We start from the raw sequence: 57,671 nt of genomic DNA, 5'->3' as shown, positions 1-57,671 counted from the left end.
TCCGGCGACCTCGCGCGCCTGGCTTAGCATGTCGCTACCGGCGGCACTGGCCAGCTTGGCCTTGAGCCGCTCGAGCTCCTTCTCCAGGCTGCGGTTGCGCTCCACCAGCGACTCGACGCGCTCCTCGACCTGCTCCGGCTTGGCCTTGAGGCGCTCTCCGATGCGCGCCAGACGTGTCTCCTGCTCGCGGAAGTAGTCCAGCGCGCCCTCGCCGGTGATCGCCTCGATACGGCGCACCCCAGCGGCGACTCCCTGCTCGGCGACGATGTGGAAGCAGCCGATGTCGCCACTGCGCTGCACATGGGTGCCGCCGCACAGTTCGATGGAGAAGTCGTCGGCGCCAATGGTCAGCACGCGCACGCTGTCGGCATACTTGGCCTCGAACAGCGCCGCAGCCCCCTTGGCCTTGGCCTGGTCGAGGGTCATCTGCTCGATGCGGGTCGGGGCGTTGGCCAGGATCTGTTCGTTGACCAGGCGCTCCACCTCGGCGAGCTGCTCGGGCGTCATCGCCTCGAAGTGGCTGAAGTCGAAGCGCAGACGCTCGGCGTTGACCAGTGAGCCTTTCTGCTGCACATGGTCGCCCAACACCAGACGCAGCGCTTCGTGCATCAGATGGGTGGCAGAGTGGTTGCGCACGGTAGCGGCGCGCAGGCCGGCATCGACCTGGGGACGCACTTCGGCACCCACTGACAGAGTGCCCTCCAGCATCATCCCGTGGTGCAGATGATGGCCACCCTGCTTCTGGGTGTCGGTGACCTGGAAGCGACCGCCTTCGACGTGCAGGTAGCCGGTATCGCCCACCTGGCCGCCAGACTCGCCGTAGAAGGGCGTGCGGTCGAGCACCACGATGCCATGCTGCTCGGGTTCGAGCGCGGCCAGGGCGTTGCCCTCGCGATCGACGATGGCGGCCACGGTGGCGCGATCCTCGAGCCGATCGTAGCCGGTGAAAGCGGTCTCACCTTCGAGCTCCAGCGCTGCGCCGTAGTCGGCACCGAACTGGCTGGCGGCACGAGCGCGCTCGCGCTGGGCCTCGAGCTCACGCTCGAAGCCGGCCTCGTCCAGCGTCACGCCGCGTTCGCGGCAGACATCGGCGGTGAGATCGTAGGGGAAGCCGTAGGTGTCGTAGAGCTTGAATACCGTCTCGCCCGGCAGCACCTCGTCGTCGAGAGCGGCCAGCGCCTCCTCGAGCAGGCTCATGCCGTGTTCGAGGGTGCGCGCGAACTGCTCCTCCTCCTTGAGCAGAATGCGCTCGATCTGACTACGCGCCTCGTGCAGCTCGGGGTAGGCCTCGCCCATCTCTGCGTCCAGGGCCGCCACCAGCTTGTGGAAGAACGGTTCGCTGGCGCCCAGCTTGTGGCCGTGGCGAATGGCGCGGCGGATGATCCGGCGCAGCACGTAGCCACGTCCCTCGTTAGAGGGCAGCACTCCGTCGGCGACCAGGAAGGCACAGGAGCGGATATGATCGGCGATCACCCGCAGCGAAGGCGTGGTGTTATCAGCGTGGCCGGTCGCCTCGGCCGCCGCCTTCAGCAAATTCTGGAACAGATCGATCTCGTAGTTGGAATGCACGCCCTGCAGCACCGCCGCCACGCGCTCGAGGCCCATGCCGGTGTCGATAGAGGGCTTGGGTAGCGGGTTCAGGTTACCGGCCGCATCTCGATCGAACTGCATGAACACCAGGTTCCAGATCTCGATGTAGCGGTCGCCATCCTCCTCGGGGCTGCCGGGAGGCCCGCCCCATACCTCGGGGCCATGGTCGAAGAATATCTCGGAACTGGGTCCGCAGGGGCCGGTATCGCCCATCTGCCAGAAGTTGTCCTCGTCGAGCTTGGAGAAGCGCTCGGGGTCGACACCGATTTCCTCCTTCCAGATCTTTTCCGCCTCGTCGTCGCTCACGTGCACCGTGACCCACAGCTTTTCGGGGGGCAGCCCCAGGCGCTGGGTGAGGAACTCCCAGGCAAAGCGAATGGCATCGCGCTTGAAGTAATCGCCGAAGCTGAAGTTGCCCAGCATCTCGAAGAAGGTGTGGTGGCGCGCGGTATAACCGACATTGTCCAGGTCGTTGTGCTTGCCGCCGGCACGCACGCAGCGCTGGGCCGAGGTTGCGCGCACGTAGGGGCGCGGGTCGCGACCGAGGAAGACGTCTTTGAATGGCACCATCCCGGCATTGGTGAACAATAGCGTCGGGTCGTTGCCCGGCACCAGGGAACTCGACGGCACGACGGTATGGTCGTGCTCTTCGAAGTAACTCAGGAAGGCCTGTCTGATGTCTGCGCTTTTCATGGGATATCCGTGGCGATGAGCGTGGTCACCCGACGGGCAGGCGCGTTCGGCGCCGTTTTCTTGGCCGAATTCGCACGCCTCGGCGTGTCAGGAGCGCCACCAGGGGCGTCACAAAGGGGGGCATTATAACGCAGTTGTCAAGCGACTAAAGGGAGCCGTTCGAGCTGACGCTCATTCGGTGGCGCCGAGTCGCTCCAGAGCGTAACGAATCTGCTCGAAGTCGAAGCCACGCGAGGCCAGAAAGCGCTCGCGCCGGGCGCGTTCGCGGGGGGAGTCGCCTGGGCTGGAGAAGCGTCGTTCGAGCACCTCGCGGGCAAGCTCGAACCAGTCGATCTCGCTTTCCTGCTCGACCTCGGCCAGAACGGCCGCGATCAGGGTGCGCTCGACGCCGCGCCGCTCCAACTCAGCGCGGATCTTCAGCTGGCCCTGGCCGCGCGTCACCCGCGAGCGCAGGAAGCTCTCGGCGAAGCGGGCGTCGGACTGCAGACCAGCCTCGGCCAGCGCATCGAGACAGTCATCGATCGCCTCGGGGGAGTGGATCCGGGCCGATAGCCGCTGCGCCAGCTCGGCACGCGAATACTCACGTCGGGCCAGCAAACGGATGGCGTCGTCCCACGGGGACGACGCATGTTCGGCTTCAGAGCGTACCAGCATGGCTTAGAGCAGGCCGTCCTCGCGCCCGGCATCGGCCGCCACGGCTTCCTCGGTCTCCTCCTCCTTGGGCGCTGCCGTGACCAGCAGTTGGCCTCGGATCTGGCTCTCGATCTCTTCCATCACTGCCGGGTTGTCCTCAAGGAACTGAGCGGCGTTGGCCTTGCCCTGGCCGATCTTGTTCCCCTGGTAGCTGTACCAGGCCCCGGCCTTGTCGACCAGGTTGCACTGCACGCCGAGGTCGATCACCTCACCGGCATGGTAAATACCCTTACCGTAGAGAATCTGGAACTCGGCCTGACGGAACGGCGGCGCCACCTTGTTCTTCACCACCTTGACCCGGGTCTCGTTACCGATCACCTCGTCGCTCTGCTTGACCGAGCCGGTGCGGCGGATGTCGAGGCGCACGCTGGCGTAGAACTTGAGTGCATTGCCCCCGGTGGTGGTCTCGGGGCTGCCGAACATCACGCCGATCTTCATGCGGATCTGGTTGATGAACACCACCAGGCAGTTGGCGTTCTTGATGTGGCCGGTGATCTTGCGCAGCGCCTGGGACATCAAACGCGCCTGCAAGCCAACGTGGGAGTCGCCCATCTCGCCCTCGATCTCAGCACGCGGGGTGAGCGCCGCCACCGAGTCGATGATGATCACGTCGACCCCGCCGGAGCGCACCAGCATGTCGCAGATCTCCAGCGCCTGCTCGCCGGTATCGGGCTGCGAGACCAGCAGGTCATCGAGGTTGACGCCGAGCTTTTCGGCATAGCTCGGGTCGAGCGCGTGTTCGGCGTCGATGAAAGCGCAGGTCTTGCCCTGCTTCTGGGCCTCGGCGATCACCGACAGCGTCAGGGTGGTCTTGCCCGAGGATTCCGGGCCGAAGATCTCCACCACGCGACCGTATGGCAGGCCACCGATGCCGAGTGCGATATCGAGGCCCAGCGAGCCGGTGGACACCGACGGCATCGTCACCCGCGGCGCATCGCCCAGACGCATGACGGTGCCCTTGCCGAACTGGCGCTCGATCTGGGAAAGGGCGGCATTCAATGCCTTGGAGCGGTTTTCATCCTGTGCCATGTGGCTCTCCTCGCAGAACTCGCTGACGCTTGCAGATGCAGAATGTAGGGCGGGCTGCCGACGGGGGAGCTCGCCTGACACTGTATGGTTGGACAGTAGTATGACGAAAAAAACGCCGCGCGCCTAGCACTACTAATGCGGCTCGGTCTCGAGGTAGCGAATCAGCCCGACGATGGCCTGGCGTACCGCGCGCTCGCGTACCGCACGGCGATCGCCGGGAAACTGGAAGCGCTCGGCCTGCTGCCGTGCCTCGCTGCCCCAGGCCAGCCACACGGTGCCTACCGGTTTTTCCGGCGTGCCGCCGTCGGGCCCCGCCACACCACTGATCGCTACACCGAGCTTGGCCCCGCTGTCGCGACAGGCACCGGCCACCATGGCCTCCACCACTTCGCGGCTGACCGCCCCGTGCTGGGCAATCGTTGCCTCAGGCACACCGAGTAGACGTGCCTTGGCGGCGTTGGAATAGGTCACGTAGCCGGTCTCGAAGTAATCCGAGCTGCCGGCGACCGAAGTAATGGCGCTGGCCACCCCGCCTCCGGTGCAGGATTCGGCCGCGGTGACGCTGACGCCATGCTCGCGACAACGCCGGCCGAGCCGCTCGGCGAGCGTGGCAAGATCGAGGTTGGCCAGACTGGATGCACTATGGGGCATGGTATCGCTCCTTTTGCGAGAGAGTCGGTGGCACCGACCGCATGTCCTGCGACTGCCTTACCATAGCGCATCCTTACCCTCGGCAGCAGGTATAGGCTTCGACCGTGTCGAGCGCGGGTGGGGCGTGGTAACCTTGCTCTCTCCATGCCCCACACAACCGACAAGCCAGCCGAGAAAGCATGAACGACGCGGTCAAGACGGATGTGCCGAGCCATACCCCAATGATGGCTCAGTACCTGAAGATCAAGCGCGAGCACCCCGACGTGCTGCTCTTCTATCGAATGGGCGACTTCTACGAACTGTTCTTCGACGACGCCAGACGCGCCGCCGCACTACTCGATATCACCCTGACCCAACGCGGCCAGTCCGCGGGCAAGCCGATTCCCATGGCCGGGGTGCCCTACCATAGCGCCGAAGGCTACCTGGCGCGTCTGGTGAAAGCCGGCGAATCGGTGGCGATCTGCGAACAGATCGGCGATCCCGCGACGAGCAAGGGACCGGTGGAGCGCCGCGTGGTGCGCATCGTCACCCCTGGCACGCTCCATGACGAGGCCTTGCTTGATGCCCGGCGCGACAATCTGTTGGTCGCCGTGCATCCCGTCAGCAACTGCTGGGGAATCGCCTGGCTGGAGCTTTCCAGCGGCCGCTTCAGCGTGCTGGAGGTGGAAGGTGAAGGGGATATGCTCGCCGAACTGCAGCGACTCGATCCCGCGGAGCTGCTGGTACCCGAAAGCCTGCCACTGCCGCCTGCCCTGGAGGGAAGGCAGGGCCTGCGCCGCCAGAGCGACTGGCTGTTCGATCTCGAATCCGCCATTCGCCTGCTGTGCGACCAATTCCAGGTACAGGATCTGCGCGGCTTCGGCTGCGCTCATCTCCAAGCGGCGCTCACTGCTGCCGGGGTGCTGGTCGAGTACGCCCGCGACACCCAGCGCTCGCGGCTACCTCACGTTACCGCGCTCGGCGTGGAGAACCGCGACGACGCCGTGGTAATCGATGCCGCCAGCCGTCGCAACCTGGAGATCGACACCAACCTCGGCGGCAGCGGCGACAACACCCTGGCCAGTGTACTCGACACCACCGCCACCGCCATGGGCTCGCGGCTGCTCAAGCGCTGGCTCAACCGCCCGCTGCGCGACCGTGCCCAGGTTCAGGGACGCCAGGCGGCGGTCGCCCTGCTGCTCGAGCAGGAGGGCTTCATGGCCCTGCGCGAGTTGCTCAAGGCGATCGGTGACGTCGAGCGCATCCTCGCGCGTGTCGCACTCTACAGTGCGCGGCCACGAGACCTCGCCCGCCTGCGCGACGCCCTGCTGGCCCTGCCGGAACTCGAGCGCGAACTCGCCGGCTACAGCGACGGCACCGCACTCGACGAGCTGAGTCACCATATCCGCCCCTACCCCGAGCTTGCCGACCTGCTTGCCCGCGGGCTGATCGACAACCCGCCCGTGGTCATCCGAGACGGCGGCGTGATTCGCGAAGGCTTCGACGCCGAACTCGACGACTACCGCGGGCTGGCTGAGCATGCCGGCGACTACCTGGTGCAGCTCGAGACCCGCGAGCGCGAGCGCACCGGCCTCGCCGGCCTCAAGGTGGGCTACAACCGGGTGCACGGTTACTACATCGAGATCCCCCGCGCCCAGGCCCGCGAAGCACCGGTCGATTACATCCGGCGCCAGACCCTGAAGAACGCCGAGCGCTTCATCATCCCCGAACTCAAGGAGTTTGAGGACAAGGCGCTGTCAGCCAAGTCGCGGGCCCTGGCCCGCGAGAAGCTGCTCTACGACGGCCTGCTCGATTCACTCAACGCCGAACTCAATGCGCTTCAGGGCACCGGTCGTGCTCTGGCCGCCCTGGATGTGCTGGCGGCCTTCGCCGAGCGCGCCCAGGCGCTCGGCTTCTCGCGGCCCCGTCTCGCTGAAGCGCCGGGCATCGTGATTCGCGGCGGTCGCCACCCGGTGGTGGAGCACGTCAGCGATACCCCCTTCGTACCTAACGATCTGGTGCTTGACGACCGCCGCCGTATGCTGGTCATCACCGGCCCCAACATGGGCGGCAAGTCGACCTACATGCGCCAGGCCGCGCTGATCGTCCTGCTCGCTCACACCGGCAGCTTCGTCCCCGCAGACGAAGCCTGCATCGGCCCGGTGGACCGCATCTTCACCCGTATCGGCTCGTCGGACGACCTGGCGGGCGGCCGTTCCACTTTCATGGTGGAAATGACAGAGACCGCCAGTATCCTGCACAACGCCACCGACCATAGCCTGGTGCTAATGGACGAGATCGGGCGAGGCACCAGCACCTTCGATGGCCTGTCACTGGCCTGGGCCAGCGCCGAGCACCTGACCCGCACGCACGCCTTCACCCTGTTCGCCACCCATTACTTTGAGATGACCGCGCTGGCCGAACAGGCCGAGGGGGTAGCCAACGTGCACCTCACCGCCGCCGAGCACCGCGACGGCATCGTTTTCATGCATCGGGTGGAAGAGGGCCCTGCCAGTCAGAGCTACGGCTTGCAGGTGGCCCAACTGGCCGGCGTACCTCAATCCGTCATTGCTCGCGCACGCGACAAGTTGGCGCAGCTCGAGCAGCAGGAGGTGGACCAGAGCAGTCGCGGCGAGGCCAGTAGCGCAAGCGCAGTCAAGCCGGTGCAGAGCGACCTGTTTGCCACCGCGCCGCACCCGCTGCTCGATGCACTGGCCGGCCTCGACCCCGACGAATTGACGCCGCGCCGTGCGCTGGAGTTGATCTATGCCTGGCGGGAGCAGCTGTAGGTACCGTGCCGCTTGCTCAGGCAGGGCGGCATGACTAGAATGAAGCGTCCAGCGATTCCAGCCTTATAAAAAGTTTATTTTTTATAACTATCAGACCTAAGACTGATACCGAACATTACCAACCGGGAAGGGCACGACCCGGCTGCGAGGAGGGAGACAGGCATGACCTTTGTCGTCACCGAAAACTGCATCAAGTGCAAGTACACCGACTGCGTCGAGGTCTGCCCGGTGGATTGCTTCTACGAAGGGCCCAACTTCCTGGTAATCCATCCGGACGAGTGCATCGACTGCGCCCTGTGCGAGCCGGAGTGCCCCGCCGAAGCGATCTTCTCGGAAGATGAACTACCGGAGGGCCAGGAAGAGTTCATCGCCCTAAATGCCGAACTCTCCGAAGTGTGGCCCAATATTGCGGAAAAGAAGGATCCTCCGGCCGACGCCGAGGAGTGGGACGGCAAGCCTGGCAAGCTGCAGTATCTGGAGCGCTGAGTCTCGCAGCTTCCTACCGATCGAACTCTCTGTGCCGGGTTGCCTAGCACTCGGCACATTTGACTGACTACGACACGCAAAAAAAGGCGGCCCATAGGCCGCCCGGCTCCCAGCATTTCCTTGGGCGGCTCCCTCCGCCCTCTCTCCTGTAGCATCGTCCCTGCCCGGAGGCGACTTCCTGTCACACCGGGCGTGCTACCCAAATAGCATCCCGTTGCATCCTGCTGGAGAGCCTCCCGCTCTGCCTTGTCCCACATACATTCTGGCAGTTCCGCCAAACGGCGCAAGCACGCCCTAAGTAACCTTATCGCCTGGCTCACGCTGACCACTCCTAAGCAGAAAATCTTTTAAAACAAAGATATAAAAGAAGGCCGACACTTAAAATGTCGACCTTCTGAGGCTTCCATTAGCTTAAATCGTCGCCTCTTTGTAGCAAATATCCTACAAGAATGTCAGCAATGTCGTCGGTTGGATGAATCATTGACCCTTGATTGCGGAGCGGCCGGGGTAACCGACGCGCTCGCCGAGCTGCTGCTCGATCACCAGCAACCGGTTGTACTTGGCGACCCGGTCGGAGCGGCACAGCGAGCCGGTCTTGATCTGCCCGGCCGAGGTGCCCACGGCCAAGTCGGCGATGGTGGTGTCCTCAGTCTCGCCGCTACGGTGGGAGATCACCGCAGTGAAGCCGGCATCCTGGGCCATCTTGATGGCATCAAGGGTTTCGGAGAGCGAGCCGATCTGATTGAACTTGATCAGGATGGAGTTGCCGATCTTCTCATCGATGCCACGCTTGAGAATGCGTGTATTGGTCACGAACAGGTCGTCGCCGACCAGTTGCACCTTGTCACCGAGCTTGTCGGTCAGCGCCTTCCAGCCGTCCCAGTCGGATTCGTCCATGCCGTCTTCGATGGAGACGATGGTGTACTGGTCGCACAGCTCGGCCAGGTAGTCGACGAAGCCGGTGGCATCAAAGGACTTGCCTTCACCCGACAGGCTGTACTGGCCGTCCCGGTAGAACTCGGAGGAGGCGCAGTCAAGCGCCAGGGTCACGTCGCGGCCGAGTTCGTAGCCGGCATCGCTCACGGCCTGCTTGATCACCGCCAGCGCCTCAGCGTTGGACTCCAGGTTCGGCGCGAAGCCGCCCTCGTCGCCTACCGCAGTGGCCAGGCCGCGCGCAGAGAGCACCTTCTTCAGCGCATGGAAGATCTCGGCGCCGACCCGCAGAGCCTCGCGGAAATTGGACGCGCCCACCGGCAGGATCATGAATTCCTGGATGTCGACGTTGTTGTCGGCATGCTCGCCACCGTTGAGGATGTTCATCATCGGCACCGGCATGCTGTACTGACTCGGCTGGCCATAGAGTTCGGCGATATGAGCATACAGCGGCATGCCCTTGGCGTTGGCCGCGGCCTTGGCGGCAGCCAGCGACACGGCGAGAATGGCGTTGGCACCAAGATTGGCCTTGTTGTCGGTACCATCGAGATCGATCATGGCATTGTCGAGACCACGCTGGTCGCGGGCATCCATGCCGACCAGACGCCCACGAATAGCGCCGTTGACCGCCTCGACCGCCTTCAGCACACCCTTGCCCAGGTAGCGCGACTTGTCGCCGTCACGCAGTTCCAAGGCCTCGCGCGAGCCGGTGGAAGCACCGCTGGGAGCGCAGGCCACACCCACGGCACCGCTCTCCAGGCGCACTTCGGCCTGCACGGTGGGGTTGCCACGGGAATCGAGCACCTCGAGGGCGTGGATTTCGACAATCTTGGTCATCTGTGTCGTCCTTTCATTCAGTCAGCGTTGATTGAGTCGATGGGAACTGCTTTCTCTCTCGGCCTATATAGAAGCTGCCTGGGTAGCCGTTATTCGATTCTCAGTGCCGGGAAGCCCTTGACCAGTTCATCGAGCGCCTTGAGCTGCGTCAGGAAGGGCTCGAGCTGGTCCAGCGGCAGCGCGCAGGGGCCGTCGCACAGAGCATTGTCGGGGTCCGGGTGGGCTTCGAGGAAAAGTCCGGCAAGCCCCACGGCGACACCCGCCCGCGCCAGCTCGGCGACCTGCTGGCGACGCCCGCCGGCACTGTCGGCACGCCCGCCCGGGCGCTGCAGGGAGTGGGTGACATCGAAGAAGACGGGGCAACCGGTCTGCTTCATGTCGCCGAAGCCGAGCATGTCGACCACCAGATTATTGTATCCGAAGCTCGAGCCGCGCTCGCACAGCAGCACGCGATCGTTGCCCGCCTCCTCGCACTTGCGGATGATGTGGCGCATCTCGTGGGGGGCCAGGAACTGCGGCTTCTTGATGTTGATCACCGCGCCGGTCCTGGCCATGGCGACTACCAGGTCGGTCTGGCGCGCCAGGAACGCCGGCAGTTGGATGACGTCGGCGACTTCGGCCACAGGCTCGGCCTGCCACGGTTCGTGAACGTCAGTGATCACCGGCACGCCGAAGCGCTGCTTGATCTCGGCCAGTATCTCGAGCCCCTGCTCCAGCCCGGGGCCACGGAACGAATGGATCGAGCTGCGGTTGGCCTTGTCGAAGCTGGCCTTGAAGACGTAGGGCATGCCGAGTCGGCCGGTCACCTCGACATAGGTTTCGGCCACCTCAAGGGCCAGCTCGCGGGACTCCAGTACGTTCATGCCACCGAGCAGCATCAAGGGCAAAGAATTGCCGGCGGTGAGGCCGGCAATGGAAACGTGACGTTCGGGTGCGGACGGGGCCATCTCGGACATGGTCTCACTCCTGATGCGACGACAGCGCCCGGGTGCGCGCCGCCTTGTGCTCCAGCGCCGCATTGACGAATCCGGTGAATAGCGGGTGGCCATCGCGCGGCGTGGAAGTGAATTCGGGATGGAACTGGCAGGCCACGAACCACGGGTGGTCGGGCAGTTCGATCATTTCCACCAGGGAATTGTCGACGCTCTTGCCGGAGATCACCAGGCCGGCCTCCTGCAGCTGCTCGACGAACTGGTTGTTGACCTCGAAACGATGCCGGTGGCGCTCGACGATCTCGTCGCTGCCGTAAGCCTCGCGTGCCTTGGTGCCGGATTCGAGATGACAGACCTGGCCGCCCAGGCGCATGGTGCCGCCCAGGTCGGAAGCCTCGTCGCGCAGCTCAATCTTGCCTTCGGCGTTGATCCATTCGGTGATCAGGCCCACCACCGGGTGCTGGGTGTCATGGGTGAACTCGGTGGAGTTGGCATCCTCCCAACCGGCCACGTGACGGGCGAACTCGATCACCGCGACCTGCATGCCAAGGCAGATGCCGAGGTAGGGAATGCCGTTCTCGCGGGCGTAGCGAGCGGTCTCGATCTTGCCTTCCACACCGCGCTCACCAAAGCCGCCCGGCACCAGGATCGCATCCTTGCCGGCCAGGCGCTCGATGCCGTGGCGCTCGATGTCCTCGGAATCGATGTAGTCGACGTTGACCTTGACCCGGGTCTGGATGCCAGCGTGGATCAGCGCCTCGTTGAGCGACTTGTAGGCGTCGAGCAGCTCCATGTACTTGCCGACCATGGCGATGTTGATCGACTTGAGCGGGTTGAGCTTGGCATCGAGCACGCGAACCCATTCGGCGAGGTCGGCCGGCTCGGCCTCGAGTCGCAGCTTGTCGCAAACGATCTCGTCGAGGCCGTGCTCGTGAAGCATCAGCGGGATGCGATAGATGGTATCGGCATCCTGCAGCGGGATGACCGCGCGCTCCTCGACGTTGGTGAACAGCGCGATCTTGCGCCGCTCGGTCTCCTCGAGCTCGACCTCGCTGCGACAGATCAGGATGTCGGGCTGGATACCGATGGAGCGCAACTCCTTGACGCTGTGCTGGGTCGGCTTGGTCTTGGTCTCGCCGGCGGTCTTGATGTAGGGCACCAGGGTGAGGTGCATGAAGATCGCCCGGCTCGCCCCCAGCTCGCTTCTGATCTGGCGGATCGACTCGAGGAACGGCAGCGACTCGATGTCGCCCACGGTGCCGCCGATTTCCACCAGCGCCACGTCGAAGCCCTCTCCGCCGGCGTAGACGCGACGCTTGATCTCGTCGGTGATGTGCGGGATCACCTGCACGGTGCCGCCCAGGTAGTCACCGCGGCGCTCACGGCGCAGCACGTGTTCGTAGACGCGGCCGGTGGTGAAGTTGTTGCCCTGGGTCATCTTGGTGCGAATGAAGCGCTCGTAGTGACCCAGGTCGAGATCGGTCTCGGCGCCATCTTCGGTGACGAACACCTCGCCATGCTGGAAAGGGCTCATGGTACCCGGATCCACATTGATGTAAGGATCGAGCTTGAGCATGGTGACCTTGAGGCCACGCGCCTCGAGAATCGCCGCCAGCGAGGCCGACGCGATGCCCTTGCCGAGAGAGGACACAACGCCGCCGGTCACGAAGATATATCGTGTCATGGAGAACCTGTCGAAACGTAATCGGTAGGCCCGGCAGAAAGCCGCGCCAGGATGGGACGACAGCGTAGCAGATTACGACCAATGGCTCAATTTCGAGCGCGTTGCGCAGCTGCGGGCTGCGGGCTGCGGGCTGCGGGCTGCGGGCTGCGGGCTGCGGGCTGCGGGCTGCGGGCTGGATGATAATTTCGCCTTGCTCGAGGCTCGCAGCCTACGCGAAGCGTCTTGCTCGAAACCCGAAGCCCGCTGCCCGGAACTTACACCCTCAGATAATCCAGGATGCCCTCGGCGGCCTGGCGCCCCTCGAACACGGCGGTGACCACCAGATCGGAGCCGCGCACCATGTCGCCGCCGGCGAATATCTTCTCGTTGGTGGTTTGGAAGGCGTAGGCCCCCTTCTCCGGCGCCAGCACGCGGCCGCGTTCGTCGAGTTCGATGCCGAACCTATCGAACCAGGGCGCCGGGCTCGGCTGGAAGCCAAAGGCGATGACCACGGCGTCGGCCGGCAGGATCTCCTCGGAACCTGGCACTACCTCGGGGCGACGGCGACCATTCTCGTCGGGCTCGCCCAGGCGCGTGCGCACGACCTTGACTCCCTCGACCTTGTCTTCGCCCACTACCGCCACCGGCTGGCGATTGAACAGGAACTCCACACCCTCCTCGCGGGCGTTGGCCACCTCGCGCTTGGAGCCGGGCATGTTCTCCTCGTCGCGACGATAGGCACAGGTGACCGTGGCCGCCCCTTGACGAATCGCCGTGCGGTTGCAGTCCATGGCGGTGTCCCCGCCACCCAGCACCACCACCTTCTGACCTTCCAGCGAGACGTAGTCGGCAGGATCTGTCTCGAAGCCGAGACAGTGATTGACGTTGGCGATCAGATAGTCGAGCGCCTTGTGCACGCCGGGCAGGTCCTCGCCGGGAAAGTCGCCGGTCATGTACTTGTAGGTGCCCATGCCGAGAAACACCGCATCGTACTCTTCGAGCAGCGACTCGAAGGGGATGTCCTTGCCGATCTCGACGTTGAGGCGGAACTCGATCCCCATCTCCTCGAACACCGCGCGGCGGCGCTCCATCACCGTCTTGTCGAGCTTGAACTCGGGAATACCGAAGGTCAGCAGACCGCCGATCTCGGGGTACTTGTCGAACACTACCGGCTTGACCCCGTTGCGCACCAGGATATCGGCGCAGCCCAGACCCGCCGGGCCGGCGCCGATGATGGCGACCTTCTTGTCGGTCCAGGTGACCTGGGACATGTCGGGACGCCAGCCCATGGCGAAGGCGGTGTCGGTGATGTACTTCTCCACCGAGCCGATGGTCACCGCGCCGAAGCCGTCGTTGAGGGTACAGGCGCCTTCACATAGGCGATCCTGCGGACACACCCGGCCGCATACCTCGGGCAGCGAGTTGGTCTTGTGCGACAGCTCGGCGGCCTCGAGGATGTTGCCCTCGGCAACCAGCTGCAGCCAGTTGGGAATGTAGTTGTGCACCGGGCACTTCCACTCGCAGTACGGGTTGCCGCAGTGCAGGCAGCGGTGCGACTGGCTGGCCGCCTCCTGGGGCTTGAACGGCTCGTAGATCTCGGCGAACTCGCGCGAGCGGGTCCGGGCGTCCTTCTTCTGCGGATCCTGGCGACCCACGTCGATGAACTGGAAGTCGTTTCTGGTCAAACGGTTGGCCATTTGTGTATCTCCTGGAATCCGGCTCACTCGGGACGTCTGCGCGATTCATCGAGCAGGCTGCCCAGGCTCGCCGCCTTGGGCTTGACCAGCCAGAAGTGGCGGACGAAGTCGCTGAAGTCGTCGAGGATCTCGCGCCCACGGGCAGAGCCCGTCTCGGCCACGAATTCCTCGATGGTCTCCCTCAAGTGACGCCGGTAGGCCTCCATGGCCTCGGTATTGACCCGGTGGATCTCCACCAGCTCATGGTTGTAGCGATCGACGAAGGAACGGTCCTCGTCGAGTACGTAGGCGAAGCCGCCGGTCATGCCGGCACCGAAGTTGACGCCGGTCCTGCCGAGCACGCAGACCAGCCCGCCGGTCATGTACTCGCAACAGTGGTCGCCGGAACCTTCGATCACCGCATGGGCGCCGGAATTGCGCACGGCGAAGCGCTCGCCGGCCGTGCCGGCGGCGTACAGCTTGCCGCCGGTGGCGCCGTACAGGCAGGTGTTGCCGATGATGGCCGTCTTGTGGCTCTCGAAGCGGCTGCAGCGCGGCGGTACCAACACCACCTTGCCGCCGTTCATGCCCTTGCCGACGTAGTCGTTGGCATCTCCTTCCAGATAGAGGTTGAGGCCACGCGCGTTCCACACGCCGAAACTCTGCCCGGCCACGCCGGTGAAACGCAACGTGATCGGAGCGTCCTCGAGGCCTGCCTCGCCGTAGTGCTTGGCTACCGCGCCGGAGGAGAGCGCCGGCACCGAGCGGTCGCAGTTGGTGATGGTGAAGGCGAACTCGCCGCCGCTCTTGTCGGCGATGGCCCGCTCGATGGTCGCCAGTACCTCCTGGTTCTTGGCGCCCGGATCGTGCGGCACGTTGCGGCTGACTTGGCAGAACTGCGGCGCGTCGGCCGGCACGAAGTCGTTGGCCAGCAGCGGCGTCAGGTCGAGCTTGCGCTGGGAGGCGGTCTCGCCCTCCAGCACTTCGAGCAGGTCGGTGCGGCCGATCAGGTCGGTCAGCTTGCGCACGCCCATCATGGCCAGCAACTCACGCACCTCTTCGGCGATAAAGCGGAAGTAGTTCTTGACCATGTCCACGGTGCCGCGGAAGTGCTCGTCGCGCAGGTACTGATGCTGGGTGGCAACGCCAGTGGCACAGTTGTTGAGGTGACAGATACGCAGGTACTTGCAGCCCAGCGCCACCATCGGCGCGGTACCGAAGCCGAAGCTTTCGGCGCCGAGGATCGCCGCCTTGACCACGTCGAGGCCGGTCTTCAAGCCGCCGTCGGTCTGCAGGCGGATCTTGTCGCGCAGGCCGTTGATGCGCAGCGCCTGGTGCACCTCGGGCAGGCCTAGTTCCCAAGGGCTGCCGGCGTGCTTGATCGAGGTCAGCGGGCTGGCCGCGGTGCCGCCGTCGTAGCCCGACACGGTGATCAGGTCGGCGTAGGCCTTGGCCACGCCGGTGGCGATGGTGCCGATACCGGGCTCGGAAACCAGCTTCACCGAGACCTGCGCCTCGGGGTTGACCTGCTTGAGATCGAAGATCAGCTGCGCCAGGTCCTCGATGGAATAGATGTCGTGGTGCGGCGGCGGCGAGATCAGCGTCACGCCGGGCACCGAGTAGCGCAACCGCGCGATCAGATCGTTGACCTTGCCGCCGGGCAGCTGGCCGCCCTCGCCAGGCTTGGCACCCTGCGCCACCTTGATCTGCAGCACTTCGGCGTTGACCAGGTAGGCCGGGGTGACCCCGAAGCGGCCCGAGGCGATCTGCTTGATCTTGGAGGAGCGGATGGTGCCGTAGCGCGCCGGATCCTCACCGCCCTCACCGGAATTGGAACGCCCACCGGCCTCGTTCATGGCCTGGGCCAGCGCTTCATGGGCCTCGGGAGAGAGCGCCCCCAGCGACATGCCGGCGCTGTCAAAACGCGGAATCAGCTCGTCGACCGACTCCACCTCCTCGAGCGGCAGCGCCGTTTCGGCGGCCTTGAGCCCCAGCAGATCGCGGATGGTCGCGGCGGGACGCTCGTTGACCAGCTGGGCGAATTTCTTCCACTTGCGGTAGTCGCCCTCCTGCACGGCCTCCTGCAATGCCTTGACCACGTCGGGGTTGTAAGCATGGTACTCGTGATCGTGAACGTACTTGAGCAGGCCACCCTGGGCGATGCCCTTGCGCGGCGTCCAGGCGTCACGCGCCAGCAGCTCCTGCTGCAGCTGCAGTTCGCTGAAGCCGGTCCCCTCGATGCGCGAGGCCATGCCGGTGAAGCACAGCTCGACCACCTCGGAAGAGAGCCCCACCGCCTCGAACAGCTGAGAGCCGCGGTAGGAGGCAAGCGTCGAGATGCCCATCTTGGAGAGAATCTTGTAGAGCCCCTTCTGCATGCCCTTGCGATAGTTCTCGCGGGTATCCGCCGGGTTGCCGGCGAGTTCGCCAGTGCGGTGCATGTCGGCCATGACCTGGTAGGCCAGCCACGGGAACACCGCGGTGGCACCAACGCCGAACAGCACCGCCATCTGGTGCGCATCGCGAGCGTAGCCGGTCTCGACCACCAGGTTGGCACGCGGACGCAGCGCCAGCTTGCCCAGATGGTGATGCACCGCGCCCACGGCCAGCGCTGCGTGGATCGGCAACTGACCCTTTTCGAGATTGGCGTCCGACAGCACCAGGATCACCTTGCCCTCGTGCACCGCCGCTTCGGCCCGGCGGCACAGCTCAAGGATCGCCGCCTTGAGCCCCATCTGCTCGGGGTCGTAGCCCAGGCCAAGGCGCTGGTGGGCGAAGGCCGGATCGTCCTGCTCGAGCAACGCGGTGAACTTGCGCGGCGACAGCACCGGCGTGGTCAGGATAATGCGATGCGCATGCTCCGGCGTGGCCTTGAATACGTTGAGTTCGGCGCCGATGCAGGTCTCCAGCGACATCACGATCGCTTCGCGCAACGGGTCGATGGGCGGATTGGTGACCTGGGCGAATTTCTGGCGGAAATAGTCAGTCAGCAGGCGCTGCTTGCGCGACAGCACCGCCATGGGCGTGTCGTCGCCCATGGAACCCACCGCCTCCTGGCCGCTCTCGGCCAGCGGGCGCAACACCTGGTCGCGCTCCTCGAAGCTGACCTGGAACATCTTCTGCCAAGTCTTGACCTCGTCGGCGTCCATGTTCTGGAAGCTGGCCAGCTCGGTCAGCGCCGACTCCAGATAGTGCGCCTCCTCCTTCAGCCAGCGCTTGTAGGGATAGGCCGACTGCAGGCGCTCGTCGATGTCCTCGGTGTGCAACACCTCACCGGTGTGGGTGTCCACGGCGAGTATCTGGCCCGGCCCGACACGGCCCTTGGCCACCACTTCGTCGGGCTTGTAGTCGTAGGTACCGATCTCCGAGGCCAGGGTGATATAGCCGTTCTTGGTGATCACCCAGCGTGCCGGGCGCAGGCCATTGCGGTCGAGCATGCACACCGCCTGGCGGCCGTCGGTCATGACCAGGCCTGCGGGGCCGTCCCAAGGCTCCATATGCATGGAGTTGTATTCATAGAAGGCACGCAGCTCTGCGCCCATGGTTTCCACGTTCTGCCACGCCGGCGGCACCATCATGCGCACCGCGCGATGCAACTCCATGCCGCCCGTAAGCAGCACTTCCAGCATGTTGTCCATGCTCGAGGAGTCGGAGCCTACGGTGTTGACGATTTCGTCGAGCTCGGCGATGTCGGGCAGGCGCTCGTTGACGAAGTTTTCCTTGCGCGAATTTGCCCAGCTGCGGTTGGCCTCGATGGTGTTGATCTCGCCATTGTGGGCCAGCAGGCGGAACGGCTGGGCCAGCGGCCAGCGCGGCTCGGTATTGGTGGAGAAGCGCTGGTGGAAGACGCAGATGGCGGTCTCCAGGCGTTCGTCGCCGAGGTCCTGATAGAAGGTCGGCAGGTCTACCGGCATCATCAGGCCCTTATAGGAAATCACCCGGGACGACAACGAGCAGACGTAGAAGTCCTCTTCGTCACGCAGCATCTGCTCAGCCCGACGGCGCGCCATGAACAGGTCGACATCGAAGCGTTCGGCATCGCCCAACTTGCCGGGCTCGACGAACAGATGCCGGATCCGCGGCAGGCAGGCACGAGCGATGGGGCCGCAGCAGGAAGGGTCGACCGGAACTTCACGCCAGCCCCGAATCACCAGGCCGCAGGCCCGCAGCTCGCCTTCGAGGATGCCGCGCGCACGTGCCTCCTTGGCATCGTCGTCGGGCAGGAATACCGCCCCGACGGCGAACCGCTCGCCGAGCTCGACGTCGAGTGACTCGGCGGCAACTCCACGCATGAAGGCCTCGGGCATCTTCAGCAGCAGGCCGCAGCCGTCACCGGTCTTACCATCGGCGGCAATACCGCCGCGGTGGGTCATGCAGGTGAGGGATTCAATGGCGGTACGCAACAGGTCGTGGCTGGCCTGCCCTTCCATATGGGCGATCAAGCCGAATCCACAATTGTCGCGGAACTCACCTGGTTGATGAAGGCCTCGGTTCATGGGCGTGCCTCAAAGAATGACTATTGACAAAACTGGAGCAGCTATGTATATTGATTGGTTTTCTTTTTATTCTTGCTGCCAAGAGCAGCCTGCTGCCGTCGCGAGAAAAGGACGCCCAGCATAGACAGCTACTGCCCTACCGCGCAATCTCCCTCCCGCCCCATGCCCCACAAAACTCTCTTCAAATCCGCAACTTGCTGAATGATTCAAAGCGAAAAAAACCGTCAGCTCAAAGACTTGCGAACCACATAAACGAATTTCAAACGATTTCAGCCAGGCACTCGACTTTAGTCGAAAAACGGCCATTTTATCCATACCGATACGGCATGACACATACGGATTTGATGCCTGAGGTGCAACACGGGTTGCTCTGAGCAGTTCAGAACAGCACCTGATCGAGCGACAAGAAGGCCGCACAAATCACTTCGTGCGGCCTTCTTGCGCCTCAAGAGAGGGGAAATCGGCGGGACGTCAGTTCCGGGGGAAGGTGGCCAGCAACTCCTCGAGCAGCTCCCGAGGGGCCTGGTCGTGAATCACCGCCCGGCCCAGCGTTTCGAGCAGGATCAGACGCAGGCGCTCGTCGACGTTTTTCTTATCCAGGCGCATCCGCGCAAGGAAGTCCTCCACGCCCATGTCGGCGGGAGCCGCCAGCGGCAGGCCGGCAGCGGCAATAATCGCGGCAGTGCGCTCGACTTCCGTCCGGGACAGCCAGCCGAGGCGGTGCGAAAGCTCTGCCGCCATCAGCATGCCGACCCCCACCGCCTCGCCGTGCAGCCACCGGCCATAACCCTGGTGCGCCTCGATGGCATGGCCAAAGGTATGGCCGAGATTGAGCAGCGCCCGTACACCCTGCTCGGTTTCGTCCTCGGCCACGACGTCGGCCTTGAGCTGGCAACTGCGCTCTATGGCCCAAGCCAACGCCTCGGGCTGCAAGGCCATCAGCGCTGTCATTTCGTCTTCCAGCCAAGCGAGAAACTCGGCATCGCGAATCAGGCCGTACTTGATCACCTCGGCCAGCCCCGCCGAGAGTTCCTTGGCCGGCAGTGTCTGCAGGGTATCGGTGTCGATCAGCACCGCCCGCGGCTGCCAGAAGGCACCTATCATGTTCTTGCCCAGCGAGTGGTTGACGCCGGTCTTTCCACCCACCGAGGAGTCCACCTGGGAGAGCAGCGTGGTAGGCACCTGGATGAAGGCGACGCCGCGCTGGTAGCAGGCGGCGGCGAAGCCGACCATGTCACCGATCACACCGCCTCCCAGGGCGATCAGGGTACAGCGGCGGTTGAAGCCAGCCTCGAGCAGCGCATCCCAGATGCGGCCGACGCTGGCCAGGGTCTTGGTCGCCTCGCCGTCGGGCAGCACCACCTCGCGCACCTCGGCATCGCCCGGCAACCCTGACTTCAGGCGCGCCAGATAATGCGGGGCAACCGCCTCGTTGGTCACGATCATGACCTGGCGCCCGACCAGATAGGGCGCGAGGCAGGCGGGGTCACCCAGCAGCCCGGAGCCTATGTGAATGGGGTAGCTGCGTTCACCCAACGCTACCTGCAGGCTGCGTCGGGTCGCTTGACGTTCGCTCGTGGACATGGTCAGGCCTTGGCTTGAAAGGGGTCGATGATCCGCTGCACGCGACGCACGATCTCATTGACCACGGCACGCGGGCTGCGCCGGTCGGTGCGCACCACGACATCGGCGGTGGCGCGATAGAGGGGATCGCGCAGATCGAACATCTCGCGCAGCACCAGCTCGCGGTCGGGGCGCTGCAGCAAGGGGCGGTTGCGATCCTTGGCTACGCGCTTGAGCTGCTGCTCGACGGTGGTGAACAGGTAGATCACGGTACCCCGCTCGCGCAGGCGGCGCCGATTGGATTCGCGCAGCACCGCTCCGCCTCCGGTGGCGATGACCACGTCATCGAGCTCCGTCAGCGCGGTGATCATCTGCTCCTCGCGCTGACGGAAACCCGCCTCACCTTCGACGTCGAAGATCCATGGAATGTCGGCGCCGCAGCGCGCCTGGATCTCATGGTCGCTGTCGAGGAACTGACGCGAAAGTTCGGCCGCCAGAAGGCGGCCGATGGTGCTCTTTCCCGCCCCCATGGGGCCGATCAATATCAGATTGGGCAAATCCTGCATCAGCGAATCGCCAGACCGTCCTCGAGAATACGTGGTGTGATGAACACCAGCAGCTCCACTTTCTGATTGCTCGATTCATTGTACCGGAAAAGCCTGCCCAGCACAGGCAGGTCACCAAAGAACGGCGTCTTGACCAAGCGACTGAGCTGCTCGGTGGTAAGAATCCCGCCCAGCACCACCGTTTCCCCATTGTCGACCAATACCTGGGTCTCGATGCGGTTGGTATCGATCGGCGGCGCCTGACCCGTCGGCGCCTCCCTGAAACTGTCGTTCTTGACTACCAGATCCATGATGATTCGGTTGTCGGGGGTAATCTGCGGCGTCACTTCCAGCGACAGCTCGGCTTCCTTGAATTCAGTCTGCGGCACGTTGCCTTCGCCGATGGACTGGAAGGCCCGCTCTTCGCCCTGGATGATGGTCGCCTTGCGCTGGTTGGCGGTAATCACGCGGGGCTGGGAAATCGTCTGGCTCTGGTTCTCGCTCTCCAGCGCCCGCAGTTCCAGGTCGAGCAGAATATCGCCGGAAAGATAGCCGAAGCCGAAACTGGTAATGGGGTTGGCGCTGCCGAGGTCGACAGCAAGCCCACCGCGCCGGAACTGACTGCCTGAGGGCGCGTCGTCGCCACCGATGAACTGGCCACGCGAATCGCGCTGGCCGGAGAAGCCATTGCCGTAGGCGGCGACCATCTCGCCGGAGGAGGCGCCTTCCAGATTGAGGCGACTGCTGCCGCGGGAAGAGAGCCCCCAATTGACGCCGAGCTGCTGGGTCACGCCGTCACGGGCAATGACGATGCGCGCTTCGATCTGGACCTGGCGTACGGCCACGTCAAGCCGGTCCAGGGTGCGCAGGATTTCCTGAACCTGATCGGCGGTATCCTGGAGCAACAGCATGTTGGTGCGCACATCCACCGCCACCCGACCGCGCTCGGTCAACAGGCCAAAGCCGTCTTCACCACGCAGCAGTTGAGCCAGGTCCTCGGCCCGCGCATAGCGCACCTGCACATACTCGGAAACCAGCGGGGCCAGCGCCTCCGCCTGCGCACGCACCTCGATCTGCTGGCGCTCGATGTCGGCCAACTCGCTGACCGGAGCCACGAGGATGACATTGCCCTCCTGCCGGCTGGCCAGACCGTGGCTCTCGAGTATCAGATCGAGCGCCTGGTCCCAGGGCACGTCCCGCAGGTTGAGAGTGACCTGGCCGGTCACGCTGTCGCTGGCCACCAGGTTGAGCCCGGTGAAGTCGGCGATGATCGCCAACACCGAGCGCACCTCGATATCCTGGAAATTGAGCGTGATGCGCTCGCCAGTGTACGTCGATGCTGCGAGAGCAGGCGTTGCCGCCAATGCCAGACAGAGCACCCTCAGTATGCGAATCACATGTCCCATCGTTTTCCCTGACCTTCCCTGTCCAACGTCCAGCCACCAACTGCGCGACTGGTTCTTCAGCGCCTCGCCTCGTCCAGCAACAGGCGCGCGACCCGCTCCGTCCAGCCCCCATCTCCGGCAGGCACCAGCTCGACCAGCCGTACCGTGGTGCCGGTGATGCTGACGATACGTCCGTGATTCCTGCCCAAGCGATGGCCAGCCCGCAGCCGATGCACCTCGCCATCCGGCGTCTTGACCAGAGCATGGGTCTGCCCGCTCATGGTCAGGGTGCCGACGAGCCGCAGCGCCGCCAGGTCGTATGCCTCGAGAGCTTCCAAGACCCGTTCGGCGTCCGGAGCGAGTTCGCCGCTGCCCGCTGACGCTTGCTCCGGCAACTGCGGCTGGAACGGGCTGCGACGACCGCCGATCTGGTAGGACATCGCTTCGTAGCCGGGCACGGCAGGCACTTCCAGCGGTCGCGGTGTGCCCGGATTGTGGCGAATGTCGCTTAGCCGACGATCGAGATCGCCCAGTTGGGGGTCGGCGCACCCAGCCAGCAGCAGGCCAAGAAGGCTCCATGAGCAGCGCCTTTTCATTGCTCATCCCCTTCGCCCAGGGGCCGATAGCTGTAGGTGCGGGCCAGCATCGAGAGGCGCAGGCGCTCGCCACCTTCCAACGGCGCCAGCACGAAGTCGTGCAAGGTGACGATGCGCGGCAGCGCCGCCACACTGGCAATGAAACCAGCGATTTGGTGGTATCCGCCCTCCACCTGCAAGTCGAAGGGGCGCTCGATATAGAAGTCCCGCTCGACCATGCCACGCAGGCGAATGAAGTCGATCGTCAAGTGGTGGTCGCGAGCGCTCCCGCTGATGTTGTCGATCAGCGCAGGGATCTCCGCCCCAGAAGGCAGCAGGGCCATGAGTTCGCCCATGTGCCACTCGAGCTGGGCCATCTGCTCGAGCATCTCGGGCAGGCGGGCCGCCTGGGCGGCTCGGTTGCGGTACTCCGCCAACAGCCGCGCCTCCTCGGCCTGCGCTCGCTGCAGTTCATCAGCCTTGGGGCCAGCCAGATACCAGTGCGCCGCAGCCAGGGTCAAGGCAAGTACCAGCAGACAGCAGAGCCACTGCAGCAGAAGCGGCCAGGAGCCGGCCTCCTTGAGGTCCAGACTGCGCCAGTCGAGCTCGCGAAGGCGGCGAATTTCAGCCTGCAGGTTCATGGTTCGTCCCCGCCTTCCGCCTGGTCGCTACCCAGGCTGAGCTGCCCTACGCTGAGACTAAAACGGCGTCGTGAACCGCCGCTGGACTCGACCTCGGAGAGCACCGGCTCGGAGAACGACGCAACAGCGGACAGGGCTCGCAGTTGCTCGGACACCCGATGGTTGCTCTCCGCGCGTCCCGACAGACGAAGCTGGTCGCCCTGCCGGCTCAACTGGGTATAGTGCACGCCATCGACCAGACTCAGGGGCAGGTCGCGAAAGACGCGCGCAGTCTGGGAGCGGCCCTGCTGCAGATCGCTGAACACTCGGACTTGGCCAATCATGCGTTCGCATTTGGCTTCATACTCACCTAGCGAACGAATCTCGCCGTCGAGCTGTTGCATGCGCTGGCGAATATGCGCATTGCGTTCGTGCTGGGCATCCAGCGCGCTGTCGTAGTAGCAGGTCAGCCCCCAACCACCCGCTCCGCCGAGCAGCACCGCCCCCACCAGGGCCAGGTGAAAATAGCGACTGCGACGGACCCGCTGTCGCTCCCGCCAAGGCAACAGGTTGATCTCGATGGTCATGCCGGCGATCTCATGGCCAGGCCGCAGGCGGTCACCATGGCCGGTGCATTGCTGATCAGGGCCTGCACGTCGATACGCGAGCCGAATCGCATGCGCAGGAAAGGGTTGGCGATGGCCACCTGCATGGCGCCCTCCCCGGCGAGCCGTTCGGCCAGTCCGGGAATGACGCTGGAACCGCCGGCCAGCACCATGCGCCGCACCTCGTGCTTGCGACCCGCGGTATAATAGAGTTGCAGCGAACGTTCGACCTGCTGCACCAAGGTGTCGAGGAAAGGTGCCAGTGTGCTGGTCTGATAGTCGTCGGGCAGCCCTCCGCGCTCCTTGGCCAGTCCGGCCTCCTCCAGCGTCAGTCCGTAGCGCTCCCGTATCGCCTCGGTGAGCTGGCGCCCGCCGAAAGCGTTGTCGCGGCTATAGACGACACGACCGCCGCACAGTACGTGGAAGGCATTCATGGTGGCGCCGATATCGACCAGCGCCACACAGCTCTCCTCACCACCAGCCGGCGGCAGCTGCTGGCACAGCTCGCTGAAGGCACGCTCCATGGCGAAGGTCTCGACATCCATCGCCACAGGCTCGAGCCCCGCCTGCCGCAGGGTATCGGTAAGCTGGTTGACGTCCTGCTGACGACAGGCGACCAACAGCACGTCCTGTTGGTCGCCACTGCGGACATTGAGCCCGAGGCGCTGAAAGTCGAAGGCGACCTCACTGAACGGAAACGGAATATGCTTGTCTGATTCGAGTTGAATACGCGCTTCGATCTCGTCATCGTTGAGCGAAGCGGGAAACGTCAGGATTCTGGTGATGGCGGCGCTGGCCGGTACGGCAGCCACGGTCTGCCGTGAGGCCGGCCTAGCGCTCCCGACCGCGTGTCGAAGCGCATCGGCCACTTCGCCCATGTCACGAATGCGCCTCTCGACCACGGCGCCTTCGCGCAGTGGCCTGACGGCGTAACTTTCGATCTGGTAGTGGAAACCCACTCGCCTGAGTTCGATCAGCTTGACCGATGCCGAGGTAATGTCGACACCGATCAACCCCTTGCCGGAGGGTCCCAGTCGCATTAATCGCTGTCCTTGCGTATGCCGTGGCGATGATTCGCTCGTTATGATCTTGCTTGTGCGAGTCTTTAACGCTTGGCTACGGAAAGCTGATCAGACTCGCACTACCAGCAATGAGGTTACATGATATTTTGCCATGGCATACAAAACAGGACGGGACACAACTTCAACGCTGGTGGCAGGCGGCCTCGGTTCTTTATAATGGTCGCGCCAGTGAAGGCGCTCTTTCATCGCCCTTTCCCCCCTGTTCTCACCACGGATAACGCCTTTTCATGAAGTGGATCAAGACTCTGGTTATCTCGGCCTTCTGGCTGCTGGTCTCATTGTCCGTCGCGGCGCTGCTCAGCGTGGCCGGGGCGGCGTTGTATTTCTCGCCGGGCTTGCCCGACGTTCGCCAACTGCAGGACTTCGAGCTGCACACGCCACTGCGCATCTTCACCCGTGACGGGAAGCTGATCGGCGAATATGGCGAAGAGCGTCGCATGGCGGTCTCGTTCGACGAAATCCCCGAAGACTTCATTCAGGCCCTGCTGGCCGCCGAAGATGCCTCTTTCTTCGAGCATCGCGGCGTCGATCCCCGTGGCCTGGCCCGTGCGGCGGTGGAGCTGGTCGCCAGCGGCGACATCCAGTCAGGTGGCTCCACCATTACCATGCAGGTGGCGCGTAACTACCTGCTCACGCTCGACCGTACCTTCACCCGCAAGATACGCGAGATTCTCCTGGCGCTGCAGATGGAGCGCATCCTGACCAAGGAGGAAATCCTCGAACTCTACGTCAACAAGATTTTCCTCGGTCACCGCGCCTACGGCATCGCTGCCGCCGCGGAGGTCTATTACAACAAGCCGCTGGAGGAACTCACCCTGGCGCAGAAGGCGATGATCGCCGGTCTGCCCAAGGCGCCCTCGCTGTTCAATCCTCTGGCCAACCCCGAACGCTCACTGATCCGTCGCAACTGGATCCTCTACCGCATGCGCCAACTCGGCCATATCGACCAAGCCACCTACGAGGCAGCCGTACAGGAGCCGACCACCGCACGCCGACATGTTGCCCAGGTCGAAGTGGACGCCGACTATGTGGCCGAGATGGCCCGCCAGTACGCCCTCGAACAGTTCGGCGAAGAGGCCTATACCGGCGGCTACCGCATCCATACCACCCTGGACAGCGAGCTGCAGCCCTTCGCCCGCCAGGCCCTGGCCCGCGGCTTGATCGACTACGATACCCGCCATGGCTGGCGCGGTCCGGAAGAGCGCGACATTCCCGCCAGCCTGGCCGAAGCACAGGAGCGCACCGAGCGCCGCGGGCTGGAAGAGGAACTCGACGAATCCCCCGAAATCATGCAGACCGCGCGCCAGGCCGCCGAGCGCAGCCAGACCCGCGTGGAAGGCATTGACGGCGATGTCAGCAACTGGTTACGGGTACTGGAACGCACGCCCGGCTTCGGCCCGCTGCAGCCGGCTATCGTAGTGGCCAGCGAAGGCCGCGAAATGCGCGTACTGACGCGCAACGCCGAGATCGTTACCCTGAATTGGGAAGGTCTTTCCTGGGCACGCGAATACCGTAGCCCGCGTGCACGTGGCCCGGAGCCGGGCTCCGCCGCCGACATTGCCCGCACCGGCGATCTGGTGCGCATCCTGCAGCGTGACGACAACAGTTGGCGACTCTCCCAGCGTCCTGACGCCGAAGGCTCTATCGTGGTGATGGATCCACGTAGCGGCGCCATTCTCGCCCTGCAGGGCGGCTTCAGCTTCAACGCCAGCAAGTTCAACCGTGCGGTACAGGCGCAACGCCAGTCAGGCTCGATCTTCAAGCCCTTCGTCTTTCTTGCGGCACTCGACACCGGCCTGATGACAGCTTCCACCGTGGTCAACGACGCCCCAGTGGTGATGCATGACGGCAGCAGCCTGTGGAGACCGGTGAACTCCAGCGGCGATTTCCTCGGCCCGACTCGTCTGCGCGTGGCACTGGCACGCTCGCGCAACCTGGTCACCATTCGCATCCTGCAAACCCTGGGGCTGGAAAACACCATCGAGTACCTGGAAGGGTTCGGTTTTGCTCCGAGCCGGCTGCCCCGCGGCCTGTCGTTGGCCTTGGGCAGTGCCGATCTCACTCCGCTGGAGATGACCAACGCCTATGCCGTGCTGGCCAACGGCGGCTTCCAGGTCTCTCCCTGGTTCATCGAGCGCGTGACCCGCGGCAACGACGACCAGCTCATCAGCGAAGCCCAGCCGGCCATTGCCTGCCACGACTGTCGCGATGGACAGACCGAAGTCGAGATCGACGGCAAGCGCTACGACGTGGCCCCCAGGGTCGCCGACCCTACCGCCGTCTACATCCTGCGCGACATGTTGCGCGACGTGATCGAGAGCGGTACAGGACGCGCTGCGCTGTCGCTCAACCGCAACGACGTGGTCGGCAAGACCGGTACCACCAACGACCAGCGCGACGGCTGGTTCGCCGGGTACAATGACGATCTGGTAGCGACCGTATGGGTCGGCAAGGACAATAACGAGTCGATCGCCGAGTACGGCGGCAATGCGGCCTTGCCTATCTGGATCGACTTCATGGGCAACGCGCTGAACGGACGCCCCGAAGCCAGGCCCGAACGGCCCGCGGGACTGGTCACGGCTCGCATCGACGAGCAGACCGGCCGGCGTCTGGCCGATGGCCAGCCAGGCGGCATCAACGAGATATTCCATCCCGACTACCTGCCGGACATGGAGCCGCGCCGGATCGAGCAGGAGGTCGAGCAGCGCAGCGGTTCACAGGGGACGGGAAGCTACGAAGCGATCTTCTGACGACATCGCCCGGGCGGCACGGAGGCCGCCCACGTCTTGCCAACCACCACAGGCCGCTCTTGATGCGGCCCGTTAGCGGGACAACAGGACAGGTAATTCAGCCATGCCACGCCTAATGTCATGGAGCGTCATCGGATTGGCGCTGTTACCGGGCACCGCCCTTGCCGCCAGCGTCTTCTATGCGCCTCCACCGCCGGAGGATGATGCCCCGACTTTCAGCGGCGAAGCCGAGCTCGGCTACACTCATCTCGCCGGCAATACCGACAGCCAGACCCTGATCGGCAAGAGCCGCCTCGCCTGGCTGACCGGAAGCTGGATCCACACGCTGCGCGGCGAAGTACGCAACGTAACCCGCAACGGCGAAACCAGCGCCGAGCAATATCTTCTCTCGGGCCGTGAACGCTACGACTTCCACGGCCCACACTACCTGTTCGGCTTCGCCCGCTGGGAGAAGGACCGCTTCAGCGGCTACGACCAACAGTTCACCGCCATTGCCGGCTACGGTCGCGACGTCATCGACCGCGAGCAACATCGGCTGTCACTCGAGGGCGGCCCCGGGTTTCGCCACGATCGGGTAAGGGACGACGGGAACGACAACCTCGGCGTCGCCTACAGCGCGCTCGACTATCAGTGGACATTTTCCGACAACTCGAACCTGCGCCAGGAGATGTCAGTGGAAGCCACCGATGTCAACACCATCTCGCGGTCGGTGTCGTCACTCACGTCGCGACTCAACTCACGGCTCTCGCTGCGCCTCTCGCATGAGATCAAGCACAACTCCAGTCCACCCGAAACGGCGGATGCGAATACCGACCACACCACCAACGTGACGCTACTCTACACTTGGTGACTCCGACTCTGGAGCACGACGACACGCCAGATCGCAACGCGCCGACCCAAAGGCCGGCGCGTTACACCAGGGCAATGCCTACAGTCGGCTGCCGTCAGCCGCCATAGACGTCATCCACGGTCTTCAGCGGGTAGTGCGCGGGATAGGGACGCCGCGCCACGCCCGAGTCCACCGCGGCCTGAGCCACTGCCGCCGGGATACGCTCGAGCAGCCGCACGTCGACCGGCGTGGGGATGATATACTCGGGGCCGAACTCCATGTGCTCACGATCATAGGCATCGAGCACCGCCTGAGGCACCGGCTCGCGCGCCAGATCCTTGAGGGCATGCACGGCAGCCACTTTCATCTCTTCGTTGATGCGCGTGGCGCGCACGTCCAGCGCACCGCGGAAGATGAAGGGGAAGCCCAATACGTTATTGACCTGATTGGGGTAGTCGGAGCGACCGGTGGCCATGATCACGTCGGGCCGCGCTTCCCGCGCTACATCGGGGTGAATCTCCGGATCGGGGTTGGTGCAGGCGAAGACGATGGGGTTCGGCGCCATCTTCCGCATGTGCTCGGCGGTCATCAGGTTGGGCCCGGACAGGCCGATGAACACGTCGGCACCGTCGATGGCGTCGTCCAACGTGCGCTTGTCGGTCTCCACCGCGAACATCGCCTTGTAGGGATTGAGCCCTTCGCGCCCGGCATGGATGACCCCACGACGGTCGAGCATGATCAGGTTCTCGGAGCGGGCGCCACAGGCCACCAGCAGCTTCATGCAAGCAATCGCCGCGGCTCCGGCGCCAAGACAGACGATCCTGGCCTCTTCGAGACGCTTGCCGGCGATCTCCAGCGCATTGAGCATGCCGGCCGCCGTGACGATGGCGGTGCCATGCTGATCGTCGTGGAATACGGGGATGCTGCACTGTTCGATGAGCGCCTGCTCGATCTCGAAACACTCGGGCGCCTTGATATCCTCAAGGTTGATGCCACCCCAGGTATCGGCAATGCGCGCCACCGTATCGATGAAGGCCTGCGGACTTTCGGCATTGACCTCGATATCCACCGAATTGATGCCGGCGAAGCACTTGAACAACACCCCCTTGCCTTCCATCACCGGCTTGCTGGCCAGCGGTCCCAGGTTGCCCAGGCCGAGAATGGCACTGCCGTCGGAAATCACCGCGACCAGGTTGCCCTTGCCGGTGTAGCGATAGGCATTCTCGGGGTCTCGTGCGATCTCGCGCACCGGCTCGGCGACACCAGGACTGTAGGCAAGGGAAAGATCACGAGCGGTCGCAGTGGGCTTGGTCAGTTCCACGGAAAGCTTTCCGGGAATCGGTTTGGCGTGATAATCCAGCGCGGCCTGCTTCTTGGCGTCTGTCATGCTGTGAGTCCGGTATCCATCTCTTGGGAAGGCCACCTACAATATAGAAAAACCTTCCACAGCTCAACAGCCGTCCCATTTAGCGATTTTGAACGCTCGTTCGCGAACATTCGACTCTATTTGCTGCAAGTTATGCCAAAAGCCCCAGCTATAACGTTTACCTTATCGCAGCCTTACGCCGCGCAAAAGAAAACCCGCCATGAAGGCGGGTCTCCGAGCGATGATGCTCGCGGCAATGGCGAATCAGCCACGCTTGATGGCGGCACCGAAACGCTTGTTGAAACGCTCGACGCGACCACCGGTGGTCGCCTGCTTCTGCTTGCCGGTATAGAAGGGGTGACACTGGGAGCAGACATCCAGTGACAGGTCATGACCGGCGGTAGAGCCGATCTCGAAGGTCGCGCCGCAAGAGCAAGTGGCGGTGACCGTCTTGTAATCCGGGTGAATACCTTGTTTCATCTTGAGCCTCATGGAGCGGTATGCCGCCACCTGATCCGTTGCCAGGCACCGCATACGGGTTGTCTGTCGTCGCTACTCGTTGAACATTAAGTTCGTTAACCAACCGGTAGCCGCCAAGAGCCTGACACCCTTCTGCCAACACCAGGAAGCAAGAGGGACAGACGTCACGACGGGCCGGATATTCTAGCAGAGTCGACGCCGGAGGCCAATTGCCCGATTCCTTCTCTTCGCCCCCGCCGCGCGTACTGCGCGTCGCCATTCCCAGCCCCCTGAGACGCCTGTTCGATTACCATGCGAGCCATGAGGCGCCGCCGGGAGGGTGGCGGCCCGGGATTCGGGTACGCGTGCCGTTCGGCCGCCGTCAGGTCGTCGGGGTCGTGGTGGCGTGCGCCGCGCAGAGTGACCTGGCACCGGACAAGCTCAAGCCGGTGGACGCCTGGCTGGATGCCGAGCCGCTGCCTGAGGATTGGCTATGGTTGTGCCAGTTCACGGCGCGCTACTACCAGCATTCGCTTGGCGACACACTGCATCAAGCGATGCCCGTGCTGCTGCGCCAGGGTCGCCCCCTGGCCGGGCGTATGCGCGAGCGCTGGCAGGCCCTGACGGAGCCCGGCACGGACGACCCGCGCCTGAAGCGAGCTCCGCGCCAGGCCGAACTGCTGGCCATGCTGCGCCAGCATCCACACGGCTTGCCTACCCAAGCGATAGTGGCCCAGGGCTATTCCCGCGAGCAGTTGACCACCCTGGTGGAAAAACGGCTGGCCGTTCGCGAAGAGATTCCTCTGGCCGCCGCCGACCCCGCCACCGAGCAACTGCTCGCCGAGCCGGCCCTGCCGCTCAACCGCGAACAGGCCCAGGCGTTGGCGGCCATCCATGAACGCCTGGACACCTTCCACCCCTGCCTGCTGCATGGCGTCACCGGCAGCGGCAAGACCGAAATCTACCTGCAGCTCATCGAAGCGGTGGTCTCCCGTGGCCAGCAGGCGCTGCTGCTGGTGCCCGAGATCGGCCTGACGCCTCAGACCCTGTCCCGCTTCCGCCAGCGTTTCCGGGCGCCGGTGGTGGCACTGCACTCGGGGCTCACCGACAATGAGCGCCTGGACGCCTGGGAAGCGGCGGCCAGCGGCCGCGCCGCCATCGTCATCGGCACCCGTTCGGCCATTTTCACCCCCTTGGCACGCCCCGGCGTCATCATCGTCGATGAAGAGCACGACGCCTCGTTCAAGCAGCAGGAGGGGCTGCGCTACCACGCCCGCGACCTGGCCGTGGCCCGGGCCCAGCACCATGCCATCCCGTTGCTGCTGGGCAGCGCCACTCCCTCGCTGGAGAGCCTGCACCACGCCGCGAGCGGCCACTACCGCCACCTGCGCCTGACCCGACGCGCCAGCCGCCACCCACCGGCCCGGCTGGAGCTGATCGATCTGCGTGGCCGCCCGCGCCGGGGCGGGCTCATCGCTCCCGCCATCGAAGCGATCGGCGAGACCCTGTCCGCCGGCCACCAGGTGCTGGTGTTCATCAATCGCCGCGGCTTCGCCCCCACCCTAGCCTGCCATGCCTGCGGCTGGCTCGCCGACTGTGATCACTGCGACGCGCACATGACGCTGCATCGTCAGCCCCCCATGCTCGCCTGCCATCATTGCGACAAACGCCGCCCGGTGCCCGACGCCTGCCCCAGTTGCGGCAGCGCCGACCTGCGCCCGCTGGGCAGCGGTACCGAGCGCACCGAAGAGACGCTCGCCAGCCTCTTCCCCAAGGTACCGGTCCACCGCATCGACCGTGACAGTACGCGCCGCCGCGATGCCTTCGAGCAAACCCTCGCCCAGGTGCGGCGCGGCGAACCCTGCCTGTTGGTGGGCACCCAGATGCTGGCCAAAGGCCACCATCTACCCCACGTTACGCTGGTGGTCGTGGTCAATGCCGATGCAGGGCTCTACGCCAGCGATTTTCGCGCCCTAGAACACAGCGCCCAGTTGCTCGTCCAAGTGGCCGGTCGTGCCGGCCGTGCCGCCCATCCCGGCCGCGTGCTGGTGCAGACTCTGCACACCGACGATCCGCACCTGCGACTGCTCGCCGAACACGGCTACGATGCGCTGGCCGGCCAACTGCTGGCCGAACGCCGTGCCGCCGCGCTGCCGCCCTATCGTTTTCTCGCCCTGCTGCGGCTGGAGAGCCCACGAGAAGATGCGACCATCTCGCTTGGCCGCGAGGCAGCAGCAATGCTGCGCGGCTGGACCGGCGAACACGCTCCCGACGTGCATTGCCTGGGGCCGGTGCCCGCGCCCATGGAACGGCGCCAGAACCGCTACCATGTCCAACTGCTGCTGAGCGCCGGTCGGCGCAGCCAGCTGCATGCCGCCTGCGCCCGGCTCACCGCCTGGTTGGAGTCCTCACCCGAGGCGCGCCGGGTGCGCTGGTCCCTGGACGTCGACCCGCAGACACTGGCTTAGCCACGAGCCACCAGCTCGCCTCTTGGCCCGAAGCGATGCTGGCAGGGTTTAAAGCCGCGCCACAATTGCCGATAATGTTCGACCAGCCATTCTTCGTGGCCGCGCCATTCACGAGTGCCTCAGGCTAACCTGGCCACTGTCATCGCCTCGTGCGCCCGCCGCAACAGGACATAGCCGCTTCATGAAAGAGACGATCATTTCCCTGCTCGAGAACGCCGTCGATACGCTCAAGCAGCAGGGCACACTGCCCGCCGATGCCGCACCGACCGTCAAGGTCGATCCGACCAAGGACAAGGCTCACGGCGACTACGCCACCAACTTGGCACTGATGCTGGCCAAGCCGGCCGGCAAGAAGCCGCGCGAGCTGGCCGAGGCACTGGTCGCGGCGCTGCCGCAAAGCGATGCCGTGGAGAAGGTGGAGATCGCCGGACCGGGCTTCATCAACTTCTTCGCCGCCGCCGACGCCGCCGCCCAGATCGTGCGCCAGGTATTGGATGCCGGCGACACTTTCGGCCGCAGTCTGGTCGGGCGCGGCCGGAAGGTGCAGGTCGAATTCGTCTCCGCCAACCCCACCGGCCCGCTTCACGTTGGCCACGGTCGTGGTGCCGCCATCGGCGACTGCATCAGTCGGTTGCTCGAGGCTACCGGCTTTGATGTGACCCGCGAGTTCTACTACAACGACGCCGGGGCCCAGATCGCCAACCTGGCGCTCTCGGTACAGGCCCGCGCCAAGGGCCTGACTCCGGACGACGACGCCTGGCCCGAGGATGGTTATCGCGGCGACTACATCATTGAGGTGGCCAACGATTATCTGGCCGGCGAAACGGTGCACGCCGACGACCGCCACGTCACCGCCAAGGCCGACCCGGACGACCTCGATGCCATTCGCGACTTCGCCGTGGCCTGGCTGCGCCGCGAGCAGGATCTCGATCTCAAGGCCTTCGGCGTCTCCTTCGACGTCTACTTCCTGGAGTCGTCGCTCTATCGCGAAGGCAAGGTGGAAGAAGCGGTGGAGCGCCTGATCGCAGGCGGCCACACCTACGAGCAGGACGGCGCCCTGTGGCTGCGCACCACCGACTTTGGCGACGACAAGGACCGGGTGATGCGCAAGTCCGACGGCAGCTACACCTACTTCCTGCCCGACGTGGCCTATCACCTGAACAAGTGGCAGCGTGGCTTTACCACCGTTATCAACGAGCAGGGTGCCGATCACCATTCCACCGTGACCCGGGTGCGTGCCGGACTGCAAGCGCTGGAGGCCGGCATCCCCCAAGGCTGGCCCGACTACGTGCTGCACCAAATGGTGATGGTGACCCGCTCCGGCGTGGAGGTGAAGCTCTCCAAGCGCGCCGGCAGCTACGTCACCGTACGCGACCTGATCGACGAAGTGGGCCGCGATGCCACGCGCTTCTTCCTCGCCGCACGCCGCGCCGATTCGCAGCTCACTTTCGACATCGACCTGGCCCGCTCGCAGTCCAACGACAACCCGGTCTACTACGTGCAGTACGCCCATGCGCGGGTGTGCAGCATGCTGCGCAAGGCTGAAGCCCAGGGGCTGAACTTCGATCATGACTTGGCGATGGTCAGCCTGGGCCGTCTGGCGGAGGATCAGGAAAAGGCGGTGATGAACCGGCTGGCACGCTTCCCCGAGGTCGTCGACCATGCCGCCGCCTCGCGCGAACCGCAGCAGGTGGCCCAGTATCTGCTGGATCTCGCCGCCGAATTCCACTCCTGCTATAACGCGGTGAAGGTCATGGTCGAGGACGACGAGCTGCGCAACGCCCGCCTGGCCCTGGGCCTGGCCACACGCCAGGTGCTGCGCAACGGCCTCGACCTGCTTGGCGTCAGCGCCCCGGAGGAGATGTAAGCCATGGCCGCTCGTCGCACGCCCAAGAAGCGTGGCGCCACCACCAGCCGCAAACGAGCCCCCGCCCGGCGCGAGGGCTTTCGCCTGCCCGGCTGGGTGTGGGGCGTCGGCGGCGTCATTGCGGGCTTCCTGCTGGCCCAGCACCAGCACGGCTCCGCTCCATGGCAGGAAGACAGCGACTCGCCGCTGGCCAACCTGATCCCGCGGACACCCACGGAAGTCAGCGAACCCGCGCCGACCATCGAGCCGCGCGAACCGCGCATGCCGACCTTCGAGTTCTACACCCTGCTGCCCGAGGAAGTCGTAGCGCCACGTGAGGTCGCCTCCACCGCCTCGCCGCCTGAACCGGCAGTCAACGTGCCACCTCCCATTGACGGCAATACCGCCGCCGAACCGGCACCGGCCGACGATCCCATCGCCCAGGTGATCGCCGCCAATCTGCGCGACGAGGTGAGCGCCACCCCGGCCAGCGAGGCAGCGGCACCGGCGGGTACGCGTTACATGCTGCAGGCGGCATCATTCCGCCAGCCCGAAGATGCCGAGCAGTTGCGCCAGCGTCTGCGCAATCTGAGCCTGATGGCCCAGGTCAGCCAGGTGCAGTCCGCCGACGGCCAGACCTGGCACCGCGTCATGGTCGGCCCTTACGACGACACCCGGGAGCTCAACCGCGCCGAGGACTTGATGGTGACCCAGGGAATCACCCCATTGCGCCACCGCGCGACCAACTGAGTTCCCTGACGGCACACGCGGGGCACGCATCGATTCTTCCCGTGCTCGACGAAGGCGCTTGAATTCGTCCCCTACCGCCCGCACCTACCCTGAACGCTCTTTCACGGTCTCCGGACATACCGGGGATCGAAAGTCACCGGGAGCCCTCGGCTCCCCGTTACGGAGTCATCTCCATGACCACGATCGTTTCCGTGCGCCGCGGTGACCAGGTGGCCCTGGCCGGCGACGGCCAGGTATCGCTGGGCAACACCGTGATGAAGGGCAACGCCAGCAAGGTTCGCCGCCTCTACCGCGGCCAGGTGCTGGCGGGTTTTGCCGGCGGCACCGCCGACGCCTTCACCCTGTTCGAGCGCTTCGAAGCGCAGTTGGAAAAGTACCAGGGCAACCTGATCAAGGCGGCCGTGGAGTTGGCCAAGGACTGGCGCACCGACCGCGCCCTGCGTCGTCTCGAGGCCCTGCTCGCCGTGGCCGACAAGAACGCCTCGCTGATCATCACCGGCAACGGCGACGTGGTGGAACCGGAGCGCGGTATCATTGCCATCGGCTCTGGCGGCAACTTCGCCCTGGCCGCGGCCCGCGCGCTGCTGGAGAACACCGACCTCTCGGCCAGGGAGATCACCGAGAAGTCGCTCGAGATCGCCGGCGACATTTGTGTGTTCACCAACCACCACGTCACCCTCGAAACGCTCTGAAGGTCGCCACCATGTCCCAGATGACACCCCGCGAGATCGTTCACGCCCTGGATCAGTACATCGTCGGTCAGCAGGACGCCAAGCGCGCCGTTGCCATCGCCCTGCGCAACCGCTGGCGTCGCATGCAACTCGATGACGACCTGCGCCCCGAGGTCACGCCCAAGAACATCCTGATGATCGGCCCCACCGGGGTCGGCAAGACCGAGATCGCCCGACGCCTGGCCAAGCTGGCCCGCGCTCCCTTCATCAAGGTCGAGGCGACCAAGTTCACCGAGGTGGGCTACGTCGGTCGCGACGTGGAATCGATCATTCGCGACCTCACCGAGGCCGCGGTCAAGCTGGTGCGCGAGCAGGCCAAGGACGAAGTGCGCCACCGCGCCGAGGACGCCGCCGAGGATCGCATTCTCGATGCCTTGCTGCCGCCTCCCCGCGGTCAGGAGGCCAGCCCGCGTGCCGACAGCTCCACTCGCCAAATCTTTCGCAAGAAGCTACGCGAGGGCGACCTCGACGACAAGGAGATCGATATCGAGATCACCCCGCAGGGGCCGGGCATCGACATCATGACCCCGCCGGGCATGGAAGAGATGACCAATCAACTGCAGAGCCTGTTCTCCAACATGGGGCGCCACAAGACCGAGACCCGTCGGGTCAAGGTCAAGGACGCCTTCGCCCTGCTGCGTGACGAGGAAGCCGCCAAGCTGGTCAACGAGGAAGAGATCAAGCACCGCGCCATCGACGCCGTGGAGCAGAACGGCATCGTCTTTCTCGACGAGATCGACAAGGTCGCCAAGGGCAGCGGCCAATCCAGCGGCGGCGAGGTCTCCCGCGAGGGCGTGCAGCGCGACCTGCTGCCGCTCATCGAAGGCTCCACCGTCTCGACCAAGTACGGCATGGTCAAAACCGACCACATTCTGTTCATCGCCTCCGGCGCCTTCCACCTGTCGCGTCCGTCCGACCTGATTCCCGAACTACAGGGCCGCCTGCCGATTCGGGTCGAGCTCGAGGCGCTCACGCCCGAGGATTTCAAGCGCATCCTCACCGAGCCCTCCGCCGCCCTGACCAAGCAGTACAAGGCGCTGCTGGCCACCGAGGGGCTCGAAGTCGACTTCACCGAGGACGGTATCGAGCGCATCGCCGAGATCGCCTGGAAGGTCAACGAGGGCACCGAGAATATCGGCGCGCGGCGCCTGCACACGGTAATGGAGCGACTTCTCGAGGAGGCCTCGTTCAAGGGCGCCGATCTTGGCAGCCCGCTGTCGATTGATGCCGCCTACGTCGACTCCCAGCTCGGCGAGCTAGCCATGGACGAGGATCTGTCGCGGTATATTCTGTAAGCCACGTGCCACGGGCTTCGGGCCACGAGCCGCTCGAAGCTCGAAGCTCGAAGCTCGAAGCTCGAAGCTCGAAGCTCGAAGCTCGAAGTCAGGAGTCTGCCCATGACCGCCCCCATCCCCAGCAAGATCCACTACCACAAGAAGACCCGCGAGCTGGAACTCACCTACACCGACGGCGAGAGCCACCGCTTGCCGGTGGAGTACCTGCGCGTCTATTCCCCCTCTGCCGAGGTGCGCGGTCACCATCCCAGCCAAGCCGTGCTGCAGGTCGGCAAGAAGGACGTCGGCCTCAAGAACATCGAGCCGGTGGGCCGCTATGCCGTCAAGCTCGCGTTCGACGATGGCCACGATAGTGGCATTTATAGCTGGGAATACCTCTTTGAACTGATCGAGAACCGCGAGGCCTACTGGGCCGACTATCTCGAGCGTCTGGAGAAGGCCGGCTCGAGTCGCGAACCGCTGGGCATCGAGATCAAGCAGCTCTAAGTGGCTCTAGTCGCCCCTGCAGGTCAAAGACAAGGCAGCCGGAGGAAGGCTACAATGTGGCCCAACATGAGGCCCAGCCTCACCTTTCCGCAGCGATTCGGGAGCCTTTCACGCATGAGCCCTCACTCCACCCCCGGCGACCAGCGCACCACCCACTTCGGCTATCAGGAAGTGCCGGTAGAGGAAAAGGCCTCGCGCGTAGCCGATGTCTTCCACTCCGTGGCAGCGCGCTACGACGTCATGAACGATCTCATGTCGCTGGGCATCCACCGGCTGTGGAAGCGGCTCACCATCGAGCGCTCGGGCGTACGCCCCGGCCACAGCGTTCTCGACATCGCTGGCGGCACCGGCGACCTGACGCTCAAGTTTTCGCGCATGGTCGGACCTCGCGGCCGGGTGGTACTGGCCGACATCAACGAATCCATGCTGCGGGTCGGCCGTGACAAGCTGCTCGACAACGGGGTCGGCGGTAACGTCGAGTACGTGCAGGCCAACGCCGAATGCCTACCATTCCCCGATAACAGTTTCGACTGTATCACCATCGCCTTCGGCCTGCGCAACGTCACCGACAAGGACGCCGCGCTGCGCTCCATGGCCCGCGTGCTCAAGCCCGGCGGCCGGCTCCTGGTGCTGGAATTCTCCAAGCCGAACAACCCCGTACTGACCCGGGCCTACGACGAATACTCCTTCCGCCTGCTGCCGCTGATGGGCCAGATGGTGGCAGGCGACGCCGACAGCTACCGCTACCTGGCCGAATCGATTCGCATGCATCCCGACCAGGAAACGCTCAAGGCGATGATGGAAGCGGCAGGTCTGGAGCGAGTGGAATATACCAATCTCACCGGGGGCATCGTCGCCCTGCATCGCGGTATCAAGCTCTGAGGGCGCAATGACCTTGACCCCGACCCTGCTGCTGGCCGGCATCGAGCGCACCCTCAACGCCCTGCTCGCCCGGGACCTGGCCGCCCCCTCGCGCCTGGCCCGGCTGTCCGGCAGCCGGCTGCTGTTGCGCTTGGAGCGTCCCTCCCTGGCGTTGTTGCTGAGCTTCCATCCTCACGGCGTGGACCTGATGCACCAGGACGACCCCGACGAGAGCAGCGCCGACACCGTGGTGGAACTCGATGCCGAGGCGCTGGGAGAGCTGCTGGGCGGCGAATCCCTGGAGCGCCTGATGTTCCGTGGCAGGCTCGCCGTGCGCGGGCGGATCCACCTGCTCGAGGAGGTGCGTGACCTGTTCCTTGATCTCGAGATCGACTGGGAAGCGGAGCTGGCTCGCTGGCTGGGCGACGTACCCGCCCATAGTTTCGCCGAAGGACTGCGCAGCCTGGCCCGCTGGGGCCTGCGTGCCCAGGAAGAAATGCGCGCCGACGTTGCCGAGTACGTGTTCGAGGAAGCTCGCCTGCTCCCCGGCCGCCGGCAACTGGAGAACCTGCGCGATCATCTCACCGAACTGGAGGTGGCCGCCGATCGACTCGATGCCCGTCTGACCCGGCTGCGCCGCAGGCTCGAGAGCGAGGCCACATCATGATGGGGCTACGGCTGCTGCGCATCATCTGGGTGATTACCCGCTATCGCCTGGATACCCTGCTGCCCTTGCAGCGCTTACCGTGGTGGCTGCGGCTGGTCTTCGTGCTGTCACCGCTGCGGCTGGTGCCGGTGGGACGTCGCAGCGGCGGCGAGCGGCTGCGCCTGGCGCTGGAGTCGCTCGGCCCCATCTTCGTCAAGTTCGGCCAACTGCTCTCCACCCGCCGCGATCTGCTACCGGAGGAGATCGCCGACGAGCTGCGCCGCCTGCAGGACCAGGTACCGCCCTTCCCCGGCAGCGAAGCCACCGCCCTGGTGGAAACCGAGCTGCGCATGCCCCTCGAGGTCGCCTTCGCCCACTTCGAGCCCGAGCCGCTGGCCTCGGCCTCCATCGCCCAGGTGCATGCCGCCCGCCTGCACAGCGGCGAGGACGTGGTGGTCAAGATCATCCGCCCCGGTATCGACCATATCATGCGCCAGGACATGGCACTGATGTACCGCGTGGCCGGCCTGCTGACGCTCATCCCCGAGGCCCGCCGGCTGCGCCCGGTGGAAGTGGTGCGTGACTATGAGGCAACCCTGTTCGACGAACTCGATCTGCACAAGGAGGCGGCCAACACCTCGCAGCTCAAGCGCAATTTCAAAGATTCGCCGCTGCTCTACGTACCCACGATCTACTGGTCGCATACCCGCAAGCGAGTCATGGTGCAGGAACGCATACACGGCATTCCCGTTGCCGACATCGCGGCACTCGAGGCCCAGGGTACCGACCTCAAGCGACTCGCCGAGCGCGGCGTGGAGATCTTTTTCACCCAAGTGTTCCGTGACAACTTCTTTCACGCCGACATGCACCCGGGCAATATCTTCGTCGCCCGCGAACACCCCCAGGATCCACAGTATATCGCCATCGACTGCGGCATCGTCGGCAGTCTGGCCCGCGAGGACCAGGACTACCTGGCACGCAATCTCCTGGCCTTCTTCCATCAGGACTATTACGAGGTCGCCGCGTTGCACATCGAGTCGGGTTGGGTCGGCGAGGAGACTCGCGCCAACGAATTCGCCGCGGCAATCCGTACGGTATGCGAGCCGATCCTGGAGAAACCGCTCAAGGACATCTCCTTCGGTCAGGTGCTGCTCGGCCTGTTCCAGACCGCGCGGCGCTTCAACATGGAGGTGCAGCCGCAACTGGTTCTGCTACAGAAGACCTTGCTCAACATCGAGGGCTTGGGACGCCAGCTCTATCCCGACCTCGACCTGTGGAGCACCGCCAAGCCGTATCTGGAGCGCTGGATGAAGGAGCGCGCCGGAGCGGCCGGGCTGTGGGAGTCACTCAAGCGCCAGGCACCGGAGCTGTCGCGCCAATTGCCGGAACTGCCCAGCGTAGCCCACCAGGCACTGACCCGGATCGAGCATGAGCATCGCCAGCGCCGTCGCCAGGCCATGGCCCTGAGCGGTATCCAGCACCAGCTTCGCGTTGGCCGCCGCGGCGGACGGCGCCTACGCCTGGGGGTGTTGCTCGCCGGCCTGGCATTAGCCTGGCAGCCGCTCTCCGAGTGGGCCATGAACCAACCCTGGCCGATACTGGTCCTTGGTGCCATCGGCCTCGTGCTGCTGGCCTGGCAATGAACTTGACCCACCGCAACCGGAATCGCCCCCATGCGTGATATTCTTGATGAACTCTTCGACGTACTGCGCCAACGCCGCAGCGCCGACCCCGCCGAATCCTACGTGGCCGCCTTGCATGACAAGGGGCTTAACAAGATACTCGAAAAGATCGGTGAGGAAGCCACGGAAACCCTGCTGGCCGCCAAGGACGCCGAAACCGGTGGCGAGGCCGCACGCAAGGCTCTGGTCGCCGAGACCGCCGACCTATGGTTTCATAGCCTGGTGATGCTGTCGCATCTCGGACTCGACCACCGGGACGTGCTAGACGAGTTGGCCTGCCGTTTCGGAATCTCCGGGCACGAAGAGAAGGCCGCAAGGTCCAAGTGAAATTGGCTTCCGGATCCGCCGGAAACCCGACTCAGAGGTAACACTTCATGTTAGGTGGCATCAGTATCTGGCAACTGCTGATCGTACTCGGCATCATCATCCTGATCTTCGGCACCAAGAAGCTGCGCAACATCGGCTCCGACCTGGGCGGCGCGGTCAAGGGCTTCAAGCAGGCCGTCAACGAAGACGACGAGAAGAACAAGCCGCAAGCCAAGGTGACCCACGAGGAGCAGCAGCCCAATACCTATGACGTCCAGGCCGAGCAGAAGTCGGCGGACAAGGTCGAGGAACGGGAAGAGCGCAAGTAAGCCTCCATGTTTGATATCGGCTTCCTGGAACTGCTGATTCTCGGCATCGTGGGTCTGCTGGTACTCGGCCCGGAACGCCTGCCCAAGGCAGCGCGCACGGCGGGACTGTGGATCGGCAAGATCAAGCGTACCGTCTCGAGCATGCAACGCGAGATCAACTCGCAGCTCGAGGCGGAGGAACTGCGTCAGAAGCTCAAGGAGCAGCAGACCAAGCTCGACGAGAGCCTCAACAAGGCCAAGCGCGACGTCGAGAGCATCGCCCAGCCCTACTCGTCCTCGACACCGCCCAAGGACGAAAACGAGCGGCCCGATGCCGACCGGCGCCAGACCGACGACGAAGCGCCGTCGGCTTCCGCTCGCCTCGACGATGCCCTGGCCGAAGCCAGGGCCACGAGCCACGAGTCCTCTCCTTCCGACGATGACAAGGGCGCCGCTTCCCGATGAGCGACTCCGACGACAAGCAGGAACTTGGCCAGGCTCCTCTGATAGAGCACCTGATTGAGCTGCGTTCGCGCCTGCTGCGCGCCGTGGTGGCGATCTTCGTGATCTTCCTGGGGCTCTACCCGTTCGCCAACGAGATCTACACCTTCGTGGCCCAACCGCTGATGGGCATGCTCCCGGAAGGCTCGCAGATGATCGCCACCGAGGTGGCCTCGCCGTTCCTGGCTCCCTTCAAGCTGACCCTGGTGGTGGCGGTATTCGTCGCCATCCCCTACGTATTGCACCAGGCCTGGGCCTTCGTCGCGCCCGGACTCTACGACAACGAGAAGGCACTGGCCCTGCCGCTGCTGGCCTCGAGCGTAGGCTTGTTCTATGCTGGCGCCGCTTTCGCCTACTACGCGGTCTTCCCGCTGCTGTTCCAGTTCTTTACCCAGGCCGGGCCGGAGAACGTAGCGGTGATGACCGACATCAATCAGTACCTGAATTTCGTCCTCAAGCTGTTCTTCGCCTTCGGCGTGGCCTTCGAGATTCCCATCGCCACCTTCCTGCTGATCGCCTCCGGGGCCACCACGGTGGAGAGCCTGACGAAGAAACGCCCCTACATCATCCTGAGCTGCTTCGTCGTCGGCATGCTGCTGACCCCGCCCGACGTGATCTCCCAGAGCCTGCTCGCCATCCCTATGTACCTGCTCTACGAGGTCGGCATCCTTTTCGGTCGCCTGGTGCAACGCAAGAAGCAACGGCCGGGCCAGACCACCCCGGCCGAAGAGCGCGACGACACCTGAGCCACCATCAAGCAGGCGATGAACGTAAAGCGCCCCCGTCCGCCAGCGAACGGGGGCGCTGCACATTCGAAGCGCGGCGTTACAGATCCATCAGCTCATCGATACGCTCGACCAGTTTGAAGATACCAGTGGCGGCCTCACCGATACGCGTGGCGAGCATGTAGGCCGGAGTGGTCACCACACGGTTCTCGAAGTCGACCACGATATCCTCGACGCCACAGCTGCGATGCAGTCCACCCATCGAGCTGATCGCACCGGCAACACCGGGATCGTGGCCGATGGTCACGGCAATGCCCGGACCCAGCAGTTTGGGCACCAGCGCCGGCGCGATACACATCAGCCCGATCGGCTTGCGCGCCTCATGAAAGGGCGCAACGGCCTCGACCAGTTCCGCCAGCGGCTCCATGTCACTGCCGGCTTCGGCAAAGTTGGACAGGTTCTTGGCCGCGCCGAAACCACCGGGCAGGATCACCGCATCGAACTCGTCGGCCTCGAGTTCCCCCAGCGGCGCTATGTTGCCCCGCACCAGCCGCGCCGACTCCAGCAACACGCTACGCGTCTCGCCCTCGATCGCCTCGCCGTTGCGATGGTCGATCACGTGGTACTGCATGATGTCCGGTGCAAAGCAGCGATAGCCGATGCCCAGTTGATCCAGACGCAGCAAGGTCAGGGTGGTCTCGTAGATCTCCGAACCATCCTGAACGCCGCAGCCCGACAGGATGACCGCCACTTGTTTGCTCATGCCTTTCTCCTTGTAGTAAGGCGCCTCGAATGAAGGGCTATGCCTCGAATCCCGAAGCCAACACTTTAGAGAGTCGTGCCGGGTGCGACAAGGCGCGGCTTTTCGCTTCGATCAGCACTGATATACTCGACACAATACATTTCGTTTGTCATCGAACCGTCATTCTTCCCAGGCACACTGCCGTCAGTTGATGACATGGCGGAAGTGGCCACAGCCGGAGTAGAGCATCTTGAGTTTCATGACCACACGCCAGTTCCCCGCCACACGTATGCGGCGCATGCGCCGTGACGATTTCTCGCGTCGACTGATGCGGGAATCGACCCTGACCGCCGCCGACCTGATCTGGCCGGTGTTCGTCCTCGACGGCGAGAAACGCCGCGAGGCCGTGCCCTCGATGCCGGGCGTAGAGCGGCTGTCGCTGGACCTGCTGATCGAAGAGGCCCGCGAAGCCCACGCACTGGGAATTCCTGCCCTGGCCCTGTTCCCAGTGGTGGAACAGGCACTGAAAAGCGAGCTGGCCGAGGAGGCCTACAACGCCGGCGGTCTGGTCCAGCGCAGTGTACGTGCACTGAAGGCCGCAGTGCCGGAGCTGGGTATCATGACCGATGTAGCACTCGACCCGTACACCATCCACGGCCAGGACGGGATCATCGACGACAGCGGCTACGTGCTCAACGACCGTACCGTGGAGACGCTGCTCAAGCAGGCGCTGTCACATGCCGAGGCCGGGGCCGACATCGTCGCGCCGTCGGACATGATGGATGGCCGCATCGGCGAGATCCGCCAAGTGCTCGAGCAGGAGCATCTCCACAACGTGCGCATCATGGCCTACAGCGCCAAGTACGCCTCGCGCTACTACGGTCCGTTCCGCGATGCGGTGGGCTCGGCAACCAACCTGGGCAAGGCCGACAAGCGCACCTATCAGATGGATCCGGCCAACATCGACGAGGCGCTGCACGAGGTAGCCCTGGATCTGGCCGAAGGCGCCGACATGGTAATGATCAAGCCCGGCATGCCCTATCTGGACGTGGTGCGTCGGGTCAAGGACGAACTGCGGGTGCCCACTTACGCCTATCAGGTCAGCGGCGAGTACGCCATGCACATGGCCGCCTTCGACAACGGCTGGCTGGACCCCGACGAAGTGCTGCTCGAGTCGCTGATGTGCTTCAAGCGCGCCGGAGCCGACGGAATCCTGACCTATTTTGCCAAACGAGCGGCGACACTGCTCGCATCCTGACGGCAGAGCCAGCCCGACCAAGCGGGGCACTCTGCCACCTAGCTACGAGAGAGCGCTATGGTAGATGTGCCCGACCCTGCCGATCCCTTTGAACCAACGGAAATCGGAACGCCCGGCGACGGAGCCGACGAAACCGCCCTCGAACCGGCCGCCCCGCGCCTAAACCAGAGCCACGCCGGCGTCAAACCCAAGCCACAGCCCGACTCCGTGGCCGACCTGAGCGACCCGGCGTTGTACTTCAACCGTGAGCTCTCGCACCTGCAGTTCAACGTGAGGGTGCTCGAGCAGGCCTTGGACGAGGCACATCCACTGCTCAACCGGTTGATGTTCTTGCTGATCTTCTCGTCCAACCTGGACGAGTTCTTCGAGATCCGGGTTGCCGGCCTCAAGCATCAGGTCGCCTTGGGCGATGAAACCACCGGTGCCGACGGCCGCCTGCCGCGCCAGTTGCTGGCCGAGATCTCCCAGGTCGTGCACGAACAAGTCGAGCGCCAGTACCAGATTCTCAACGAGATTCTGATCCCTGCGCTCGAGGCCCAGCAGCTACGCTTCCGCCGCCGCGACGAGTGGACCGAGGCGCAGAGGAACTGGATTCGCACCTTCTTCGAGAACGAGATCGTGCCGGTGATCAGCCCGATCGGGCTGGACCCATCGCATCCTTTCCCGCGACTGGTCAACAAGAGCCTCAACTTCATCGTCGAGCTGGAGGGCAAGGATGCCTTCGGCCGCAAGGGTGGGCTGGCGATCCTGCCGGCACCTCGTTCGCTGCCTCGGGTCATCGCGCTACCCGGTGAGCTCTGCGAGGCGGATTTCCAGGAGTTCGTGTTCCTGTCGTCAATGATCCACGCCCATGCCGCGGAAGTCTTTCCCGGCATGACGGTACGCGGCTGCTACCAGTTCCGCCTGACCCGCAACGCCGACCTCTCGATGGACCCTGAGGAGGTGTCCGACCTGGCTTCGGCGCTGCGCGGCGAGCTGCTGGCCAGGCGCTACGGCAGCGGTGTGAGACTGGAAGTCGCCGACAATTGTCCCGAGGAGCTAGCCTCCTTCCTGCTCAAGCAGTTCGAGCTGGAGCAGAGCGATCTGTATCGCGTCAACGGCCCGGTGAATCTGACCCGCATGATCTCGGCGCTAGGCGACCTGGATCGCCCCGACCTGCGCTACCGCCCCTTCACGCCGGGGCTGCCCAAGGCGCTGCGCAAGAAAGCGAGCCTGTTCGAGGCCATCGCCGGCAGCGATATCCTGCTGCACCACCCCTTCCAGGGCTTCTCTCCGGTAGAAGACTTGCTCCGCGAGGCGGCCCGCGACCCCAACGTGCTGGCGATCAAGCAGACCCTCTACCGTACCGGGGCCGATTCGGCCATCGTCAACGCCTTGGTGGAAGCGGCAAGCAACGGCAAGGAGGTCACCGTGGTGATCGAGCTGCGCGCACGCTTCGACGAAGCCGACAACCTGGCGCTCGCCTCACGCCTGCAGGAGGCGGGAGCCATCGTCATCTATGGCGTCATGGCCTACAAGACCCATGCCAAGATGATGCACATCGTACGCCGCGAGCGAGGGAAACTGCGCCATTACGCCCACCTGGGCACCGGCAACTACCATGCTCGCACCGCCAAGCTATACACCGACTACAGCCTGCTCACCGCCAATGCCTCGCTGTGCGCCGACGTGCACAAGGTATTCCAGCAGCTTTCAGGCATGGGCCGGGCGCAACATATCGACAGGCTGCTACATGCTCCCTTCACGCTTCACGAGCGCCTGGTCGCCATGATCGAGCGCGAGGCCGAGCATGCCCGTCGCGGCCGCCGCGCCCAACTGATCATCAAGTGCAACTCGCTGACCGAGCCGAAGCTGATCCAGGCGCTGTATCGGGCCTCCCAGGCCGGCGTCGAATGCGAGCTGATCATTCGCGGCATGTGCTGCCTGCGCCCCGGCGTGCCAGGGGTCTCGGAGAACATTCGCGTGCGTTCGATCATCGGTCGCTTTCTCGAGCACACCCGGGTCTTCCACTTCCATAATGACGGCAAGGAAGAAACCTGGTGCTCGAGCGCCGACTTCATGGCGCGCAACATGTTCCACCGGGTCGAAACCGCCTTCCCGCTCGTCGACCGCAAGCAGGCCGAACGGGTGCGCAAGGATCTCGAAACCTACCTGGTGGACAACTGCCAGAGCTGGCTGCTGCAGCCGGACGGTCGCTACCTTAAGCAGCAGCCGGGGAACAGCGCACCGATCAGCGCCCAGGAAACGCTGCTCTACGCCTACGCGACCAAAGCCTGAGTCAGGCTGGACGCTCGGGGCAGCCTCTTCAGCTCCTGCGGAAAGCGGCCAGGTCGTGGGGGTCGAACCCCTCGACCCGCTCGGGCAGCCCCCGCTCCTCGCGTAGACGCCGGATCCTGGCACGCTCGCCGAGTAGTTCGCCGTCGTCGTCCAGGGTACGACCGTTGAGCTCGGCCAACTGCGCCATGCCCTGATGATAGGCGGTCATAAGATGAAGGGCGACGCCGTTGCCCTGATCCATTTCGCGACGCAGGGTGGCGAGGTAGCCACTGAGCCGCGAGAGATGATGCTTGAGCTGCCACACGTAGCGCATCTCTCGCATCCATGGCCGCTCGCGCAGCACGGCGAAGGTCAGGCTGGTCGCCAGCAGGCCGAGAAAGACACCCAGAGCGTTGAGCCACAGGCTGGAGCCGAAGGTGGCGGTCAGCAGTTGAGCGAACAGCATGCCGAAGACGATCAGCTGTCCCGCCATGACGACGCTGATGAATCTCGCCTTACGGCGATAGGTCTCGGGGTCGTGGTGTTCGAAGGTGAACGGCATGCGGGAACTCCTGTATCAGCGATGCCGGGATTATCCCGGCATCGCCACGGCGAGTACAGGCCTCTCGAGCCAGAGTTGCCCGGCTCAGCGCAGCCGCCCCGCGGCTTCCAGCAGCAGCGCCTCGGTCTCCTGCCAGCCCAGGCAGGGGTCAGTCACCGAGACACCATGGCGCAGCGCGCCGGGAGCAAGTTCCTGGCGTCCTTCTTCCAGGTAACTCTCGAGCATCAGCCCCATCAGGGCTGTTTCGCCACCCAGGCGCTGCACCACTACGTCACGCAACACCTCGGCCTGACGCCGATGGTCCTTGCATGCATTGGCATGGCTGCAGTCGACCATCAAGCGCGCGGGCAACCCGGCCCGCTCCAGCATCCGGCGAGCTTCGCCGACCGAAACACTGTCGTAGTTGGGACCATGGCGGCCTCCCCGCAACACCACGTGAGCATGTCGATTGCCTGAGGTCTCGCGCAGCGCCGGGCGGCCCTCTTCGTCGAGACCGAAGTGCTGGTGCGGATGCGCTGCCGCACGGATAGCGTCCACCGCAACCTGTACGTCACCACTGGTCGCGTTCTTGAAACCCACCGCGGCCTCGAGACCACTGGCGAGTTCGCGATGCAGCTGCGATTCGGTGGTACGCGCACCGATGGCGACCCAGGCCAGCAGGTCGTCGAGATAAGCGGCCAGCATCGGCTGCAGCACTTCGGTAGCCACCGGCAAGCCAAGCGTCGCGACTTCGTGCATCAGATGACGCGACAGGTGCAGGCCGTGGGCCATGTCGCCGCTACCGTCCAGGTCGGGGTCGTAGGCAAGCCCCTTCCAGCCTACTGTGGTACGCGGTTTCTCCACATAGACCCGCATGACCGGCAGCAGGCGATCGCTTACCTGCGGCACCAACTCGGCCAAACGGTGAGCGTACTCCAGGGCAGCCAGAGGGTCATGGATCGAGCAGGGCCCCACCACCACCAGCATACGGTCGTCACGGCCGCTGACGATGTCCTGGATGGCGCGGCGCTGGCTGTGCAGGCGTTCGGCCATGAGGGGCGCCACAGGCAGTCGGCGGCGCAGCTCGCCGGGCGTGGGTAGTGTCATTTCGACCCGGCTGGCACGGGCAATATCGAGATCGGCATGGTCATCGGCCAGGCGTTGGGCAAGAGATGCAGGGGCGTTCATGATAGTCAACTCCGTGAGGTCGGCAAACATCGTGTCGTCATGCCACCGGTTATCTCACGGTCGGAGGTGGCGCACTGGACCGACCGCGCGGCGCTAAATCGCCACCCATAGTCCCAGCCGTAATAGGCGTGACGGGCGTAGGCGGCGAAAGTGGCGCGACGTGCGGTCATGGTGCATCTCCTCTGGTTGAATGGTGTCGGGCGAACACCGGGCGCCCAACGCAAAACCCCCGGTCGGGTTGCCGACCGGGGGTTTTAGGGGAGGCAACCCGGTTAGGGTGTGCCTTCGCGGCTGTCCTTGCTCAGGACCCAGCCGCCGGCACACCGGAACTAAACCAATACCAATACTGGCCACCGAAGCCGGCGCCATGCGCAGCCACCGCACACGGGGCGCGGTAGGACGCAGCAATGGGCAGGCTCAGTTTCGGTGTCATGGTCGTCTCCGATGTTCTCGCTTCATCGTGCCGGATCGACGCAGGCTTGGCAAGCGCCGCCTGTCAGCCGGCGATCAGCTGATACCAGCCGATGGTGGCGGGCAAGGCGGACATGCTGACCAGTACCACCAGGCCCAGCACGATGGACAGCAGTCCGCTGTCATCCTTGAAATTAGGGTCGTTCGCCATGGCAAAACCTCGTTATGAGTATCAGGGGGAAAGCTATTCTAACGGAGGTGGCGCCCGCCATCGACCGGCAAGGTGATTCCGGTCACGTAGCGGTTGTCAAGCAGGTAGCGCAGGCTCTGGTAGATCACACCCGGCCCCGGCACCATTCCCATGGCCGACTTGGCCTTGGCCTTCTCGACATAGGCCTCGTCGTCGCCCTCGCCCAGCATGATCAGTGCCGGCGCGATGGCGTTGACCTGGATCCGGGGCGCGTACATGGCGGCGAACGAAAGCGTCAGGTTGGCCAGCCCCGCCTTGGTGGCAGCGTAGGCCGCATGTTTCTTTGACCCCTTCTGCACCACGTAGTCGGTCATGTGCACGATGTCGCGCTGGGGCTCGCCGCAGGCCTCGAGCAGCTCGCGGCAGTGCAGGTTGATTATATAGGGGGCCTGCATGTGGATGCGGAACAGCCGCTCGAAAGCAGCCCCAGCCTCGTCACCCTGACTGTCCGGCGCCCAGTCGCTGGCGTTGTGCACGATGGCCCGCAATGAGCTCGTTTCGCCCTTGAGCCTAGCGATGAAATCGAGAATTCCCGCCTCGCTGGAGAAATCCGCCGGCAGGGTCACGATACCCCGGCTGCGCAGGACCTCGAGTTCGGGACGCTCGCGGCGATAACTGATGATCACCGGGTGCCCGTCCTCGGCTAGGCGCTCGGCGCAATGGCGGCCCAGGCGCTGGGCGCCACCGGTGATCAGGATCGGCGAGGCGCTCATCGCGCGCTCCCCCGACCCAGTACCCCGGCAGTGGGCACCAGCGGCTGGCGCGGTGCATAGGCGAAGACGTCGGAGAAGACCCGGTTCGGTTCCAGGCCCAGCGAGGCCAGTACGTCGACACAGGCATAGACCATACCCGGTGAGCCGGAAAGATAGACATCATAGCCACCGATGTCTTCGAGCCCGCTGGCCAACGCCCGGTCGATGCGGCCTAGATGGCCCTGAATGCGCTCACCGGACACCGGCGGCTCCGGCACTGCCTCGGTGACCACATGGAAGCGCACGTTCTCATGCTGCTCGGCCCACTGCCGCGGCAGGCTCTCGAGATAGAGGTCGCGCCGCTCGCGGGCGGCCCACCACAGCTCGATGGGCCGTTCGGGCGCCTCGTGAAGCGAGGCCTCGACAATAGCCTTCAATTGGGCGAAACCGGTACCGGCGGCAATCAACAGTAGCGGGCGCCGGCTGTTGGTATCCAGCACGCAGTCGCCGCCCGGCAGGCGCACCGTCAGATGGTGCGCCACCACGATCAGCTCACGCAGCCGGGCGGAGTTCTCGCGCTCCGGCCAATGTTGGATATGCAGTTCCAGCGTACCGTCGCCGACATGCGCACTGGCAATGGAGAACGGCACCCAGGTCTCGTCATCCAGCTTGAGTTCGAGATACTGACCCGGCTCATGGGCCATGGCCTCCGCGCGCCCTTCCAGGCGAACGCGGAACACGTCGGGGGTTAGGTCCTCCACCGCCGTCACCTGGCAGCTCAGGGTCCTTGGGGTCATGCAGGCCTCTTGTCGTCAGGGTGTGGGGGCAGGGGGATGCCCAGCTCGTTCCAGCGCTCGCTGACGCGAGCCTTGACGGCCTCGTCCATGACGATGGGCGTGCCCCATTCACGATCGGTCTCGCCGGGCCACTTGGTGGTGGCGTCCAACCCCATCTTCGAACCCAGCCCCGCCACCGGCGAGGCAAAGTCGAGGTAGTCGATGGGAGTATTCTCTACCATCACGGTATCCCGGGCCGGATCCATGCGAGTAGTAATGGCCCAGATCACATCCTTCCAGTCGCGGGCGTCGACGTCGTCGTCGAGTACCACCACGAACTTGGTGTACATGAACTGGCGCAGGAAGCTCCACACGCCCATCATCACGCGCTTGGCGTGGCCGGGGTACTGCTTCTTCATGGTCACCACCGCCATGCGGTAGGAGCAGCCTTCCGGCGGCAGGTAGAAGTCGACGATCTCCGGGAACTGCTTGCGCAGGATCGGCACGAACACTTCGTTGAGCGCGACCCCCAGGATTGCCGGCTCGTCGGGTGGCCGCCCGGTGTAGGTCGAATGGTAGATGGCGTCGCGGCGCATGGTCATGCGCGTCACGGTGAACACCGGGAACTCGTCGACCTCGTTGTAGTAGCCGGTATGGTCGCCGTAGGGACCTTCCGGTGCCGTGTCATCGGGGTAGATGAACCCCTCGAGGATGATCTCGGCAGAGGCCGGCACCTCGAGGTCGGCGTGGCCGCACTTGACCAGCTCGGTGCGCGAGCCGCGCAAGAGTCCGGCGAAGGCATACTCGGAGAGCGTGTCCGGCACCGGGGTCACCGCGCCGAGAATGGTGGCCGGGTCGGCGCCCAGCGCCACCGCCACCGGGAAAGGCTCGCCAGGGTTCGTCTGCTGGAACTCCTGGAAATCCAGCGCTCCACCGCGGTGCGACAGCCAGCGCATGATCAGGCGGTTTCTGGAGAGCTTCTGCTGGCGATAGATGCCCAGGTTCTGGCGCTTCTTGTGCGGCCCACGGGTCACCACCAGCGGCCAGGTGACCAGCGGTGCGGCATCACCGGGCCAGCAGTGCTGGATCGGCAGGCGGTCGAGGTCGACGTCGTCGCCCTCCAGCACCACCTGCTGCACCGGGGCACTACGCACCGTCTTGGGCCCCATGCTCATCACCTGCTTGAAGATCGGCAGCTTGTCCCAGGCGTCGCGAAAGCCCTTGGGCGGCTCGGGCTCCTTGAGGAAGGCGAGCAACTCGCCCACCTCGCGCAGCGCCTCGACGCTGTCCTGGCCCATGCCCATGGCGACCCGCTTCGGCGTGCCGAACAGGTTGCCGAGCAGCGGCATGTCGTGCCCCTTGACGTTCTCGAACAGCAGCGCCGGGCCACCGGCGCGCAGGGTGCGGTCGCAGATTTCGGTGATCTCGAGGTAGGGGTCCACCTCGGCAGTAACACGTATCAGCTCGCCCTGGGCTTCCAGGGCCGCGATGAAGTCGCGCAGGTCGTTGTACTTCATTCGATTTCCCGTTTCCGGAACGACGAAAGGGGCAGCTTAGCATGCCGCCCCTTTCTCTTCCCCGCCGGCCAACGCATCCTTACCCGCGGCTACCCCGTCGACAGGCCTGCGAGGAGGCGCTGTGAACCCATCCCTGGGCGCTACTTTTGCCATCCATGGCAAAAGACCTCCTCTTCGTCCTGTCCCCGGCGCCGCTCACCTCGGCATGGGAGTTCTATGCCCAGGCGTTGAGAGCTGGCCGTTGCGAGCGAAGACGAGACAAGGCGGAAAACAGCGAAAGCGCGGAGTTTACTTTAGTAAATGAGCAGCTTGAGCTGTTTTCCAACGCCGTATCGTCGAGCGCAGCAGGCCAGAATCAACGTCTTTTCATGGCTTCAAAGAACTCGAGGTTGGTCTTCGTGTCCTTCAGCCGGTCGATGAGGAACTCGGTGGCCGCGGTATCTTCCATCGGGTTGAGCAGCTTGCGCAGGATCCACATGCGCTGCATCTCGTCCTCGGAGGCGATCAGGTCCTCGCGGCGGGTGCCGGAGCGGCGGATGTTGATCGCCGGGTAGACGCGCCGCTCGGCCAGCTTGCGGTCCAGGTGGGCTTCCATGTTGCCGGTGCCCTTGAACTCCTCGAAGATCACCTCGTCCATCTTCGAGCCGGTATCCACCAGGGCGGTGGCGATGATGGTCAGGCTGCCACCCTCCTCGATGTTGCGCGCGGCGCCGAAGAAGCGCTTGGGCTTCTCCAGGGCGTGGGCGTCGACACCACCGGTGAGTACCTTGCCGGAGCTGGGCACCACGGTGTTGTAGGCCCGCGCCAGGCGGGTGATGGAGTCGAGCAGGATCACCACGTCCTTCTTGTGCTCGACCAGGCGCTTGGCCTTCTCGATCACCATCTCGGCGACCTGCACGTGACGCGCCGGCGGCTCGTCGAAGGTGGAAGCGACCACCTCGCCACGCACCGTACGCGACATCTCCGTCACCTCCTCGGGGCGCTCGTCGATGAGCAGCACGATCAGGTGGCATTCGGGATTGTTGCGCGTGATGGAGGTGGCGATGTTCTGCAGCATCAGCGTCTTGCCCGCCTTCGGCGGCGAAACGATCAGGCCGCGCTGGCCCTTGCCGATGGGCGCCACCAGATCGATGATGCGCGCGGTGAGGTCCTCGGTGGAGCCGTTGCCGATCTCCATGCGCAGCCGTTCCTGGGGAAACAGCGGCGTGAGGTTCTCGAACAGGATCTTGTGCTTGGCGTTTTCCGGCTTGTCGAAGTTGATCTGGCTGACCTTGAGCAGCGCGAAGTAGCGCTCGCCTTCCTTCGGCGGACGAATCTTGCCGGAAATCGAGTCGCCCTTGCGCAGGTTGAAGCGACGAATCTGCGACGGCGAGACATAGATGTCGTCGGGGCCGGCCAGGTAGGAGCTGTCGGCACTGCGCAGGAAGCCGAAGCCGTCCTGGAGAATTTCGAGCACACCATCGCCGTAGATGTCCTCGCCGCTCTTGGCGTGCTTCTTGAGGATGGCGAAGATGATGTCCTGCTTGCGCGAGCGGGCCAGGTTGTCGATGCCCATCTCGCGGGCGATCTCCAGAAGGTCCGGCACGGATTTTTGCTTGAGTTCGGTAAGATTCATCGGTGTGTTCGGAAGTTGCTCATGTCAGCGTGGCGGCACGGCAGCCGTGGGAATGGTGCGGAAAGAACGGTAAGCCGCTTGGGTGCGTTCAGAGCCCGGAAGAGCTGCCGCTCAGGTGCGATGCCCGTCGCAATACGACCACTCAGCGCAGGAGTCGCCGGCACGGTATCGTGTTCGAGGGAGCAGCGCTTCTTGTCGCCTGAATTTATCGCCTGGTGCGTCTCAAGTGCCGCCAAGGCTTTTGGCACATGACGACGAGCGACAAGAAGGGGGCTGACTGACGACTTGATAATGACCGCGACGCGGACGTCGTGTCTCGGTCGGAAAGCATTCGGAACAGGCGAACGACCCGATGTTAGTCAAGGCCGGCGACGAACGCAACCCCGTCTATCGTTCTCTGAGCGATTGACACGATCCAGCCGTCACAGCACCCTTTAGCCATTCGCCATCAGGATACCTCGATGACCTCACCCTCTGAGCGGCCCCAGCCCGCCAACGACACCGTCATTCTGCCTCAACCGCCAAGTCCCAAGCGCCTGGCTGCGATAGACCTGGGCTCCAACAGCTTTCACCTGCTGGTCGCCCATTATCAGGACGACCGCCTGCAGGTCGTGGCGCGGCGCGGCGAGAAGGTACAACTAGCCGCCGGACTCGATGCCGAAGGCCAGCTCGAGGAAGCCGCCATGCAGCGGGCGCTCGACTGCCTGGCCCGCTTCGCCCCCTTCGTCGCCGACATTCCCCAGGGTCAACTGCGCGTGGTGGGGACCAACGCCCTGCGTGACGCCCGTAACAGCCAGACACTCATCGATCGCGCCGAATCCCTGCTGGGGCATCGCATCGAGATCATCGGTGGCCGTGAGGAGGCACGACTGATCTATCTGGGGGCCGCCCACTCCCTGGCCGAGAACGGCCGCCGGCTGATCATCGATATCGGCGGCGGTTCCACCGAGTTCATCATCGGCGAGCGCTTCGAACCGCTGGCGCTGGAGAGCCTGCAACTGGGCTGCGTGACCTATACCCGGCGCTTCTTCGAGAGCGGCGAGATCAGCGAGAAGCGCATGCGGCGCGCCGAACTGTCGGCCCGCTCGGAACTGGCCAACATCCGTCGTCCCTATTGCCAACTGGGCTGGGACGACCCGGTGGGTTCGAGCGGCACGATCAAGGCTGCCGCCTCGGTCATCGCCGCCGCCAGCGACGCTCCCGACGGCTTGGTGACCCGAAGAGGACTTGCGCGAATACGCAACGACCTGATCGCCTGCGGCCACCTCGACCGGGTGGCCCTGGAAGGGCTCAAGACGGATCGCGCCAGAGTGTTTCCCGCCGGCGTAGCGATCCTCTGTGCCATCTTCGAGGCGTTCGACCTCGATCACCTGCGCTACGCCGATGGCGCCCTGCGCGAAGGCGTGCTCTACGACATGGTGGGGCGCAACAGTCCCGAGGACTCGCGCCTCAAGACGGTGGCATCACTACAGCAGCGCCACGGCGTGGACATGCGCCAGGCCGAGAACGTGGCGCTCTCCGCGGCCCGGCTATTCGCCCAGGTGCGAACGGCCTGGGGGCTCGGTGACGATCAGGCACGCTTTCTCGACTGGGCCGCGCGCCTGCACGAGATCGGCCTGGCGATCTCCCACAGTCAGTTCCATCGCCACGGTGCGTATCTGCTGGAACATTCGGACCTGGCCGGCTTCTCGCGCCCCGAGCAGCGGCTGCTGGCGTTCCTGGTACGAGCCCACCGGCGCAAGTTCCCGCTGCGGGAGTGGCACGCCCTGCCCGAGTCGCAGCAACCTTGCCATTCTCGTCTGGCACGCCTGCTGCGTCTGGCGGTCCTGCTCAATCACTCGCGCGGTGAGCAACCCACCGAAACCCCATGTCTCGAGGTCATCGACGGCGAGACGTTGCAACTGACGCTGGCCGACGGGGAAAGCGACGAGGCGCTATTGCTGCGCACCGACCTCGAACAGGAGGCCGCCTACCAGAAGGCCGCCGGGTTCACACTGGCCCTGAGCTGACGGTTTCCCCCCGCCAGCCGGCCGCCACCCCCAACCAACGACCTGGAGGCAGCAGCGCCGCCACCGGGTCGTCGCCGTTCCATACCACGATCACCTGCCGACGTTGCCATGGCGGCACGCCCCACTCCTGCATCAAACGCTTCAGGTCGCGCCCGCCGCGCCCCGGCAAGCGCAGTCGCTCCCCTCCCCCACGCGGTGCAAGGCGCAAGGCCGCCGGGGCGCCATCTTCCCGCACCAGCCGCACCGGCCAGCGCCCCAGGGGCGTGGACAGGTCCGAGCCGCCCTCCCAGTACGCCTCCCATCCGGCGGGCAAGTCGGGCAATGGCGCCAACAGGTAGAGCGCGTCGCGCCACAAGCGGGCCTCGGCACCGGGCCATGCAACGCACGCCTGGGCGTCGCGCCGGGCGTCGAGCTGCACGAGCAGCGCTTCGAGCCGGGCGGCGGGCGGCGTGGGCAGGCCGAGACGACGGCAACAGTGACGCACCAACAGCCGACAGCGCGGCGCGGTCAGCGCCCGCAACGCCGCCAGATCTAGCCGTCCGGGCTCGCCGCCCAGGCGGACCAGCGTCTCGTCAGCTAACTCCTCCAGCAGCGTCTCGGTCTCGGCGGCATGGGCGGCGCTACGCGCCAGGGAAGCGCGGGCGGCAGGCCAGCGCGCCTCCAGCAGGGGCAAGACCCGATGGCGCAGCAGGTTGCGGTCGAGGCGCTCGTCGGCGTTGCTCGGATCGTCCACCCAACGCACGCCCCGCCGCGCCGCCTCGGCCTCCAGCTCGGCGCGGGACACATCGAGCAGCGGGCGCCCCAGATGGCGCCCCCGCCACTCCCGCGTCGGTGGCATCGCCGCCAGGCCGCGCGCGCCACTGCCGCGCAGGGCGGCGAGCAAAAAGGTTTCGGCCTGGTCGTCGCGGTGCTGGGCCAGCCACAGCGTCTCGCCCGGCATCACACGGCGGGCGAAGGCCGCGTAGCGCGCCTGCCGCGCTGCACCTTCGAGCCCGAGCCCGGCGTCACGCTCGACCCTCACGCGCTCAACGAAGAACGGCACCCCGAGGCGCGAGCAGAGCCGCCGACAGTGGAGCTCGAAACCGTCGGCGATGGCCTGCAAGCCATGGTGAACGTGCAATGCGTACAATGGTCGGGGATGGCGCCGCCAGGCCGCGGCAGCGAGCGTGAGCAGCAGGCTCGAATCCAGCCCGCCGGAGAGTGCCACCCAGACGACACGCCCCGGCGGGGTCTCCGCCAGGGCGCGATCAACCGTTAATTGAAGGGACATTGAGAACCCTCCAGCCTAGCGGAGCACGGAAAGACCCTTAGGCTGGAGCGCCATAGCTCATCAGTCGCTCATACCGACGTTCGAGGAGTGCATCGGTCTCCATCGCCTCGAGCCGCTCGAGACTCGCCAGCAGCGATGCCTTGATCCGTTCGGCAGTGGTCTGAGGGTGGCGATGAGCGCCACCCAAGGGCTCCTCGATCAGGGTGTCGACGAAGCCCAACTCCTTGAGCCGCGTGGCGGTGATACCCATGGCCTGGGCGGCGTCGGAGGCACGTTCGGCGCTCTTCCATAGGATCGAGGCGCAGCCTTCCGGTG

At 64.7% G+C, this 57,671-nt stretch carries 47 protein-coding genes and 1 pseudogene (2 of these 48 cut by a window edge); 20 read left to right on the top strand and 28 right to left on the bottom strand.

Annotated features, from left to right (window positions below; translation table 11 throughout):
- The 4 genes from alaS to HOP51_RS12040 form a co-directional block, all read right to left on the bottom strand.
- On the bottom strand, positions 1 to 2,283 hold the 5' portion of the coding sequence (alaS, locus tag HOP51_RS12055; protein WP_234274141.1) for an alanine--tRNA ligase. Its footprint begins 327 nt before the window's first position; the window shows 2,283 of its 2,610 coding nt (coding positions 1-2,283); it begins with the start codon at positions 2,281 to 2,283; the stop codon falls past the left edge of the window.
- Between the two features lie 171 nt (positions 2,284 to 2,454).
- On the bottom strand, positions 2,455 to 2,937 hold the full coding sequence (locus tag HOP51_RS12050) for a regulatory protein RecX (RefSeq protein ID WP_234274140.1): 483 nt from the start codon (positions 2,935 to 2,937) through the stop codon (positions 2,455 to 2,457).
- 3 nt (positions 2,938 to 2,940) lie between these two features.
- Positions 2,941 to 4,005 carry a recombinase RecA gene (gene recA / locus HOP51_RS12045; protein WP_234274139.1) on the bottom strand — a complete coding sequence of 355 codons (1,065 nt, stop codon included), beginning with the start codon at positions 4,003 to 4,005 and terminating at the stop codon, positions 2,941 to 2,943.
- A 132-nt stretch (positions 4,006 to 4,137) separates the two neighbouring features.
- Positions 4,138 to 4,656 carry a CinA family protein gene (locus tag HOP51_RS12040; protein ID WP_234274138.1) on the bottom strand — a complete coding sequence of 173 codons (519 nt, stop codon included), beginning with the start codon at positions 4,654 to 4,656 and terminating at the stop codon, positions 4,138 to 4,140.
- A gap of 179 nt (positions 4,657 to 4,835) precedes the next feature.
- On the opposite strand from HOP51_RS12040, the gene mutS reads away from it, so the two are divergent.
- Both mutS and fdxA read left to right on the top strand, forming a co-directional pair.
- On the top strand, positions 4,836 to 7,424 hold the full coding sequence (gene mutS, locus HOP51_RS12035; RefSeq protein WP_234274137.1) for a DNA mismatch repair protein MutS: 2,589 nt from the start codon (positions 4,836 to 4,838) through the stop codon (positions 7,422 to 7,424).
- Positions 7,425 to 7,586: 162 nt separating this feature from the next.
- Entirely contained in the window at positions 7,587 to 7,910 is a 324-nt protein-coding gene (gene fdxA, locus HOP51_RS12030; protein WP_010630102.1) for a ferredoxin FdxA, read from the top strand.
- Between the two features lie 477 nt (positions 7,911 to 8,387).
- Here fdxA and eno read toward each other — a convergent pair whose 3' ends face one another.
- From eno to pilM, 12 genes and pseudogenes are all read right to left on the bottom strand, one after another.
- The gene (gene eno, locus HOP51_RS12025) at positions 8,388 to 9,680 is read right to left on the bottom strand and encodes a phosphopyruvate hydratase (protein ID WP_234274136.1); all 1,293 of its coding nucleotides are present in this window, start codon (positions 9,678 to 9,680) and stop codon (positions 8,388 to 8,390) included.
- Positions 9,681 to 9,769: 89 nt separating this feature from the next.
- A complete protein-coding gene (kdsA, locus tag HOP51_RS12020; protein ID WP_407061801.1) occupies positions 9,770 to 10,636 on the bottom strand; it encodes a 3-deoxy-8-phosphooctulonate synthase in 867 nt (288 codons plus the stop codon).
- Between the two features lie 4 nt (positions 10,637 to 10,640).
- Positions 10,641 to 12,296 carry a CTP synthase gene (locus tag HOP51_RS12015; RefSeq protein ID WP_234274135.1) on the bottom strand — a complete coding sequence of 552 codons (1,656 nt, stop codon included), beginning with the start codon at positions 12,294 to 12,296 and terminating at the stop codon, positions 10,641 to 10,643.
- A gap of 254 nt (positions 12,297 to 12,550) precedes the next feature.
- Positions 12,551 to 13,972, bottom strand: a complete 1,422-nt coding sequence (locus tag HOP51_RS12010) for an FAD-dependent oxidoreductase (RefSeq protein ID WP_276574354.1) — start codon at positions 13,970 to 13,972, stop codon at positions 12,551 to 12,553.
- Positions 13,973 to 13,995: 23 nt separating this feature from the next.
- A complete protein-coding gene (gltB, locus tag HOP51_RS12005) occupies positions 13,996 to 18,447 on the bottom strand; it encodes a glutamate synthase large subunit (protein WP_234274134.1) in 4,452 nt (1,483 codons plus the stop codon).
- Between the two features lie 471 nt (positions 18,448 to 18,918).
- Positions 18,919 to 20,031, bottom strand: coding sequence for a 3-dehydroquinate synthase (gene aroB, locus HOP51_RS12000; protein WP_234274133.1), 1,113 nt, complete (start codon positions 20,029 to 20,031; stop codon positions 18,919 to 18,921).
- 2 nt (positions 20,032 to 20,033) lie between these two features.
- Positions 20,034 to 20,576: a shikimate kinase AroK gene (gene aroK, locus HOP51_RS11995; protein WP_234274132.1), complete on the bottom strand. Its 543-nt coding sequence runs from the start codon at positions 20,574 to 20,576 to the stop codon at positions 20,034 to 20,036.
- Positions 20,576 to 21,889, bottom strand: a pseudogene (locus HOP51_RS11990) (type IV pilus secretin PilQ); the annotation flags it as partial. The pseudogene HOP51_RS11990 and the gene aroK, both read right to left, overlap by 1 nt.
- Before the next feature lie 128 nt (positions 21,890 to 22,017).
- A complete protein-coding gene (locus HOP51_RS11985) occupies positions 22,018 to 22,536 on the bottom strand; it encodes a pilus assembly protein PilP (protein ID WP_234274131.1) in 519 nt (172 codons plus the stop codon).
- On the bottom strand, positions 22,533 to 23,156 hold the full coding sequence (locus HOP51_RS11980; RefSeq protein WP_234274130.1) for a type IV pilus inner membrane component PilO: 624 nt from the start codon (positions 23,154 to 23,156) through the stop codon (positions 22,533 to 22,535). Before HOP51_RS11980 ends, HOP51_RS11985 begins: the two co-directional genes overlap by 4 nt.
- Complete coding sequence (locus HOP51_RS11975; RefSeq protein ID WP_234274129.1) at positions 23,153 to 23,722, bottom strand: PilN domain-containing protein; 570 nt, start codon at positions 23,720 to 23,722, stop codon at positions 23,153 to 23,155. Before HOP51_RS11975 ends, HOP51_RS11980 begins: the two co-directional genes overlap by 4 nt.
- A complete protein-coding gene (gene pilM, locus HOP51_RS11970) occupies positions 23,719 to 24,780 on the bottom strand; it encodes a type IV pilus assembly protein PilM (protein ID WP_234274128.1) in 1,062 nt (353 codons plus the stop codon). Before pilM ends, HOP51_RS11975 begins: the two co-directional genes overlap by 4 nt.
- A 269-nt stretch (positions 24,781 to 25,049) precedes the next feature.
- On the opposite strand from pilM, the gene HOP51_RS11965 reads away from it, so the two are divergent.
- Positions 25,050 to 27,572, top strand: a complete 2,523-nt coding sequence (locus tag HOP51_RS11965; RefSeq protein WP_234274127.1) for a penicillin-binding protein 1A — start codon at positions 25,050 to 25,052, stop codon at positions 27,570 to 27,572.
- 103 nt (positions 27,573 to 27,675) lie between these two features.
- Positions 27,676 to 28,422, top strand: coding sequence for a DUF481 domain-containing protein (locus tag HOP51_RS11960; RefSeq protein ID WP_234274126.1), 747 nt, complete (start codon positions 27,676 to 27,678; stop codon positions 28,420 to 28,422).
- Positions 28,423 to 28,516: 94 nt separating this feature from the next.
- Here the strand turns inward: HOP51_RS11960 and HOP51_RS11955 are convergent, their stop codons facing one another.
- The gene (locus tag HOP51_RS11955) at positions 28,517 to 29,788 is read right to left on the bottom strand and encodes a malic enzyme-like NAD(P)-binding protein (protein ID WP_234274125.1); all 1,272 of its coding nucleotides are present in this window, start codon (positions 29,786 to 29,788) and stop codon (positions 28,517 to 28,519) included.
- Between the two features lie 243 nt (positions 29,789 to 30,031).
- The gene (gene rpmE, locus HOP51_RS11950; RefSeq protein WP_159549000.1) at positions 30,032 to 30,247 is read right to left on the bottom strand and encodes a 50S ribosomal protein L31; all 216 of its coding nucleotides are present in this window, start codon (positions 30,245 to 30,247) and stop codon (positions 30,032 to 30,034) included.
- 209 nt (positions 30,248 to 30,456) lie between these two features.
- Between rpmE and HOP51_RS11945 the strand changes: the two genes are divergently transcribed.
- From HOP51_RS11945 to tatC, 13 genes are all read left to right on the top strand, one after another.
- Positions 30,457 to 32,694, top strand: coding sequence for a primosomal protein N' (locus HOP51_RS11945; protein ID WP_234274124.1), 2,238 nt, complete (start codon positions 30,457 to 30,459; stop codon positions 32,692 to 32,694).
- A gap of 181 nt (positions 32,695 to 32,875) precedes the next feature.
- Positions 32,876 to 34,561 (top strand): arginine--tRNA ligase, encoded by a 1,686-nt coding sequence (gene argS / locus HOP51_RS11940; RefSeq protein ID WP_234274123.1) that lies wholly within the window; start codon positions 32,876 to 32,878, stop codon positions 34,559 to 34,561.
- A 3-nt stretch (positions 34,562 to 34,564) separates the two neighbouring features.
- Positions 34,565 to 35,290, top strand: a complete 726-nt coding sequence (locus tag HOP51_RS11935; RefSeq protein ID WP_234274122.1) for an SPOR domain-containing protein — start codon at positions 34,565 to 34,567, stop codon at positions 35,288 to 35,290.
- 173 nt (positions 35,291 to 35,463) lie between these two features.
- Positions 35,464 to 35,982 (top strand): ATP-dependent protease subunit HslV, encoded by a 519-nt coding sequence (gene hslV, locus HOP51_RS11930; RefSeq protein WP_234274121.1) that lies wholly within the window; start codon positions 35,464 to 35,466, stop codon positions 35,980 to 35,982.
- Between the two features lie 11 nt (positions 35,983 to 35,993).
- A complete protein-coding gene (hslU, locus tag HOP51_RS11925; RefSeq protein ID WP_234274120.1) occupies positions 35,994 to 37,316 on the top strand; it encodes an ATP-dependent protease ATPase subunit HslU in 1,323 nt (440 codons plus the stop codon).
- A gap of 102 nt (positions 37,317 to 37,418) precedes the next feature.
- Positions 37,419 to 37,802, top strand: coding sequence for a gamma-butyrobetaine hydroxylase-like domain-containing protein (locus HOP51_RS11920; RefSeq protein WP_234274119.1), 384 nt, complete (start codon positions 37,419 to 37,421; stop codon positions 37,800 to 37,802).
- A gap of 114 nt (positions 37,803 to 37,916) precedes the next feature.
- Entirely contained in the window at positions 37,917 to 38,684 is a 768-nt protein-coding gene (ubiE, locus tag HOP51_RS11915; RefSeq protein ID WP_159548979.1) for a bifunctional demethylmenaquinone methyltransferase/2-methoxy-6-polyprenyl-1,4-benzoquinol methylase UbiE, read from the top strand.
- Between the two features lie 7 nt (positions 38,685 to 38,691).
- Complete coding sequence (locus tag HOP51_RS11910) at positions 38,692 to 39,330, top strand: ubiquinone biosynthesis accessory factor UbiJ (protein WP_234274118.1); 639 nt, start codon at positions 38,692 to 38,694, stop codon at positions 39,328 to 39,330.
- Positions 39,330 to 40,952, top strand: coding sequence for a ubiquinone biosynthesis regulatory protein kinase UbiB (ubiB, locus tag HOP51_RS11905; RefSeq protein ID WP_234274204.1), 1,623 nt, complete (start codon positions 39,330 to 39,332; stop codon positions 40,950 to 40,952). The genes HOP51_RS11910 and ubiB overlap by 1 nt, the downstream gene beginning before the upstream one ends.
- A gap of 30 nt (positions 40,953 to 40,982) precedes the next feature.
- Positions 40,983 to 41,318, top strand: coding sequence for a phosphoribosyl-ATP diphosphatase (locus HOP51_RS11900; protein WP_234274117.1), 336 nt, complete (start codon positions 40,983 to 40,985; stop codon positions 41,316 to 41,318).
- A 47-nt stretch (positions 41,319 to 41,365) separates the two neighbouring features.
- Positions 41,366 to 41,626 (top strand): Sec-independent protein translocase subunit TatA, encoded by a 261-nt coding sequence (tatA, locus tag HOP51_RS11895; protein WP_234274116.1) that lies wholly within the window; start codon positions 41,366 to 41,368, stop codon positions 41,624 to 41,626.
- Positions 41,627 to 41,632: 6 nt separating this feature from the next.
- A complete protein-coding gene (gene tatB / locus HOP51_RS11890; RefSeq protein ID WP_234274115.1) occupies positions 41,633 to 42,070 on the top strand; it encodes a Sec-independent protein translocase protein TatB in 438 nt (145 codons plus the stop codon).
- Complete coding sequence (gene tatC, locus HOP51_RS11885; RefSeq protein ID WP_234274114.1) at positions 42,067 to 42,852, top strand: twin-arginine translocase subunit TatC; 786 nt, start codon at positions 42,067 to 42,069, stop codon at positions 42,850 to 42,852. Before tatB ends, tatC begins: the two co-directional genes overlap by 4 nt.
- Positions 42,853 to 42,931: 79 nt before the next feature.
- Here the strand turns inward: tatC and elbB are convergent, their stop codons facing one another.
- Positions 42,932 to 43,594, bottom strand: a complete 663-nt coding sequence (gene elbB / locus HOP51_RS11880; protein ID WP_234274113.1) for an isoprenoid biosynthesis glyoxalase ElbB — start codon at positions 43,592 to 43,594, stop codon at positions 42,932 to 42,934.
- Between the two features lie 238 nt (positions 43,595 to 43,832).
- Here elbB and hemB point away from each other — a divergent pair, with 238 nt between their 5' ends.
- Positions 43,833 to 44,831 carry a porphobilinogen synthase gene (gene hemB / locus HOP51_RS11875; protein ID WP_407061802.1) on the top strand — a complete coding sequence of 333 codons (999 nt, stop codon included), beginning with the start codon at positions 43,833 to 43,835 and terminating at the stop codon, positions 44,829 to 44,831.
- 57 nt (positions 44,832 to 44,888) lie between these two features.
- The gene (ppk1, locus tag HOP51_RS11870; RefSeq protein WP_234274111.1) at positions 44,889 to 47,108 is read left to right on the top strand and encodes a polyphosphate kinase 1; all 2,220 of its coding nucleotides are present in this window, start codon (positions 44,889 to 44,891) and stop codon (positions 47,106 to 47,108) included.
- Positions 47,109 to 47,136: 28 nt separating this feature from the next.
- Here the strand turns inward: ppk1 and HOP51_RS11865 are convergent, their stop codons facing one another.
- From HOP51_RS11865 to rho, 7 genes are all read right to left on the bottom strand, one after another.
- Positions 47,137 to 47,649 carry a DUF3087 family protein gene (locus tag HOP51_RS11865; protein WP_234274110.1) on the bottom strand — a complete coding sequence of 171 codons (513 nt, stop codon included), beginning with the start codon at positions 47,647 to 47,649 and terminating at the stop codon, positions 47,137 to 47,139.
- A gap of 84 nt (positions 47,650 to 47,733) precedes the next feature.
- The gene (locus tag HOP51_RS11860) at positions 47,734 to 48,816 is read right to left on the bottom strand and encodes a 3-deoxy-7-phosphoheptulonate synthase (protein ID WP_267957718.1); all 1,083 of its coding nucleotides are present in this window, start codon (positions 48,814 to 48,816) and stop codon (positions 47,734 to 47,736) included.
- Positions 48,817 to 49,312: 496 nt separating this feature from the next.
- Positions 49,313 to 49,438 carry a hypothetical protein gene (locus tag HOP51_RS20915; protein ID WP_267957717.1) on the bottom strand — a complete coding sequence of 42 codons (126 nt, stop codon included), beginning with the start codon at positions 49,436 to 49,438 and terminating at the stop codon, positions 49,313 to 49,315.
- Between the two features lie 38 nt (positions 49,439 to 49,476).
- Positions 49,477 to 50,190 carry a dihydromonapterin reductase gene (folM, locus tag HOP51_RS11855; protein ID WP_234274109.1) on the bottom strand — a complete coding sequence of 238 codons (714 nt, stop codon included), beginning with the start codon at positions 50,188 to 50,190 and terminating at the stop codon, positions 49,477 to 49,479.
- Positions 50,187 to 50,966, bottom strand: a complete 780-nt coding sequence (locus HOP51_RS11850; protein WP_234274108.1) for an NAD(P)H-flavin reductase — start codon at positions 50,964 to 50,966, stop codon at positions 50,187 to 50,189. Before HOP51_RS11850 ends, folM begins: the two co-directional genes overlap by 4 nt.
- Positions 50,963 to 52,462 (bottom strand): 4-hydroxy-3-polyprenylbenzoate decarboxylase, encoded by a 1,500-nt coding sequence (ubiD, locus tag HOP51_RS11845; RefSeq protein WP_234274107.1) that lies wholly within the window; start codon positions 52,460 to 52,462, stop codon positions 50,963 to 50,965. The genes HOP51_RS11850 and ubiD overlap by 4 nt, the downstream gene beginning before the upstream one ends.
- Before the next feature lie 355 nt (positions 52,463 to 52,817).
- Positions 52,818 to 54,077, bottom strand: a complete 1,260-nt coding sequence (gene rho, locus HOP51_RS11840; protein ID WP_234274106.1) for a transcription termination factor Rho — start codon at positions 54,075 to 54,077, stop codon at positions 52,818 to 52,820.
- Between the two features lie 461 nt (positions 54,078 to 54,538).
- On the opposite strand from rho, the gene ppx reads away from it, so the two are divergent.
- Positions 54,539 to 56,086 carry an exopolyphosphatase gene (gene ppx, locus HOP51_RS11835; protein ID WP_234274105.1) on the top strand — a complete coding sequence of 516 codons (1,548 nt, stop codon included), beginning with the start codon at positions 54,539 to 54,541 and terminating at the stop codon, positions 56,084 to 56,086.
- Here ppx and tilS read toward each other — a convergent pair.
- Together tilS and accA are read right to left on the bottom strand one after the other, a co-directional pair.
- Positions 56,067 to 57,356, bottom strand: a complete 1,290-nt coding sequence (gene tilS, locus HOP51_RS11830) for a tRNA lysidine(34) synthetase TilS (RefSeq protein WP_234274104.1) — start codon at positions 57,354 to 57,356, stop codon at positions 56,067 to 56,069. The two genes, ppx and tilS, sit on opposite strands and share 20 nt — an antisense overlap.
- Before the next feature lie 37 nt (positions 57,357 to 57,393).
- Positions 57,394 to 57,671: the 3' portion of an acetyl-CoA carboxylase carboxyl transferase subunit alpha gene (gene accA / locus HOP51_RS11825; protein WP_234274103.1), read on the bottom strand. It continues 676 nt past the right edge of the window; 278 of the gene's 954 nt are visible here — the last part of the coding sequence; its start codon lies beyond the right edge, outside the window — the gene reads right to left on this strand; its stop codon occupies positions 57,394 to 57,396.

Source organism: Billgrantia zhangzhouensis (assembly GCF_021404465.1).
Lineage (GTDB): Bacteria > Pseudomonadota > Gammaproteobacteria > Pseudomonadales > Halomonadaceae > Halomonas > Halomonas zhangzhouensis.
The sequence above is the reverse complement of the archived record's forward strand: the minus strand, read 5'-3'. Positions and strand labels throughout refer to the sequence as shown.

What these genes read in the sequence shown, in the direction of transcription:
- HOP51_RS12050 (WP_234274140.1), bottom strand. Translation starts at nt 2,937, where the DNA reads ATGCTGGTACGCTCTGAAGCCGAACATGCGTCGTCCCCGTGGGACGAC.
- HOP51_RS12010 (WP_276574354.1), bottom strand. Translation starts at nt 13,972, where the DNA reads ATGGCCAACCGTTTGACCAGAAACGACTTCCAGTTCATCGACGTGGGT.
- tilS (WP_234274104.1), bottom strand. Translation starts at nt 57,356, where the DNA reads ATGTCCCTTCAATTAACGGTTGATCGCGCCCTGGCGGAGACCCCGCCG.
- recA (WP_234274139.1), bottom strand. Translation starts at nt 4,005, where the DNA reads ATGGCACAGGATGAAAACCGCTCCAAGGCATTGAATGCCGCCCTTTCC.
- hslU (WP_234274120.1), top strand. Translation starts at nt 35,994, where the DNA reads ATGTCCCAGATGACACCCCGCGAGATCGTTCACGCCCTGGATCAGTAC.
- ppk1 (WP_234274111.1), top strand. Translation starts at nt 44,889, where the DNA reads ATGGTAGATGTGCCCGACCCTGCCGATCCCTTTGAACCAACGGAAATC.
- HOP51_RS11975 (WP_234274129.1), bottom strand. Translation starts at nt 23,722, where the DNA reads ATGACCATCGAGATCAACCTGTTGCCTTGGCGGGAGCGACAGCGGGTC.
- aroK (WP_234274132.1), bottom strand. Translation starts at nt 20,576, where the DNA reads ATGCAGGATTTGCCCAATCTGATATTGATCGGCCCCATGGGGGCGGGA.
- aroB (WP_234274133.1), bottom strand. Translation starts at nt 20,031, where the DNA reads ATGTCCACGAGCGAACGTCAAGCGACCCGACGCAGCCTGCAGGTAGCG.
- HOP51_RS11935 (WP_234274122.1), top strand. Translation starts at nt 34,565, where the DNA reads ATGGCCGCTCGTCGCACGCCCAAGAAGCGTGGCGCCACCACCAGCCGC.
- argS (WP_234274123.1), top strand. Translation starts at nt 32,876, where the DNA reads ATGAAAGAGACGATCATTTCCCTGCTCGAGAACGCCGTCGATACGCTC.
- elbB (WP_234274113.1), bottom strand. Translation starts at nt 43,594, where the DNA reads ATGAGCAAACAAGTGGCGGTCATCCTGTCGGGCTGCGGCGTTCAGGAT.
- fdxA (WP_010630102.1), top strand. Translation starts at nt 7,587, where the DNA reads ATGACCTTTGTCGTCACCGAAAACTGCATCAAGTGCAAGTACACCGAC.
- HOP51_RS11965 (WP_234274127.1), top strand. Translation starts at nt 25,050, where the DNA reads ATGAAGTGGATCAAGACTCTGGTTATCTCGGCCTTCTGGCTGCTGGTC.
- HOP51_RS11850 (WP_234274108.1), bottom strand. Translation starts at nt 50,966, where the DNA reads ATGACCCCAAGGACCCTGAGCTGCCAGGTGACGGCGGTGGAGGACCTA.
- HOP51_RS11980 (WP_234274130.1), bottom strand. Translation starts at nt 23,156, where the DNA reads ATGAACCTGCAGGCTGAAATTCGCCGCCTTCGCGAGCTCGACTGGCGC.
- tatC (WP_234274114.1), top strand. Translation starts at nt 42,067, where the DNA reads ATGAGCGACTCCGACGACAAGCAGGAACTTGGCCAGGCTCCTCTGATA.
- HOP51_RS11955 (WP_234274125.1), bottom strand. Translation starts at nt 29,788, where the DNA reads ATGACAGACGCCAAGAAGCAGGCCGCGCTGGATTATCACGCCAAACCG.
- kdsA (WP_407061801.1), bottom strand. Translation starts at nt 10,636, where the DNA reads ATGTCCGAGATGGCCCCGTCCGCACCCGAACGTCACGTTTCCATTGCC.
- mutS (WP_234274137.1), top strand. Translation starts at nt 4,836, where the DNA reads ATGAACGACGCGGTCAAGACGGATGTGCCGAGCCATACCCCAATGATG.
- HOP51_RS11865 (WP_234274110.1), bottom strand. Translation starts at nt 47,649, where the DNA reads ATGCCGTTCACCTTCGAACACCACGACCCCGAGACCTATCGCCGTAAG.
- HOP51_RS11920 (WP_234274119.1), top strand. Translation starts at nt 37,419, where the DNA reads ATGACCGCCCCCATCCCCAGCAAGATCCACTACCACAAGAAGACCCGC.
- HOP51_RS11900 (WP_234274117.1), top strand. Translation starts at nt 40,983, where the DNA reads ATGCGTGATATTCTTGATGAACTCTTCGACGTACTGCGCCAACGCCGC.
- hslV (WP_234274121.1), top strand. Translation starts at nt 35,464, where the DNA reads ATGACCACGATCGTTTCCGTGCGCCGCGGTGACCAGGTGGCCCTGGCC.
- tatA (WP_234274116.1), top strand. Translation starts at nt 41,366, where the DNA reads ATGTTAGGTGGCATCAGTATCTGGCAACTGCTGATCGTACTCGGCATC.
- ubiE (WP_159548979.1), top strand. Translation starts at nt 37,917, where the DNA reads ATGAGCCCTCACTCCACCCCCGGCGACCAGCGCACCACCCACTTCGGC.
- pilM (WP_234274128.1), bottom strand. Translation starts at nt 24,780, where the DNA reads ATGCGACTGGGACCCTCCGGCAAGGGGTTGATCGGTGTCGACATTACC.
- HOP51_RS12040 (WP_234274138.1), bottom strand. Translation starts at nt 4,656, where the DNA reads ATGCCCCATAGTGCATCCAGTCTGGCCAACCTCGATCTTGCCACGCTC.
- HOP51_RS12015 (WP_234274135.1), bottom strand. Translation starts at nt 12,296, where the DNA reads ATGACACGATATATCTTCGTGACCGGCGGCGTTGTGTCCTCTCTCGGC.
- HOP51_RS20915 (WP_267957717.1), bottom strand. Translation starts at nt 49,438, where the DNA reads ATGGCGAACGACCCTAATTTCAAGGATGACAGCGGACTGCTGTCCATC.
- tatB (WP_234274115.1), top strand. Translation starts at nt 41,633, where the DNA reads ATGTTTGATATCGGCTTCCTGGAACTGCTGATTCTCGGCATCGTGGGT.
- folM (WP_234274109.1), bottom strand. Translation starts at nt 50,190, where the DNA reads ATGAGCGCCTCGCCGATCCTGATCACCGGTGGCGCCCAGCGCCTGGGC.
- HOP51_RS11960 (WP_234274126.1), top strand. Translation starts at nt 27,676, where the DNA reads ATGCCACGCCTAATGTCATGGAGCGTCATCGGATTGGCGCTGTTACCG.
- rho (WP_234274106.1), bottom strand. Translation starts at nt 54,077, where the DNA reads ATGAATCTTACCGAACTCAAGCAAAAATCCGTGCCGGACCTTCTGGAG.
- HOP51_RS11910 (WP_234274118.1), top strand. Translation starts at nt 38,692, where the DNA reads ATGACCTTGACCCCGACCCTGCTGCTGGCCGGCATCGAGCGCACCCTC.
- hemB (WP_407061802.1), top strand. Translation starts at nt 43,833, where the DNA reads ATGACCACACGCCAGTTCCCCGCCACACGTATGCGGCGCATGCGCCGT.
- ubiB (WP_234274204.1), top strand. Translation starts at nt 39,330, where the DNA reads ATGGGGCTACGGCTGCTGCGCATCATCTGGGTGATTACCCGCTATCGC.
- rpmE (WP_159549000.1), bottom strand. Translation starts at nt 30,247, where the DNA reads ATGAAACAAGGTATTCACCCGGATTACAAGACGGTCACCGCCACTTGC.
- ppx (WP_234274105.1), top strand. Translation starts at nt 54,539, where the DNA reads ATGACCTCACCCTCTGAGCGGCCCCAGCCCGCCAACGACACCGTCATT.
- HOP51_RS11860 (WP_267957718.1), bottom strand. Translation starts at nt 48,816, where the DNA reads ATGAACGCCCCTGCATCTCTTGCCCAACGCCTGGCCGATGACCATGCC.
- eno (WP_234274136.1), bottom strand. Translation starts at nt 9,680, where the DNA reads ATGACCAAGATTGTCGAAATCCACGCCCTCGAGGTGCTCGATTCCCGT.
- ubiD (WP_234274107.1), bottom strand. Translation starts at nt 52,462, where the DNA reads ATGAAGTACAACGACCTGCGCGACTTCATCGCGGCCCTGGAAGCCCAG.
- gltB (WP_234274134.1), bottom strand. Translation starts at nt 18,447, where the DNA reads ATGAACCGAGGCCTTCATCAACCAGGTGAGTTCCGCGACAATTGTGGA.
- HOP51_RS11985 (WP_234274131.1), bottom strand. Translation starts at nt 22,536, where the DNA reads ATGAAAAGGCGCTGCTCATGGAGCCTTCTTGGCCTGCTGCTGGCTGGG.